This is a genomic window from Acidovorax sp. SRB_14, from assembly GCF_012932145.1.
Taxonomy (GTDB): Bacteria; Pseudomonadota; Gammaproteobacteria; order Burkholderiales; family Burkholderiaceae_C; genus Simplicispira.
Genome location: NZ_MWOK01000012.1, coordinates 1 through 46,667 on the forward strand (window position 1 = coordinate 1; position 46,667 = coordinate 46,667).

The 46,667-nt window shown below is 69.5% G+C and carries 44 protein-coding genes and 1 pseudogene; 18 read left to right on the plus strand and 27 right to left on the minus strand.

Features of this window, described 5'->3' with window-relative positions:
• Nucleotides 1–67 precede the first annotated feature (67 nt).
• Entirely contained in the window at nt 68–886 is an 819-nt protein-coding gene (locus tag B2J86_RS10895) for a pseudouridine synthase (RefSeq protein WP_169169748.1), read from the plus strand.
• Nucleotides 887–920: 34 nt separating this feature from the next.
• Here the strand turns inward: B2J86_RS10895 and B2J86_RS10900 are convergent, their stop codons facing one another.
• Nucleotides 921–1,418 (minus strand): DUF3761 domain-containing protein, encoded by a 498-nt coding sequence (locus tag B2J86_RS10900; protein WP_169169739.1) that lies wholly within the window; start codon nt 1,416–1,418, stop codon nt 921–923.
• A 194-nt stretch (nt 1,419–1,612) separates the two neighbouring features.
• Between B2J86_RS10900 and htpG the strand changes: the two genes are divergently transcribed.
• From htpG to B2J86_RS18430, 3 genes and pseudogenes are all read left to right on the plus strand, one after another.
• Nucleotides 1,613–3,595, plus strand: a complete 1,983-nt coding sequence (htpG, locus tag B2J86_RS10905) for a molecular chaperone HtpG (protein ID WP_173025565.1) — start codon at nt 1,613–1,615, stop codon at nt 3,593–3,595.
• Between the two features lie 260 nt (nt 3,596–3,855).
• Nucleotides 3,856–4,176 (plus strand): annotated as a pseudogene (locus B2J86_RS18195) (DUF4118 domain-containing protein); the annotation flags it as partial.
• 281 nt (nt 4,177–4,457) lie between these two features.
• Nucleotides 4,458–4,544 carry a hypothetical protein gene (locus tag B2J86_RS18430; RefSeq protein WP_371736442.1) on the plus strand — a complete coding sequence of 29 codons (87 nt, stop codon included), beginning with the start codon at nt 4,458–4,460 and terminating at the stop codon, nt 4,542–4,544.
• 208 nt (nt 4,545–4,752) lie between these two features.
• Here the strand turns inward: B2J86_RS18430 and B2J86_RS10915 are convergent, their stop codons facing one another.
• Nucleotides 4,753–5,001, minus strand: coding sequence for a hypothetical protein (locus tag B2J86_RS10915; RefSeq protein WP_371736420.1), 249 nt, complete (start codon nt 4,999–5,001; stop codon nt 4,753–4,755).
• A gap of 350 nt (nt 5,002–5,351) precedes the next feature.
• On the opposite strand from B2J86_RS10915, the gene B2J86_RS10920 reads away from it, so the two are divergent.
• Nucleotides 5,352–5,765, plus strand: coding sequence for a hypothetical protein (locus tag B2J86_RS10920; protein ID WP_254068063.1), 414 nt, complete (start codon nt 5,352–5,354; stop codon nt 5,763–5,765).
• Between the two features lie 26 nt (nt 5,766–5,791).
• Here the strand turns inward: B2J86_RS10920 and B2J86_RS10925 are convergent, their stop codons facing one another.
• From B2J86_RS10925 to B2J86_RS10935, 3 genes are all read right to left on the minus strand, one after another.
• Complete coding sequence (locus B2J86_RS10925) at nt 5,792–6,832, minus strand: serine/threonine protein kinase (RefSeq protein WP_169169743.1); 1,041 nt, start codon at nt 6,830–6,832, stop codon at nt 5,792–5,794.
• Nucleotides 6,833–6,971: 139 nt separating this feature from the next.
• Complete coding sequence (locus tag B2J86_RS10930; protein WP_169169744.1) at nt 6,972–8,402, minus strand: bifunctional serine/threonine-protein kinase/universal stress protein; 1,431 nt, start codon at nt 8,400–8,402, stop codon at nt 6,972–6,974.
• Nucleotides 8,399–9,166: a metallophosphoesterase gene (locus B2J86_RS10935; RefSeq protein ID WP_173025567.1), complete on the minus strand. Its 768-nt coding sequence runs from the start codon at nt 9,164–9,166 to the stop codon at nt 8,399–8,401. Before B2J86_RS10935 ends, B2J86_RS10930 begins: the two co-directional genes overlap by 4 nt.
• Nucleotides 9,167–9,420: 254 nt before the next feature.
• On the opposite strand from B2J86_RS10935, the gene B2J86_RS10940 reads away from it, so the two are divergent.
• Nucleotides 9,421–9,828 carry a DoxX family protein gene (locus B2J86_RS10940; protein WP_173025568.1) on the plus strand — a complete coding sequence of 136 codons (408 nt, stop codon included), beginning with the start codon at nt 9,421–9,423 and terminating at the stop codon, nt 9,826–9,828.
• Between the two features lie 107 nt (nt 9,829–9,935).
• Here B2J86_RS10940 and B2J86_RS10945 read toward each other — a convergent pair whose 3' ends face one another.
• From B2J86_RS10945 to B2J86_RS10955, 3 genes are all read right to left on the minus strand, one after another.
• Nucleotides 9,936–10,352, minus strand: coding sequence for an organic hydroperoxide resistance protein (locus B2J86_RS10945; protein ID WP_173025569.1), 417 nt, complete (start codon nt 10,350–10,352; stop codon nt 9,936–9,938).
• A gap of 59 nt (nt 10,353–10,411) precedes the next feature.
• A complete protein-coding gene (locus B2J86_RS10950) occupies nt 10,412–10,873 on the minus strand; it encodes a MarR family winged helix-turn-helix transcriptional regulator (RefSeq protein WP_169170819.1) in 462 nt (153 codons plus the stop codon).
• A gap of 156 nt (nt 10,874–11,029) precedes the next feature.
• Nucleotides 11,030–11,878, minus strand: a complete 849-nt coding sequence (locus tag B2J86_RS10955; RefSeq protein ID WP_173025570.1) for a 3-hydroxybutyryl-CoA dehydrogenase — start codon at nt 11,876–11,878, stop codon at nt 11,030–11,032.
• Between the two features lie 133 nt (nt 11,879–12,011).
• On the opposite strand from B2J86_RS10955, the gene B2J86_RS10960 reads away from it, so the two are divergent.
• Nucleotides 12,012–13,607, plus strand: coding sequence for a GMC family oxidoreductase (locus B2J86_RS10960; RefSeq protein ID WP_173025571.1), 1,596 nt, complete (start codon nt 12,012–12,014; stop codon nt 13,605–13,607).
• A 20-nt stretch (nt 13,608–13,627) separates the two neighbouring features.
• Here the strand turns inward: B2J86_RS10960 and B2J86_RS10965 are convergent, their stop codons facing one another.
• On the minus strand, nt 13,628–14,299 hold the full coding sequence (locus B2J86_RS10965) for a histidine phosphatase family protein (protein ID WP_173025572.1): 672 nt from the start codon (nt 14,297–14,299) through the stop codon (nt 13,628–13,630).
• Between the two features lie 218 nt (nt 14,300–14,517).
• Between B2J86_RS10965 and B2J86_RS10970 the strand changes: the two genes are divergently transcribed.
• The 5 genes from B2J86_RS10970 to B2J86_RS10990 all read left to right on the plus strand — a co-directional run bounded on the left by B2J86_RS10970 (nt 14,518) and on the right by B2J86_RS10990 (nt 20,194).
• Nucleotides 14,518–15,357, plus strand: a complete 840-nt coding sequence (locus B2J86_RS10970; protein WP_169169214.1) for an IclR family transcriptional regulator — start codon at nt 14,518–14,520, stop codon at nt 15,355–15,357.
• On the plus strand, nt 15,354–16,508 hold the full coding sequence (locus B2J86_RS10975; RefSeq protein ID WP_173025573.1) for a thiolase family protein: 1,155 nt from the start codon (nt 15,354–15,356) through the stop codon (nt 16,506–16,508). The genes B2J86_RS10970 and B2J86_RS10975 overlap by 4 nt, the downstream gene beginning before the upstream one ends.
• A 3-nt stretch (nt 16,509–16,511) precedes the next feature.
• A complete protein-coding gene (locus B2J86_RS10980) occupies nt 16,512–16,904 on the plus strand; it encodes a Zn-ribbon domain-containing OB-fold protein (protein ID WP_173025574.1) in 393 nt (130 codons plus the stop codon).
• 62 nt (nt 16,905–16,966) lie between these two features.
• The gene (locus B2J86_RS10985) at nt 16,967–17,962 is read left to right on the plus strand and encodes a tripartite tricarboxylate transporter substrate binding protein (protein ID WP_173025575.1); all 996 of its coding nucleotides are present in this window, start codon (nt 16,967–16,969) and stop codon (nt 17,960–17,962) included.
• A gap of 141 nt (nt 17,963–18,103) precedes the next feature.
• On the plus strand, nt 18,104–20,194 hold the full coding sequence (locus B2J86_RS10990; protein ID WP_173025576.1) for an acetate--CoA ligase family protein: 2,091 nt from the start codon (nt 18,104–18,106) through the stop codon (nt 20,192–20,194).
• A gap of 224 nt (nt 20,195–20,418) precedes the next feature.
• Here the strand turns inward: B2J86_RS10990 and B2J86_RS10995 are convergent, their stop codons facing one another.
• Entirely contained in the window at nt 20,419–21,126 is a 708-nt protein-coding gene (locus tag B2J86_RS10995; protein WP_206041454.1) for a GntR family transcriptional regulator, read from the minus strand.
• A gap of 163 nt (nt 21,127–21,289) precedes the next feature.
• Here B2J86_RS10995 and B2J86_RS11000 point away from each other — a divergent pair, with 163 nt between their 5' ends.
• The 5 genes from B2J86_RS11000 (at nt 21,290) to B2J86_RS11020 (ending at nt 25,859) form a co-directional block, all read left to right on the plus strand.
• Nucleotides 21,290–22,480: an acyl-CoA dehydrogenase family protein gene (locus B2J86_RS11000; protein WP_169169208.1), complete on the plus strand. Its 1,191-nt coding sequence runs from the start codon at nt 21,290–21,292 to the stop codon at nt 22,478–22,480.
• On the plus strand, nt 22,477–23,250 hold the full coding sequence (locus B2J86_RS11005; RefSeq protein WP_173025577.1) for an SDR family NAD(P)-dependent oxidoreductase: 774 nt from the start codon (nt 22,477–22,479) through the stop codon (nt 23,248–23,250). Before B2J86_RS11000 ends, B2J86_RS11005 begins: the two co-directional genes overlap by 4 nt.
• A complete protein-coding gene (locus tag B2J86_RS11010) occupies nt 23,247–24,284 on the plus strand; it encodes a phosphotransferase (RefSeq protein WP_173025578.1) in 1,038 nt (345 codons plus the stop codon). Before B2J86_RS11005 ends, B2J86_RS11010 begins: the two co-directional genes overlap by 4 nt.
• 660 nt (nt 24,285–24,944) lie before the next feature.
• On the plus strand, nt 24,945–25,286 hold the full coding sequence (locus B2J86_RS11015) for a hypothetical protein (protein WP_169169205.1): 342 nt from the start codon (nt 24,945–24,947) through the stop codon (nt 25,284–25,286).
• A gap of 84 nt (nt 25,287–25,370) precedes the next feature.
• Nucleotides 25,371–25,859 (plus strand): hypothetical protein, encoded by a 489-nt coding sequence (locus B2J86_RS11020; protein ID WP_173025579.1) that lies wholly within the window; start codon nt 25,371–25,373, stop codon nt 25,857–25,859.
• Nucleotides 25,860–26,065: 206 nt separating this feature from the next.
• Here B2J86_RS11020 and B2J86_RS11025 read toward each other — a convergent pair whose 3' ends face one another.
• The 12 genes from B2J86_RS11025 to B2J86_RS11080 all read right to left on the minus strand — a co-directional run bounded on the left by B2J86_RS11025 (nt 26,066) and on the right by B2J86_RS11080 (nt 38,120).
• On the minus strand, nt 26,066–27,061 hold the full coding sequence (locus B2J86_RS11025; protein ID WP_173025580.1) for a tripartite tricarboxylate transporter substrate binding protein: 996 nt from the start codon (nt 27,059–27,061) through the stop codon (nt 26,066–26,068).
• Nucleotides 27,062–27,149: 88 nt separating this feature from the next.
• Nucleotides 27,150–28,265, minus strand: a complete 1,116-nt coding sequence (locus tag B2J86_RS11030) for a muconate/chloromuconate family cycloisomerase (protein ID WP_173025581.1) — start codon at nt 28,263–28,265, stop codon at nt 27,150–27,152.
• Entirely contained in the window at nt 28,262–29,383 is a 1,122-nt protein-coding gene (locus B2J86_RS11035) for an SDR family oxidoreductase (RefSeq protein WP_173025582.1), read from the minus strand. The genes B2J86_RS11030 and B2J86_RS11035 overlap by 4 nt, the downstream gene beginning before the upstream one ends.
• Nucleotides 29,384–29,397: 14 nt before the next feature.
• Entirely contained in the window at nt 29,398–30,651 is a 1,254-nt protein-coding gene (locus B2J86_RS11040; protein WP_173025583.1) for an ABC transporter substrate-binding protein, read from the minus strand.
• A 35-nt stretch (nt 30,652–30,686) separates the two neighbouring features.
• Complete coding sequence (locus B2J86_RS11045) at nt 30,687–31,775, minus strand: cyclase family protein (RefSeq protein WP_173025584.1); 1,089 nt, start codon at nt 31,773–31,775, stop codon at nt 30,687–30,689.
• Between the two features lie 269 nt (nt 31,776–32,044).
• The gene (locus B2J86_RS11050) at nt 32,045–33,013 is read right to left on the minus strand and encodes a threonine dehydratase (RefSeq protein WP_173025585.1); all 969 of its coding nucleotides are present in this window, start codon (nt 33,011–33,013) and stop codon (nt 32,045–32,047) included.
• Between the two features lie 52 nt (nt 33,014–33,065).
• Nucleotides 33,066–33,737, minus strand: coding sequence for a VOC family protein (locus B2J86_RS11055; RefSeq protein WP_371736427.1), 672 nt, complete (start codon nt 33,735–33,737; stop codon nt 33,066–33,068).
• 17 nt (nt 33,738–33,754) lie between these two features.
• Complete coding sequence (locus B2J86_RS11060; RefSeq protein ID WP_173025587.1) at nt 33,755–34,633, minus strand: PhzF family phenazine biosynthesis protein; 879 nt, start codon at nt 34,631–34,633, stop codon at nt 33,755–33,757.
• A 20-nt stretch (nt 34,634–34,653) separates the two neighbouring features.
• The gene (locus B2J86_RS11065; protein ID WP_173025624.1) at nt 34,654–35,286 is read right to left on the minus strand and encodes a glutathione S-transferase; all 633 of its coding nucleotides are present in this window, start codon (nt 35,284–35,286) and stop codon (nt 34,654–34,656) included.
• A gap of 2 nt (nt 35,287–35,288) precedes the next feature.
• Entirely contained in the window at nt 35,289–36,476 is a 1,188-nt protein-coding gene (locus B2J86_RS11070) for a PLP-dependent aminotransferase family protein (protein ID WP_173025588.1), read from the minus strand.
• Between the two features lie 74 nt (nt 36,477–36,550).
• Nucleotides 36,551–37,483, minus strand: coding sequence for a DMT family transporter (locus B2J86_RS11075; RefSeq protein WP_173025589.1), 933 nt, complete (start codon nt 37,481–37,483; stop codon nt 36,551–36,553).
• Nucleotides 37,484–37,520: 37 nt separating this feature from the next.
• On the minus strand, nt 37,521–38,120 hold the full coding sequence (locus B2J86_RS11080) for a LysE family translocator (RefSeq protein ID WP_169169194.1): 600 nt from the start codon (nt 38,118–38,120) through the stop codon (nt 37,521–37,523).
• Between the two features lie 157 nt (nt 38,121–38,277).
• On the opposite strand from B2J86_RS11080, the gene B2J86_RS11085 reads away from it, so the two are divergent.
• Nucleotides 38,278–39,741 (plus strand): PLP-dependent aminotransferase family protein, encoded by a 1,464-nt coding sequence (locus B2J86_RS11085; protein WP_173025590.1) that lies wholly within the window; start codon nt 38,278–38,280, stop codon nt 39,739–39,741.
• A gap of 39 nt (nt 39,742–39,780) precedes the next feature.
• Here B2J86_RS11085 and B2J86_RS11090 read toward each other — a convergent pair whose 3' ends face one another.
• The 5 genes from B2J86_RS11090 to B2J86_RS11110 all read right to left on the minus strand — a co-directional run bounded on the left by B2J86_RS11090 (nt 39,781) and on the right by B2J86_RS11110 (nt 46,410).
• Nucleotides 39,781–40,983: an HDOD domain-containing protein gene (locus B2J86_RS11090; RefSeq protein ID WP_169633455.1), complete on the minus strand. Its 1,203-nt coding sequence runs from the start codon at nt 40,981–40,983 to the stop codon at nt 39,781–39,783.
• Nucleotides 40,984–41,004: 21 nt separating this feature from the next.
• Nucleotides 41,005–42,249: a flagellar hook-associated protein FlgL gene (gene flgL, locus B2J86_RS11095; RefSeq protein WP_173025591.1), complete on the minus strand. Its 1,245-nt coding sequence runs from the start codon at nt 42,247–42,249 to the stop codon at nt 41,005–41,007.
• 62 nt (nt 42,250–42,311) lie between these two features.
• Nucleotides 42,312–44,318 carry a flagellar hook-associated protein FlgK gene (gene flgK / locus B2J86_RS11100; RefSeq protein WP_173025592.1) on the minus strand — a complete coding sequence of 669 codons (2,007 nt, stop codon included), beginning with the start codon at nt 44,316–44,318 and terminating at the stop codon, nt 42,312–42,314.
• An 18-nt stretch (nt 44,319–44,336) separates the two neighbouring features.
• Nucleotides 44,337–45,224, minus strand: coding sequence for a flagellar assembly peptidoglycan hydrolase FlgJ (gene flgJ, locus B2J86_RS11105; protein ID WP_173025593.1), 888 nt, complete (start codon nt 45,222–45,224; stop codon nt 44,337–44,339).
• Between the two features lie 37 nt (nt 45,225–45,261).
• Nucleotides 45,262–46,410 carry a flagellar basal body P-ring protein FlgI gene (locus B2J86_RS11110; protein WP_169633459.1) on the minus strand — a complete coding sequence of 383 codons (1,149 nt, stop codon included), beginning with the start codon at nt 46,408–46,410 and terminating at the stop codon, nt 45,262–45,264.
• Nucleotides 46,411–46,667: the final 257 nt, after the last annotated feature.

Below are 46,667 nucleotides of genomic sequence, written 5' to 3' on the forward strand. Positions count from 1 at the left end.
GCCCGCCCCACGGCCCACCGCGCCCGCGCCACGCGCGGCGCCCGCGAGCGCCAGCGCCGACGGCGCGGTGCGCCTGAACAAGCGCCTGGCCGAGCTGGGCCTGTGCTCGCGCCGCGAGGCCGACGACTGGATCGCGCACGGCTGGGTCTATGTCAATGGCCAGGTGGCCGAGATGGGCGTCAAGGTCACGCCGCAGGACAAGGTCACGGTCGAGCGCGCAGCGCAGCGCCACCAGGACAACCGGGTCACCATCCTGCTCAACAAGCCGATGGGCTATGTGAGCGGCCAGGCCGAGGACGGCCACACGCCGGCCGTCGCGCTGATCAACCCGCGCACGCACTGGCGCGACGATCCGAGCGGCCTGCGCTTTTCGCCGCCGCACTTGCGCGGGCTGGCGCCGGCCGGGCGGCTCGACATCGACTCGGTCGGCCTGCTGGTGCTGACGCAGGACGGCCGCGTGGCGCGCCAGCTGATCGGCGAGGACTCGACGCTGGACAAGGAATACCTGGTGCGCGTGGTCTACCAGGGGCCGGGCCAGGCGCAGGCGCGGCACCCCGACGAGCGCAGCGCACCGCTGCAGGAAATCGACGAGCGCGACCCGGTCAGCACCAACGTGCAGGCGGTGTTTCCGCCCGCGCTGCTCGAGCGCCTGCGCCACGGCCTGAGCCTGGACGGCCAGCCGCTCAAGCCCGCCAAGGTCGAGTGGCAGAACCCCGAGCAGCTGCGCTTCGTGCTGGTCGAGGGCAAGAAACGCCAGATCCGCCGCATGTGCGAGCAGGTCGGCCTGAAGGTGGTGGGCCTCAAGCGCATCCGCATGGGCCGCGTGGTGCTGGGCAACCTGCCCGTCGGGCAGTGGCGCTACCTGGCCCCGGGCGAACAGTTCTGAGCGTCCCGCACCCGCTCGGCGTGCGGGGGCGTGCCTAGGCGGCGCAGGCCTTGTTGCGCGCCGCGTGCATGCCCTTGGCCTTGGCGTCGGCCTCGCTCATGTACTCGCCCTGCTTGGTCTTGCCGTAGTAGCGGTCGCCCTGGCAGTGGTAGACCTTGGTGTCTTTATTGACCCAAACCTTGCCCGGGCCGCCGCCGGGAGCGGCCGCCATGTCCTGCCGGTCGGGAGCGCCCGGGGCCTTGGTGGGGGCGCCGGTGGCGGGCGCCACGCCGGTCTTGTTGACCGCCGACGATTGCGTTTCGACTGCTGCGGCCTTGCCGGCCGCGGCGGCGGCAGGGGCTGCGCCATACCAGGTCTGGATTCCCTTGTGGCCCTTGCAAGCCCCGGTCTTCTGGGCAGGCGACGCATAACTGCCGTCCTTGCACTGGACCGTGGTGCCCGCCGGTGCGTCGGCCGGCAGGGGCTGGCCCTGGGCCCCCAGTGCGCCGAACAGGCTGGCCGTGGCCAGCAATGCCTTGAGTGAGAGATTCATGCTGAATGCTCCTGAAGCGCTGTGGTGGGAAGCCCATCGTAGTAAGGTTTGGATCCCGGCACAAGGCAGTGCGTGGACCGGTCATTGCCGCTGGGCGCAGCGCGGGACCTTGAAGCGCTGGCCGGACACCCCATCTGCCCCTGCGGTGCGCCTTGTGCGCTCACCTTTTATTCCCTTTCTTTGTTTATCCATCCATGACAACGACCAAGACCACGCTCTCCTTCCAGGCCGAAGTGGCCCAGCTGCTGCACCTGGTCACGCACTCGCTGTATTCCCACCCCGAGATCTTCCTGCGCGAGCTGGTCTCCAACGCCTCGGACGCCTGCGACAAGCTGCGCTTTGAGGCGCTGAACCGCCCCGAGCTGTACGAAGACGCGCCCAACCTCGAAGTGCGGGTGTCGTTCGACCCGGGTGCCAAAACGCTGACCATCACCGACAACGGCATCGGCATGAGCACGCAGGAGGCCATCGACCACCTGGGCACGATCGCCAAGAGCGGCACCAAGGATTTCATGGGCCAGCTCACGGGCGACCAGAAGCAGGACGCGCAGCTGATCGGCCAATTCGGCGTGGGCTTCTACTCGGGCTTCATCGTCGCCGACAAGATCACCGTCGAGTCGCGCCGCGCCGGCCTGCCGGCCGAAGAGGGCGTGCGCTGGACGAGCGGTGGCACGGGCGACTTCGAGGTCGAGACCATCACGCGCGCCGCGCGCGGCACCAGCGTGATCCTGCACCTGCGCGCCGATGCCGAGGAGTACCTGAACGCCTGGAAGCTCAAGAGCGTCATCGCCAAGTACTCGGACCACATCAGCCTGCCCATCCTGATGGAGAAGGAAGAGTGGAAGGACGGCGAGCTCATCAACCCGTCGGACGAGGCCGGCGGCCGCCAGCCCGGCGCGATGGTCAAGACCGGCGAGTGGGAGCCGGTGAACAAGGCCAGCGCGCTGTGGACGCGGCCCAAGCGCGACATCAGCGACGAGCAGTATCAGGAGTTCTACAGGACCATCTCGCACGACTTCGAGAACCCGCTGACCTGGGCACACAACCGCGTCGAGGGCAACACCGAATACACGCAGCTGCTCTACATCCCGGCCAAGGCGCCGTTCGACCTGTGGAACCGCGACAAGAAGGCCGGCATCAAGCTCTACGTCAAGCGCGTCTTCATCATGGACGACGCCGAGGCGCTGATGCCCAGCTACCTGCGCTTCGTCAAGGGCGTGATCGATTCGAGCGACCTGCCGCTCAACGTCAGCCGCGAGCTGCTGCAGGAAAGCCGCGACGTCAAGGCGATCCGCGAGGGTTCGACCAAGCGCGTGCTCTCGATGCTGGAAGACCTGGCCAAGCACGACAAGCACGAGGCCCCCGTGGAAGGCTCGGACGCCGTGACCGACGTGGTCGATGCCGACGACCAGGCCAAGGAAGGCAAGTACAGCCAGTTCTACGCCGAGTTCGGCGCCGTGCTCAAGGAAGGCCTGGGCGAGGACTTTGCCAACCGCGAGCGCCTGGCCAAGCTGCTGCGCTTTGCCAGCACCATGAGCGACACGGCCAGTGTGTCGTTTGCCGATTACAAGGCGCGCATGAAGGACGGCCAGGACGCCATCTACTACATCACCGCCGACACCCTGGCGGCCGCCAAGAACAGCCCGCAGCTCGAAGTGTTCAAGAAAAAGGGCATCGAGGTGCTGCTGATGACCGACCGCGTTGACGAGTGGGCGCTGAACTACCTGCAGGACTTCGACGGCACGCCGCTGCAGTCCGTGGCCAAGGGCGCGGTCGACCTGGGCAAGCTGCAGGACGAGGCCGAGAAGAAGGCTGCCGAAGAGGCCGCCGAAGCCTTCAAGCCGCTGCTCGCCAAGCTCAAGGAAGCGCTCAAGGACAAGGCCGAAGACGTGCGCGTGACCTCGCGCTTGGTCGACTCGCCCGCCTGCCTGGTGGTGCAGGAAGACGGCATGAGCACGCAGCTCGCGCGCATGCTCAAGCAGGCCGGCCAGCAGGCGCCCGAGTCCAAGCCCGTGCTCGAGGTGAACCCCGAGCATGCGCTGGTCAAGAAGCTCGACGGCAGCGTGCATTTCAACGACCTGGCCCACATCCTGTTCGACCAGGCCCTGCTGGCCGAAGGCGGCCTGCCCGAGGACCCGGCGGCCTACGTGCGGCGGGTGAACGCGCTGCTGGTGTGATGTGGGTTGAAAATGGCGTCCAGCGCATGATGCATAAGCATTTGCAGCGATAAAAACCATCGTTCTCAAGCAAAACCCCGGGGTGCCTGCACTGCCGGGGTTTCTTTTGGGGGGTACGCAGGGCTGCCCAGGAAACTGCGAACGGGTTCTGCGCGCGGGCCGGGCGATACGATGCGCTGATGTCTGCCGCACCCCGCCACGACACCCGCCAGCCCGGTCCTGTCCCCGCACCCCCGGGCGCACGCACTGCCGCCGCGCAGATGGCGCTGGCCGGCTGCGCCGCGGCCGCGGCCACGCTGGCTTGTGCCTGGCTCGATACGCGCATGTCGGTGGCGGCGCTGGCGCTGGTGTACCTGATCGCCGTGGTGGCCACCGCAGCCCTGCTCGCACGCTGGGCTGCGGTGCTCACGTCGGTGGCCAGCGTCTCGGCACTGAATTATTTTTTCGTGCCGCCCCGCCACAGTTTCGAGATCGCCACCCCGGAATACATGCTGGCGCTGGCCATCTTGCTGGCCATCTTGCTGGCGGTCTCGCTGGGCATCAACGCCCTGGTCGCCAGCTTGCATGCGCGCCGTGCGCAGGCCGAGCAGCGCGCGCGCCAGGCCCACGAACTGCATGCGCTCAGCGAGCAGCTGGCCGAAAGCCAGGGGCTGCAGGCCGTGGCGCAGGTCGCCGCGCACTGGCTGTCCGAGCACCTCGGAATGCCCTGCGCGGTGTTCGTGCGCCCCGATGGGGAGCCCGACCCGCTTCCGGTCGTGCCACGCGACACCACGCTCCTGCCATGGCGCGCCGCAGGCCGCCCGCGAAGGCGAGGCACTGCGCCGTTCCATGCCGCCGCTGGCGCGGGCGCCTGTTCGAGGCCATGTCGCGCAATGCGGGGCGTGCCGTGGAGTTTTTCAACCTCCCGCACAACAGCGTGATCGAACTGGGCACGCGGGTGCAGATTTGAGCGGCGGTAGAGCGTGGCCCTCGGCGCCCACCAGCGCCCCCGTGCCGCGCGCTGCCCAGGAACCGCGCCTTCAGCCGTGGCGGATGGGAGGTGAAATCCGCCTCTAACCCTTGCGGCACTAGCGCGTGCAGCTATCAAAAAAGAAAAGCCCCGGCGGTGCGCGCACTGCCGGGGCTTTGGTGGTCAGCGGCGCCGCCGCGCCGGGCGCTCAGGCCGCGCAGGCGCTGGCCGGGGCGTGGCGGTGCTGGATCCAGCGCAGGCCTTCGCTGGTGGCGTAGTGCGCTGCGGCGGCGGGATCGGCGAACACCGACGCCAGGCGCAGCACGCGGTCGTGCGTGCCGCTGCCCGAGCCCGAGCGGATCGAGACGGAGGCGGCAAAGCGGCCGTCGTCGAGCCGCTTGGTCAGCGGGGACACGAGGTATTTGCCAACGGTCGTGTTGGCGGGGGAGTGGGTCATCATGGTACGGGGGCCGGGCGATAGCGCGGCATCAATCAAAAGGCAAGAGAAATGGCCCGTGGGAAGGGCCGGGTGGATCGATCCGGGGTTCCACCCTGACGCAGGGGGGCCGGAGAGCACCTGAAAAAAGTCGCACGTGCCAGCGCGAAACTTTTGGTGGCCGGTCAGTGAGAGAAACCGGCGCGGGGCGCAAAGGCCATTCAAAGAGGCGGCGCGCGGACTGGGCTGTCGTTTTATAGCGCGCCATTATGAAATCATGGCTTTATCGAACGAGTGATTATATAACATGCCGCTCCAGGGCCGTTGCATCGCAACACGCCGGTGCTGTGCGGCCTGCTTATGATGGGCAGATGCCATGGTTTTTCCCCTTCTCTGCGCGTTCCTGGCGCCGCCCGGGGCCTGCCCGCGGGCCGGCTGCCGCCCTGTGCCTGGTGGCCGTGGGCCTGCTGAGCGCCTGCGGCGCGGCGCGGGTCGGCGTGGGCATTCCGGTGGGGCCGTTCACCGTCGGGGTGGGCGCCGGCGCGGGCGGCCCTTCGGTCGGCCTGGGCACCGGCGTGGGGCCGGTCGGTGTGGGGGTGGGCGTCCACCCGGGCGGCCAGGTCAGCGGCGCCGTGGGCGTGGGGGCCAGCGTTCCGGTGGGCGGTGGCCCCGTGCGGGCGGGCGTCGGAGTCGGCACGGGGGCCGTGCTCTACGACCCGCGGCGTGCGCCGGTGGCGGCGCGGCCCGGCGTGGTGGTGCCGGACCATGTTGGGTCGCCGCAGTAAACGGCCGGGTCGGCGGACTGCCGGCCTCAGGCCATCAGCGGCTCTTCCTGCATCGCTTCGATCTGTTCGTGCAGCATGTCGACCTGGCCCTTCCAGTAGTCGCTGCTGCCGAACCACGGAAAGTTGATCGGAAAGATCGGGTCTTGCCAGCGCCGCGCCAGCCAGGCGCTGTAGTGGATCAAGCGCAGCGTGCGCAGCGGCTCGATCAGCGCCAGCTCGCGCCGGTCGAACGGGCGGAACTGTTCATAGCCCTCGATCAGCGCGCCGAGCTGGTGTGTGCGCTGGCGCCGGTCGCCCGACAGCAGCATCCACAGGTCCTGCACCGCCGGGCCCATGCGCGCGTCGTCGAGGTCGACAAAGTGCGGGCCGCCGCGCCCCCATTCGTCGAGCGGCGTCCAGAGGATGTTGCCGGGGTGGCAGTCGCCGTGCAGGCGCAGCACGGTGGCGTCCTTGAGGTGCAGGCGGCCCGCGCCGCGCTCGGGGTGGGCGTGGCCGCCGATCAGCGACAGGGCCTGCTCGCAGGCGCTGCGCCAGCGCGACTGCATGTCCAGCGGAATCAGGTCGTGCGCCAGCAGCCAGTCGTGCGGCTCCGAGCCAAAGCTGTGCAGGTCGAGCGCCGGGCGGTGGACGAAGGGGCGCACCGCGCCCACGGTGTGGATGCGCGCGAGGAAGCGGCCGATCCATTCGAGCACCTCGAAGTCGTCGAGCTCGGGCTGGCGCCCGCCGCGCCAGGGGCTGACCGAGAACTGGAAGCTGCCGTGCGGGTGCAGCGTGCGCTCGCCCAGCACCAGCGGCCCGACGGCGGGCACCTCGGCGGCCATCAGGTCGGCGGAAAAGGCGTGCTCTTCGAGAATCTGCGCCTCGCTCCAGCGTCCGGGGCGGTAGAACTTGGCGACGACGCGCTCGCCGTCCTCGAGCGACACCTGGTAGACGCGGTTTTCGTAGGACGACAGCGCCATCAGCCGGCCGTCGCCATAGAGGCCGACGCTGGCCAGCGCGTCGAGCACGGCGTCGGGGGTGAGGCTGGCAAAGGGGTGCCGGTCCGCGGTTTCGGGGGTGGAATGCATGGGGCCATTGTCGCCCTCCTGCGCAGGCGCTGCTGGCGCCGCACCGGTGCCAGTGTTTCTGGTTGAAAATGGCCTGCAACGCTTGCTGGGAAAGCGCAGGGTGCTATCAAAAATGGATTTCTGTGCCGCGCCTGCGGCCTCAGTGCGCCTGGGCCAGCTGCGCAAACGGCAGCTGCTGCTTGACCAGGATCACGGTGCAGGGGGCGTCGCGCGCCACGCGCAGCGGCACGGTGGTGATGAAGCGCTGCATCTGCAGGCCGTGCGTGGCCGCGCCCAGGATCATCATGCTGACCTGGTTGCCCTCGGCGTAGCGCACCAGCGCCTGCGCCACGTCGCCCGCCTCGAGCACGTGGTAGCTGACATGGTGGCCAGCCAGGCCCAGCGGCTCGGCCCAGCGCTGCAGGCGCGCGCGGTGCTGGCGGTGCAGGGCGGTTTCGCTGCGCCCGCTGTCGGTGGCGCTGCTGGCCGCGGGCGAGATCACGGTCACGCAGGCCAGCCGCGCCCCGGGGCGGATGCCCAGCGAGCGCGCGACGGCCTGGCGCAGCGAATACAGCGTGGCGTCGCTCACGTCCTCGTGCGGCACGGCGACCATGACGATGGGCACCTCTTCGATCTGGCGCGTCGGCACGGGGCTCGCCTGGTAGTGCATGCCCGCAGCCTTGAGCCAGCGCCGCAGGTGCGTGCGCAGGCGCGGCCCGCGCGTGCGCCGGCCGCGCTCGGTGAGGGCGACCTGCGCGGGGTTACCCAGGTCGAAGGCCAGCAGCGCGGCAGAGGGGTAGCGCTGCGCGGCCTCGGGCTCCAGGCAGCGCAGGATGACTTCCTGCAGCCACTCGGGCAGCTCGGGGCGGTGCTGGCGCGGCGGCGCCGGCGACATCCACAGGCGCTGGCGCAGGCCGCCCTGCGTGGTCGGCGCGCCGAACGGCAGCTCGCCCGTGGCCAACTCGTAGAGCATCACGCCGATCGCGAAGATGTCGCTGCGCGGGTCGCCGCGCACGCCCACCACCTGCTCGGGCGCGATCCACGCGGGCGAGCCCACGGCGCGGCGCAGCTCCTCGGCCAGCAGATCGGGGTAGTGGGCGTGGCACGACAGGCCGAAGTCGAGCAGCACGGCGTGGTCCTCGCGCGGGAAGAGCACGTTGCCGGGTTTGAGGTCGAGGTGGCAGACGTCCTGCTGGTGCAGGCTGTGTGCGGCGTGCGCCATGGCCGCGCCCAGGCGGGCGATGGTGTCCACGCTGGGCCGCGCGGGCGCAGCGAGCCAGTGCTGCAGCGTGGGGCCGTCCACATACTCCATCACCAGGTACGGCAGGCGCGCCAGGTCGCCGGCCGCGACGAAGCGCGGCACATGCGGGCCCGTGAGCGTGCGCAGGATCTGCAGCTCGACCTCGAAGCCGACGATGGTCTCGGCACCGTCGCCGGCCGTCATGCGCGGGATCTTCATGGCCAGCGGAAAGCCCGGGTTGGGCGGACCCACGGCGTATTCGACGCGGTAGATGTGCGCCATGCCGCCGGCATGCACGCAGCCAAGCACCGTGAAGCCGTCGACCTCGGTGCCGGGTTCGAGCAGCTTCACTGTCCCACCTCGAGGCGCTGGGCAAAGAATTCGGACAGCGCGCCGGTGGCGCGGATCGCGGCGGCCGCGCCCGCATGGTCGTAGGGCACGCGCTCGAAGGTCAACCGCCAGGCGGCGGTGTCGAGCAGCGCATACATGGCGCGCGGGTCGCCATCGCGCGGCTGGCCCACCGAGCCGACGGTGGCCACCCAGGGCCGGTGCGGCGGCACCGGCACGGCCACGCCGGGCGTGGGCACGAAACGCATCAGGCCGTGGCCAGCGCCGCGGTAGTACAGCATCTGCCGGTGCACGTGGCCGCAGAACACATGGGCGATGCCGGGGCGCTGCAGCGCCGCATGCAGGCAGTCGGCGGCGACAACGGGGTTGTCCACATAGCGCCAGCGCTCGGGCGCGTCGGCGCTGGCGTGCACCAGCAGCACGCTGCCGAGCTCGGCGGTGAGCGGCAGGGCCGCGAGAAAAGCGTGCTCCTCGGCGCTGAGCTGCGCGTACGTCCAGTCGGCGCTCTGGGCCACCACCGAGCCGGCGCCGCGCTCGCCGGCCACCGGCGGGCGCACCGCCATCGCGTCGTGGTTGCCGCCGACCAGGTGCGCGCCTTCGGCGGCCAGCGCCATGGCCTGTTGCACCACATAGCGCGGCGCGGCGCCGTAGCCCACGAGGTCGCCGAGCAGCGCGATCTGCTGCGCGCCTTGCGCCCGCGCGTGCGCCAGGCAGGCGTCGAACGCCTGCCGGTTGGCGTGGATGTCGGAGAGGAGGGCGATTTTCATGGTCGTCGGGCGGCAGACGCCATGATGGCGCGGCAAGCTGAGCGCGGGCTTGCATGCGGCCTAGGGGTAAACCACGAATTGCATGCCAAAAGAGCTGCAAACGCTGGCGGGGCAAGCGCTGGCAGCCCTCATTTTTGTGCCGGGCGGCGGCACCGCACGGGGCCGGAGCGCGCAAGGCGCGGGCGGCGTAGACTGAAACTTCGCCCGCGCCGCCTGGGTGTGCAGGCGTGAAACGACCGAAAGCGAGGTTTTTGATGGCCCACGCTCTTGCCGCGAATGCAGACCTTGTGATCCTGCTGGCGCGCATTCTTCTGATGGCGCTGTTTCTGATCACCGGCTGGGAAAAGCTGACCGACTTCGCGGGCACCACCGAGTACATGGCCTCGACCGGCGCGCCCGCGCCGGCGCTGTCCACGGCGGTGGCCATCGTGATGGAGTTTGGCGTCGGCATCGCGCTGGTGCTGGGCGTCTTCACGCGCCCACTGGCCTTGCTGATGGCCCTGTTCACACTGGGGACGGCGCTGATCGGCCACCGCTACTGGAGGCTGCAGGGCCCCGAGCGGCACGCCAACCTGCTCAATTTCTACAAGAACGCCAGCATCACGGGCGGCCTGCTGCTGCTGGCCATCACCGGGCCGGGCCGCTACGCGCTGTGGCACTAGCCCCGCCGGCGTGCGCTGCCCGTGGCGCCAGTTTTGCATGAAAAGAGCCGCAAACGCTTGCCACGCAAGCGCTGGCAGCTCTCTTTTTTGATTTCGCGGTGCGGCGCTCAGGCCAGCGTCAGCGCCACGTCGATGTTGCCGCGTGTGGCGTTGGAGTAGGGGCAGACCTGGTGGGCATCGTCGACCAGCTTCTGGGCCGCCGCGCGGTCCATGCCGGGCAGGTGCACCTTCATGCGCACGGCGATGCCGTAGGCGTTCGGAATGGGACCCAGATCGACTTCGGCGTCCACCGCCACGTCTTGCGGCACGGTCAGTTTCTGCTTGGCGGCCACGGCCTTGATGGCGCCGATGAAGCAGGCCGAGTAGCCGGCCGCAAACAGCTGCTCGGGGTTGGTGCCGGCGGCGCTGGTGCCGGGGGACGACAGTTTCACGTCCAGGCGCCCGTCGTCGGTGCGCGAAGCGCCGTCGCGCCCGCCCGTGGTGTGGGCCTTGGCGGTGTAGAGGACTTTTTCGAGCTGGGTCATGGTGGCTTCCTTTGCGGTGGGTGTCCGCTGCGCGGACGGTGGGGGAATGCGGGAATGCGTCAGCGCGCGCTCAGCCGGTCGCGCAGGGTGTGCAGCTGCGCCGTCAGCGCCACCAGCTCGGGCAGCGCACACTGCGTGCTCTGCCGCATGCAGGCGGGAATGCGCTCGGCGCCCTGGCGCAGCGCGCGGCCCTGCGGCGTGAGCGTGATGCGCACGCGCCGCTCGTCCTGCGCGTCGCGCGTGCGCTCGAGCAGCTGCGCGGCCTGCAGGCGCTTGAGCAGCGGCGTGAGCGTGCCCGAGTCGAGGAACAGGCGCTCGCCCAACGCCGAGACGGTGGTGCCGTCCTGCTCCCAGAGCGCGAGCATGACGAGGTACTGTGGGTAGGTCAGGCCGATCTGCTCGAGCAGCGGCTTGTAGAGCTTGGTCATGGCCAGCGAGGCCGAGTACAGCGCAAAGCAGACCTGGTTGTCGAGCTGCAGGGCCGGAGGGCTGGGGTCCAGGGCAAGGGGATCGCGGTGCATGGGCACATTATTGGTCGCAATTCAATTTTGTGCAATTGAATTGCCTGGCCCCTCCAAGGCGTCCGGACCGTGCGCGCGGTGCCACCGGACGCGCACGGGCGCAAAAAAAGGCCGGGCGGCGTGCCGTCCGGCCTGTGCGGGGTGGTCTGGTCCGGCTCAGTATTGGTAGACGCCGCGGCCGGTCTTGCGGCCCAGGCGGCCGGCGGCGACCATTTCCTTGAGCAGCGGGCAGGGGCGGTACTTGCTGTCGCCGAACTCGGTCAGGTACACGTCCATCACGGCCAGGCACACGTCGAGGCCGATCATGTCGGCCAAGGCCAGCGGGCCGATCGGCTGGTTGCAGCCGAGCTTCATGCCCGCGTCGATGTCCTCGGGCGTGGCCAGGCCTTCGGCGAGCACGAAGAAAGCCTCGTTGATCATGGGCACAAGGATGCGGTTGACGACGAAGCCCGGCGCGTTCTTCACGGTGATCGGCGACTTGCCGAGCGTCTCGGACAGCGCCTTGACGGCGTCGTGCGTGGCATCGGACGTCTGCAGGCCGCGGATGATCTCCACCAGCGCCATCATGGGCACGGGGTTGAAGAAATGCATGCCAATGAAGCGGTCGGCGCGGCCGGTGGCGGCGGCCAGCTTGGTGATCGAGATCGACGAGGTGTTCGAGGCGATGATGACCTCGGGCGCCACCAGCGCGTCCACCTGCTGGAGGATCTTGAGCTTGAGCTCGTAGTTCTCGGTCGCGGCCTCGATCACGATCTGCGCGGCCTTGAGGTCGTCGTAGCGCGTCGAGGTCCGGATGCGCGCCAGCGCCGCGGCCTTGTCGGCCTCGGTGATCTTTTCCTTCTTGATCAGGCGGTCCAGGCTGCCGGCCACCGTGGCCAGGCCTTTTTGCACGGCAGCGTCGGAGATGTCGACCATGACCACCTGGACGCCCGACACCGCGCAGGCCTGCGCGATGCCGTTGCCCATGGTGCCCGCGCCAATGATGCCAACCGTTGTGATAGCCATATGCAGAAATCCTTTTCTTTCCAATGAGACAAAGCAGCCGAAAAAATCCCGACGATGGTATCGGCAATCGCCGGCGCGCCGGGTTAAGGTGCCAGCCAGCGGCCGCGCAGACGGACGCGCAGGAGACAGGTCCATGGAGTTCGATTACCTCGTCGTGGGCGGCGGCTCGGCCGGCTGCGTGCTGGCCGGGCGCCTGAGCGAAGACCCCGCAGTGCGCGTGTGCCTGCTCGAAGCCGGGCCGCCCGACACCAGCGTGCTCATCCACTGCCCTGCGGGCCTGGCGGTGATGGCCAGGTTCGAGCTGAACGGCTGGGGGCAGAACACCACGCCGCAGACCGGACTGAACGGGCGCCGCGGCTACCAGCCGCGCGGCAAGGTGCTGGGCGGCTCCAGCTCGGTCAACGCCATGGTCTACGCGCGCGGCCAGCCCGCCGACTACGACCACTGGGCCGCGCAGGGCAATCCCGGCTGGGGCTGGAACGATGTCTTGCCGTATTTCAAGCGTGCGGAAAACAACGAGCGCGGCGCGGGTGCCTGGCATGGGACGGGCGGCCCGCTCAACGTGGCGGACCTGCGCTCGCCCAACCGCTTCGCCCAGGCGTTTGTCGAGGCCGGCGTGCAGGCCGGCCACGCGCACAACCGCGACTTCAACGGCGCCAGCCAGGAGGGCGTGGGCCTGTACCAGGTCACGCAAAAGAATGGCGAGCGCTTGAGCGCCGCCAAGGCGTACCTGACGCCGCACCTGGGCCGGCCCAATCTGCAGGTCGTCACCGGCGCGCACGCCACGCGCATCCTGATGGAAGAGCGCCGCGCCATCGGCATCGAATACCGCCAGGGCGGCACGCTGCGCCAGCTGCGCGGCACGCGCGAGGTGCTGCTGAGCGCGGGCGCGCTGCTCTCGCCGCAGCTCCTCATGCTCTCGGGCATCGGCCCTGGCGCGCAGCTGCAGCGCCTCGGCATTGCCACCGTGCACGACCTGCCCGGCGTGGGCCAGCACCTGCACGACCACCCCGATGTGGTGCAGGTGATGGATGCGCCGGACCTGACCGACTTGTTCGGCATTTCACCGCGCGGTGTGCTCAACACCGTGCGCGGCATGGTGGAGTGGCACCGCCGCCGCAGCGGCATGCTGACGACCAACTTCGCCGAGGCCGGCGGCTTCATCAAGAGCCACCCCAACGCGCCCGCGCCCGACCTGCAGCTGCATTTCGTCGTCGGCAAGCTGGTCGACCATGGCCGCAAGACGGTGCTGGGCCACGGCTATTCATGCCACGTGTGCCTGCTGCAGCCTAAAAGCCGCGGCAGCGTCACGCTCGCCAGCCGCGACCCGGCCGACCTGCCGATGGTGGACCCGAACTTCTTTGGCGACCCCGAGGACCTGCCGCGCCTGGTGCGCGGCGTGCGCCGCATGCGCGCCATCCTGGCGCAGCCCGCGCTCGCGCGCCACGGCGCGCGCGAGTCCCCCGCGTCGGCCAGCGCGCAAAGCGACGGGCAGATCGAGCAGTTCATCCGCCAGTACGCCGACACCATCTACCACCCCGTCGGCAGCTGCCGCATGGGTCCCGGCGCCCTGGACGTGGTTGACGCCCAACTGCGCGTGCACGGCGTGCAGGGCCTGCGCGTGGTGGACGCATCGGTCATGCCGCGCATCGTCAGCGGCAACACCAACGCGCCGACCATCATGGTGGCAGAGAAGGCGGTGGACCTGCTGCGCGCGGCGGCGCGGTAAGCGGCGCGGGCGCTGCCTTCTCAGGCGTGGGTGATCCAGCCCGCATATTCGGGCGCATCGAGGTGTGGCAGCGTGTTGAAGGTCTGCAGCATGAGCCGCTTGGGCGAGACGCTGAACTCGGTCACGGCGCTGTTGCGGATGCGCATGTTCAGCGCAATCGTCACCTCGGGCGCCGTGCCCAGCACCTCGCCCACGGCCGCGGCAATCGGGCCGCCGCTGGAGACCAGCAGCACGTTCTGGCCTGCGTGGTCGCGCCGCACCTGGTCGAGCGTGGCGCGCACGCCGCCCGCAAAATCGTCCCAGCTTGGCATGCCCTGCGGGCTGATGACGCCGGCCATCCACTGCGCCAGCGCGTCGCACAGCAGGCGAAAGTGCTGGCGGTACAGCGCGGGCGTGTCGGCCCGGGGCAGGGGTTCGGTGTGGATGGCGCGGATCAGCGCGAGGCTGTCGTACTCGTTGAGCCCGGGCAGCTGCAGCGGCGCGGGCGCGCCCTGCAGGCCCTCGGCAATGCCCTCCAAGGTTTGCGTGTGGCGGCGCAGCGTGCCGGTGACCACGGCATCGAACGGCACGGCCTTGCTGCGCCAGTACTCGCCCAGGCGCACCGCCTGCTGGCGCCCGAGGGCGCTGAGCTGGTCGTAGTCGTCGGCGCCAAACGAGGCCTGGCCATGGCGCACGAGGTAGAGGGTTCCCATGGCCGGGATTGTGGCTTTCAGGGTTGCTGCGTTCTTGTCACTGCCGCGACTTCTGCTATCGAAACGTGAGCATGCGGCGCTTTTGCCATGCGCGCATGCCTACCGCCTCGCGAGCGATAAAAGTTTCGGTCAGTGAAACTTGGTGCGTGTGTTTTGACGGCTGTACTGCAAGCCCATAGATTGCTGGCTATCCAAAGGTTTCATGGAAAGAAACTCGCATGCCCACCCTCGCACGCCCCAAGGCGGTCATCACCCATGAGCGGGGCAGCACCTCGTCGGTGGAGCGCGCCATGCGCGTGCTGCGCGTCATGTCCGAGGGCGGCAGCGTGCGCCTGACCGACATTGCCGCGGCCGCGGACCTGGACAAGGCCACCGCGCTGCGCCTGCTCGATGTGATGGCGCGCGAAGGCTTCGTGGCGCGCGATGCGCAGAGCAAGCAGTTCACGCTGGGGCCGGAACTCACGGTGCTCGGCGCTGCGGCGCTGCGCCGTTTCGACCCGCGCCCGCTGGCGCGGCCCAGCCTGATGCGCCTGACGGGCGTGTTCCAGGACAGCGTGGTGCTCTCGATCCGCAGCGGCGTGGAGTCGCTGTGCATCGACGTGGAAGAGGGCACGTACCCGATCCGCGCCAATTACCTCACCGTGGGCAGCCGAAGGCCGCTGGGCGTGGGCGCGGGCAGCCTCGCGCTGCTGGCCTGGATGCCCGACGACGAGCGCGAGGCCGCGCTGGAGACGCTCTCGGGCCAACTCGAGCGCTACCCGCGCATCACGCCCGCGCTGCTGCGCGAACGCATCGCCGAAGCGCGGGAGCGCGGCTACGCCGTGCTGCTCGACGTGGTGGTCGAACGCATGGGCGGGATCGGCGCCGCCATCCTCGACCCCGAGGGCCGCCCCGTGGCGGCGCTGAGCATTGCGGCGCTGAACGAACGCATCCTCACGCGCGAGCCGGCGCTGGCGCAGGCGCTGTTGCGCGAGGCCACGGTGTGCCAGGTGCGCTGGGCCGAGGCCACGCGCACCGACCGCCGTGCCACCCCCCTGCACAAGGAGAAACGCACATGACACCAGCATTGCGGCCCGCCTACCTGCGCGGCGCTGGCGGCACGCCGTTCGGGCGCCATGAGGGGCGCAGCGCGCTCGACCTGATGGACGAGGCCGCCGCGCAGGCCATCAACAGCAGTGGCCTTGCGCGCCGCGAGATCGACGGCGTGCTCTGCGGCTACGCGACCACGCTGCCGCACCTGATGCTGTCCACGCTGGTCTGCGAGCGCCTCGCGCTGAAGCCGCACTACGCGCACGGGCTGCAGCTCGGCGGTGCCTCGGGCGCGGCCATGCTGATGGCGGCACGCGAGCTGGTGCGCTCGGGCCGCTGCCGCAACGTGCTCGTGCTCGCGGGCGAGAACCGGCTCAGCGGCCAGTCGCGCGACAGCTCGATCCAGACGCTGGCCCAGGTGGGCGATGCCGACTTCGAGGTGCCCAACGGTGCCTCGGTGCCGGCGTACTACGCGCTCATGGCCTCGCAGTACATGCAGCAGACGGGCGTGACCTCGGAAGACCTGGCCGAGTTCGCCGTCCTCATGCGGTCCCACGCTGCCACCCACCCCGATGCGCACCTGCGCACCCCGATCACGCGGCAGGAGGTGCTGGCCTCCAAACCGATTGCCACGCCGCTGTCGCTGCTGGACTGTTGCCCGATCTCGGACGGCGCGATGGCGCTCGTGGTTTCGGCCGAGCCCGCCGCGCAGGGCGCCGTGGCCATGGTGGGCGCGGGCCAGGCGCACCGCCACCAGCACCTCACGGCCATGGCGGACGTGATGCAGTGCGGCGCCGGCGAGGCCGCACAGCGGGCGTTTGACGAGGCCGAGCTGGGCTTGGCCGACGTCGACTACCTGGGGATCTACGACTCTTTCACGATCACGCTGGTGATGCTGCTCGAAGAGATCGGCTTCGCTCCACGCGCGGGCGCTGCACAGCGGGCCCGCACGGGCGATTTCGCGCCCACCGGGGCGCTGCCGCTCAACACGCACGGCGGCCTGTTGTCATTTGGCCACTGCGGCGTGGCCGGTGGCCTGGCGCATGCGGTGGAGGCCTGGCGCCAGATGACGGGCCAGGCCGGCGCGCGCCAGATCACGCCGCCGCGCCGCGCCTTCATCCATGCGGACGGCGGTGTGATGTCGTCCCACGTGAGTCTGTTGTTGTCGCGCGAGGACTGAGCCATGCAAACCACCGAACCCACTCCCGCGCGTCCCCTGGCCGCGCCTTTCACCGACGGCCTGCGCGCAGGCGTGCTGCGCTACCAGCAGTGCACCGCCTGCGGCCACGCGCAGACGCTCGCGCGCTATGCCTGTCAGCACTGCGGTGAACGGGGCGCGCTGCACTGGCGCGACGCGGCGGGCGCAGCCACCGTGTGCGCGGTCACCGAGGTTGCGCGCGCGCCGTCCGAAGAGTTCCGGGCGCTCGCGCCGTACACGCTGGTCATCGCGCAGCTCGACGAGGGGCCGCGGCTCATGGCGCATGCCACGCCGGGCGTGCGCATCGGCGAGCGCGTGCGCGCAGGCTTCTTCGAGCACCAGGGGCGCACGCTGGTGCGCTTTGCGCCGGAGTCCTAGCGACGCCGCCATTTTTTCTCGCGTTTGCCGGCACTACTACTACACCTACCAGGAGACAAGCCATGACGACCGCCCTTTCCCTTCTTCCTTCCCGCCGCCACTGGATCGGCCTGGCCTGCGCCGCGCTGTGCGCCGCCGCTGCGCCGCTGGCCTTTGCGCAGGACTATCCGAACAAGCCCGTGAAGCTCGTCGTGCCCTATCCGCCGGGCGGCCCCACCGACATCGTGGCGCGTGCCGTTGCGCAAAAGCTGCAGGAGCGCCTGGGCCAGCCGTTCGTGATCGACAACAAACCCGGTGCCGGGGCCAACCTGGGCGCCGAGGCGGTGGCGCGCAGCGCGCCCGACGGCTACACGCTGGTGGTGGCCACGACGGCGCACGCGATCAACCCCGCGCTGTTCGCCAAGCTCAACTATTCGCTGCTCAAGGACTTCGCGCCCGTCTCCCAGCTCACGAGCGGCCCGCTGGTGATCGTTGCGAACCCGGCGCTGCCTGCCAGCAACGTGGCCGAGCTCATCGCGCTGGCCAAGACCCGCCCCGGTGGGCTGAACTTCGCATCCTCGGGCAATGGCCAGTCCACCCACCTCTCGGCCGAGCTGTTCAGCGCCATGGCCGGGGTGAAGATGTCCCACGTGCCCTACAAGGGCAGCGCGCCCGCGCTGACCGACGTGATGGCCGGGCAGGTCGACCTGATGTTCGACACCATGCTGTCGTCGATGCCGCACGTGAAGGGCGGCAAGCTCAAGGCGCTGGCCGTGACGAGCGCCCAGCGCTCGCCCGTGGCGCCGGACCTGCCCACGGTGGCCGAGTCCGGCCTGCCCGGCTACGAGGCCATCGCCTGGAACGGCCTGCTCGCGCCCGCGGGCACGCCCAAGGAGGTGATTGCAAAGCTGAGTGCCGAACTCAAGGCCGTGCTGGAAAGCCCGGACATCCGCCAGCGTTTCGATGCGCAGGGCTTTGCGGCCGCCTACAGCACACCGGTCGCCTATGGCAGCTTCCTGCAGGCTGAAGTGGACAAGTGGGCCAAGGTGGTGAAGACCTCTGGCGCAAAAATTGACTAACCCCCTGAGGCGCTTCGCGCCTTCCCCCTGAAAGGGGGACGCCGCCAGTGCGGCGGGGCGGCCCTTGCACGGCGGCCCTGGGCTGGGCCGCGCCAGGCTCGAAGGCCACACGCTATGGACAACTCAACCGACGTAACTGCCATGCTAGACCTCCTTACTTCCGCCCTCAATCCGCGCTCGGTCGCCATCATTGGCGCCTCGGACAACATCCACAAGATCGGCGGGCGCCCGATCTACTACATGCAGCGCCATGGCTACCAGGGCGCCGTCTACCCGATCAACCCCACGCGAGAAGAGATCCAGGGCCACAAGAGCTACGCCTCGCTCGCGGCCCTGCCCGAGGTGCCGGACCTCGCGCTGGTGGTCGTGGGCGGCGACAAGACGGTGGCGGCCGTCGAGGAATGCGCGGCGCGCGGTGTCAAGTCGGCCGTGGTGATCGCCTCGGGCTTTGGCGAGACCGGCCCCGAGGGCCTCGAGCAGCAGCGCCACATGGTGGCGAAGGCGCGCGCTGCGGGCATGCGGCTCTACGGCCCCAACACCCAGGGCCTCGCCAACTTCGGCACCGGCGCCATCGCGGGGTTTTCGACCATGTTCATCGAGGTGCCGCCCATGGACGGCCCCATCGGCATCGTGAGCCAGAGCGGCGGCATGAGCGCCATGGCCTACGGCCTGCTGCGCGGGCGGGGCCTGGGCGTGCGCCATGTGCATGCCACGGGCAACGAGGCCGACGTGACCGTGGGCGAGCTGGCGCTGGCCGTGGCGCACGACCCCGACGTGCGGCTGCTGCTGCTGTACCTCGAAAGCATCGCCCACCCCGAGATGCTGGCGGCCGCGGCCGCCCATGCGCGCGCACGCGACCTGCCCATCATTGCGATCAAGGCCGGGCGTTCGGCCGGCGGGCAGAAGGCGGCGTCGTCGCACACCGGCTCGCTGGCCAACGAGGACCGCACCGTGGATGCGTTCTTCCGCCACCACGGCATCTGGCGCGTGCGCGACCCGCACGAGCAGGCACGTGCGGCGCAGGCCTACCTCAAGGGCTGGCGTCCCGAGGGCCGCCGGCTGGTGGTCATCAGCAATTCCGGCGCCAGCTGCGTGATGGGGGCGGACGCGGCGGACGACGAAGGCCTGCCGCTGGCCGAGCTGTCGCCCGAAACCCAGCGCAACGTGGCCGCCCAGCTGCCCGGGTTTGCCACGGCCAGCAACCCCATCGACATTACCGCCGCGCTGCTGAGCGACAGTGGCCTGTTCGGCAAGGTGCTGCCCGCCGTGGCGCAGGACCCGGCGGCCGACCTGTTCTTCCTCAACATCCCGGTGGCGGGCGCGGGCTACGACGTGCAGGCCTTTGCGCGCGATGCCGCGGCGTTCGAGGCCGCCACCGGCAAACCCGTGGCCGTGGCCGCGTGGCAGGAAAGCGTGGCCGAGCCGTTCCGCGCGCAGGGGATTGCCACTTTCCCGAACGAAGGCGAGGCAGTCGGTGTGTTGGCCCAGGTGGCCAAACACACGGAACTGATGCGCCGCGCCCGCGTTGCTTGGCCGGCCCTGCCGGACGTGCAATTGCCGCCGGGCCAAGGCGGCGGCTTCCTCAACGAGGTCGACAGCCTGGCGCTGCTGGCGCAGCAGGGCGTGCCCACCGTGCCGCTGCGGCTGGTGCGCAGCGCCCAGGAGGCGCGCGCGGCGTTCAATGCCATCGGCGCGCCGGTGGTGGTCAAGGCCTGCTCGCCCGAGGTGCCGCACAAGTCCGAACACGGGCTGGTGGCACTGAACGTGGCCAGCGCCGACGAGGCCGCTGCGCTGTTCGAGCGCTTTTGGCAGAAGATGGGCGACATGGGCGTGGCGCGCGACGGCGTGATCGTGGCGGCCATGCGGCGCGGGCGGCACGAGTTCATGATCGGCGCGCGGCAGGACCCGGTCTTCGGTCCGGTGGTGGTGGTGGGCGACGGCGGTAAGAACGTCGAGGCGATGAAGGACTGCGCCGTGCTGCTGCCGCCCTTCAGCGCACACGAGGTGGCGCAGGCGCTGCGCACGCTGCGCATCGCGCCGCTGCTGGAAGGGGTGCGTGGCGACCCGCCGCTGGACATTGCGGCGCTGTCGGCCATGGCCGTCACCATCGGCCAGGTGATCGCCGGCGCGCGCGGCTCGATTGCGTCGCTGGACCTCAACCCCGTGCTGGTGGGGGCCGCCGGCGAGGGCGCCATCGTGGTGGACGCGCTGGTGGAGCGGGCCGGCGCCTGAGCGGGCCGCGAGCGGCGCGCTGGCGTCGCCTAAAGGCGGATGCTGCCGCTTTGCTCTCAAAAATAGAGCTGCATGCGCTGGCCTGTAGCTGGGTTCGATGAGTTTCAATGTGGAAACCCAATGGCGGTAGGCGCTACCAGCTTCTCTTTCGATAGCAAAGCCGCCGGCCGCGGCGGGCGTTGTGCGCCGGCAGAGCGCTCGCCCGCGCAGCCACGCCGGCAGGGTCAGCCTGCCTCGGCGCCGGTGGCCGCTTGGCGGCGCAGGATCTCGTCCCGCACATTGCGCACGTGCGCGGTGCCTGCGGCATCGGCCCCGGCTTCGTCGCCACCCGCCACCGCCTTTGCGATGGTGCGGTAGTCGGCCACACGGATCTTCTGCAGCGCCGGCAGCTTGTGCTGCACGTACACCACCGGCATGTGGATCGAGGGGAACAGCCGGCGCAGCTCGCGGCTGCCCGCGAGCTCCAGCAGCGCCCGGTAGAACTCGCGCCGGGCGCGGGCAAAGGCCTCGGCGTCCTGGGCTTTGTCGGCGGCCCGCAGCGACGCCAGGGCTTTCTTGAGCGCCAGCGGTGCACGCCCGCTGCGCACGCCCTGCGCGGCCGTTCGTGCCAGCAGCCCGGTCATGCGCTCGGCCACGTCCAGCACGTGCAGGGTTTCCTGTGGCGTGAGCGCCTTGATGACCGCGCCCTTGTGGCGGAACACATCGACGATGCCGTCGGCCGCGAGCCGCTGCACGGCCTCGCGCACGGAGTTGCGCCCCACGCCGAACTGCGCCGCGAGATCGGCCTCCACCAGCCGCTGGCCGGGCACGAAGCGCTGCAGCTCCAGGCCATGCACGATGCCGAAAAACACGGCATCGGAGGCGCTGAACGCCGCCTCTTGCGCGGGCTCGGGAACGCCTTCGGCAGCGCGGTCGGAAGAGGGATTGGTCACGGGGCTCACGCGGGGGTGTGAAAAGGCATGCGCGCCGAGTGTACACAGCGCCTGGGCTCCATCAATGCCGTGAACGAGGAATGTGCGACACATTGCAAAACAAAATTGTCCTACAATCTGGTGGAACGAAAAGCCTTGCACCACTGTTTCAGGAGACGCCCCGATGGATTTTGAACTGAGCGCCGAGCTGTGCGCGTTGCGCGACCGCACCCGTGAATTCATCGCCGAGCAGGTGATCCCGCTCGAAAACGACGAACGCCAGTCTTCCCACGGCCCGAGCGAGGCGCTGCGCCGCGAGCTGGTCTCCCGCGCCAAGGCCGCAGGCCTGCTCACGCCCCACGCCTCGCGCGAGATGGGGGGCCTGGGCCTGTCGCACGTCGCCAAGGCCGTGGTGTTCGAGGAGGCCGGCTATTCGTGGCTCGGCCCGACGGCGCTCAACATCCACGCGCCCGATGAGGGCAACATCCACCTCATGGAAGAAGTGGCCACGCCCGCGCAGAAGGAACGCTGGCTGCGGCCGCAGGTGGCGGGCGACATCCGCTCGTGCTTTGCCATGACCGAGCCCGCGCCCGGCGCGGGCGCCGACCCGTCCATGCTGGCCACCACCGCCGTGCGCGACGGCGGCGACTACGTGATCAGCGGCACCAAGTGGTTCATCACCGGCGCCGAAGGGGCCGACTACTGCATCGTGATGGCGCGCATGGAGGACGGCTCGGCGACCATGTTCCTCTCGGACATGGACCGCCCCGGCATCGTGCTCGAGCGCAACATGGACGCGATGGACGCCTGCTTCACGGGCGGCCACGGCGTGCTGCGCTTCGACAACCTGCGCGTGCCCGCCGCCGACGTGCTCGGCGAGATCGGCAAGGGCTTCCGCTACGCCCAGGTGCGCCTGGCGCCCGCGCGCCTGACGCACTGCATGCGCTGGCTCGGCCAGGCGCGCCGCGCGCACGATGCGGCGCTCGACTACACGCGCCGGCGCACCGCCTTCGGCAAGCCGCTGGCCGAGCACGAGGGCGTGGGCTTCATGCTGGCCGACAACGACATGGACCTGCACACCGCGCGCCTGCACATCTGGCACACCGCCTGGCTGCTGGACCAGGGCGAGAAGTGCAACTTCGAGTCGAGCCGCGCCAAGGTCGTGTGCTCGGAGGCGCAGTGGCGCGTGGTCGACCGCAGCGTGCAGATGCTCGGCGGCCAGGGTGTCACGGGCGAGTCGCCGGTGATGCGCATCTTCACCGACATGCGCGCCTTCCGCATCTACGACGGCCCGAGCGAAGTGCACCGCTGGAGCATGGCGCGCAAGCTGGTCCACCAAGCCGAAAAGGCCGCAGCGGCGCGGGTGCCGGCATGAGCGCCGCCATCGACCGTTTCCGCCTCGACGGGCGCGTGGTGCTGGTCACCGGGGCGTCGAGCGGGCTGGGCACGCATTTCGCGCAGCTGCTGGCAGATGCGGGTGCGCGCGTGGCCGTAGCCGCGCGCCGTGCGGACAAACTGCAGGCCGTGGTCGATGCCATCACCCAAGGCGGCGGCCAGGCGCGGGCGCTGTCGCTCGACGTGACCAGCGCGGCCAGCGTGCGCGCCTGCTTTGACGAACTCGCCAGCTGGGGCGCGCCCGATGTGGTCATCAACAACGCCGGCGTCACCGTGACGCGGCCGTTGCTCGAGCAGACCGAAGAAGATTTCGACCACGTGCTGGACACCAACCTCAAGGGCTGCTGGCTGGTGGCCACCGAGGCTGCGCGGCGCATGGTGGCGGCGGGGCAGGGTGGCAGCATCGTCAATGTCGCCTCGATCCTGGGCAAGCGCGTGGCCGGCGGCGTGGCGCCCTATGCGATCTCCAAGGCCGGCGTGGTGCAGGCCACCAAGGCCATGGCGCTGGAGCTGGCGCGCCACCGCATCCGCGTGAACGCGCTGCTGCCGGGCTATGTGGTGACCGACCTGAACCGCGACTTTCTCACCAGCGAGGCGGGCGAGAAGCTGCGCAGCCGCATCCCGAGCCGGCGCTTTGGCGAAATGGCCGACCTCGACGGGCCGCTGCTGCTGCTGGCGTCCGACGCGGGCGCCGCGATGTCGGGCGCCACGGTGGCGGTAGACGGTGCGCACCTGGTGAGCTCGCTGTGAGCACCGCCGCCACCGCCACCACCCTGCCGCTCGCGCCGCTGCAGGACTACCTGCGCGCGCAGGGCTTGGCGGGCGCCGAGGCCATCCAGGTCGCGCCCCTGTCGGGCGGGCAGTCCAATCCCACCTTCCGCATCGCGGCGGGCGCGCGCGAGTACGTGCTGCGCAAGAAACCGGCCGGCCAGCTGGCCCCTTCAGCCCACGCCATTGACCGCGAATACCGCGTCATGCGCGCGCTGCAGGACAGCGATGTGCCGGTGCCGCGCATGCTGGCCTATTGCGAGGACGCGTCGATCGTCGGCACGCCGTTCTACGTGATGGATTTCCTGCAGGGCCGCGTGTTCATGGACCCGGCGCTGCCCGGCAGCACGCCGGCCGAGCGCGGCGCCGTGTACCGCGAGATGGGCCGCGTGATGGCCGCGCTGCACAGCGTGGACCATGTGGCCGTGGGCCTGGGCGACTACGGCCGCACCGGCCGTTATGTGGAGCGCCAGATCGACCGCTGGTCGCGCCAGTGCCGCGCGCTGTCGGTACCGCTGGACGATTCCATGCACCGCCTGATGGAGTGGCTGCCCGCGCAGGTGCCGCCGGGCGACGAGACCACGCTGGTGCACGGCGACTACCGCATCGACAACCTGGTGTTCCATCCCACCGAGCCGCGCGTGATCGGCGTGCTCGACTGGGAGCTGTCCACGCTGGGCCATCCGCTGGCCGACCTGGCCTACCACTGCATGGCCTGGAACGTGCCGCCCGCGCTGTGGCGCGGCATGGGCGGGCTGGACCTGCCCGCGCTGGGCATTCCCACGGAGGCCGAGTACCTGGCCGACTATCGCGCGGCCACGGGGCGCGATGCGCAGGGGCAGTGGTCGTTCTACATGGCCTACAACCTGTTTCGCATGGCCGCCATCCTCTACGGCATTGCACAGCGCGCCGCCGATGGCAGTGCGGCGTCGGCCGACGCCGAAGAAACCGGGCGCAAGGCCGGGCCGCTGGCGCGGCTGGGCTGGGAATGGGCGCAGCGGCATACGGCGGGCTGAACGGCAGGCAGGCCGCTGGCATGCCCGGCGGCTGCTCCTGCCGGCGCGGGACCACCGCGCTGAAGCGCCACCTGGGCTCCCTCTGTCTGGCAACACCGTGCGCGCGGCCCGATGGCGGCGGCCATCTGCCTCGCATCTCCGCCGCACACCCTGGCCTGCGCTTGGATAGCCACGGAACGCCCAGAAGGCGAAGTCGAATGGGTGTAGGGGGGCGCCCAAGCCGCGTTACCGTGTCGGAGACCGCCACGCCGGCTACGGCACACGCTACATGTGGATGTCTGAAGGCCCCCAACCTGACCGAACGGCGGCGGGACTATTCCCTACGCCAGCTTCATCAAAACGCCGCGCCCTTGATGTGGCGCGGCGCGCCGGTGGGGTGAATTCGGCGTTTCGACAGGCTCAGCCGCCGTCACTGTAGGGTGAGCCAGCTGGGCAAGGGTGCCGGTCGACTTTTTGCGGTAGTGGCAAATATCAGTTGGTCACAAGTCTGGCAGACGCTTAGCATGAAGTTTTAGGATGTCCGGTGCTTCATCCGTCATGTTTTAGGTTCGCCTAACAACATGTAGCGCTTATGATTTGCCGGTGTAATGCCTGTTTATCCGACCTCTGCGGGGCGTTCTGCAGTCGTTTAATTTCAATTGAAGCTCATAAGGAATAAAAATGGAGAATCTTGAGCTTCTGAAAAAACTTCAAGAACTTGGTGTCGCATTCTGTGTTTCCGTGCCAAGCCAATGGGGGCAAGAAACTCATATTGCGAAGCCAGAAGAGCTATTGGCTTTGATTGAAGACCCTACAGTCGTTTTTGCAGCGCACTATGGTGTTTCGAAGTCTGAATATTTGGCTTGGGCAAATGAAGATTTTTCTGTTCACTGCTCCGGAAAAACCAGCAAGGGAAAGCAATGCAAAAATATTGTGCCAGGCGGTTCTAACGTAAGCCCGAGTACATGGGTTGAACTTCAAGGTGAGTATTGCACTGTCCATTCTGTGGGAAGAGAAATCTAATGGCACATTTTGGTTCTAACCCGGCGCTCAAGCCGACCCGCGTACAGCGGTCGGCTTAGCTTTTTCGTTAGACGCTTTCAGAAAATGGACGAAGCCCGCTTTCCCGAGATTGTTCGCTCCATCTATGGGGCAGTGGCAGAGCTTGAGGCCATGTTCCCCGGACGCAAGTTCACACCGGACGGGCACATGGTCGGTAGCCTCGGGGAGGCATATGCAGCCCACCACTACGGAATCATGCTGCACGGGGCGTCCTTTGAATGCCATGACGGCACGTGCAATGGCAAGAACGTTCAAGTGAAAGCCACGCAAGGCGATCGAGTGGCGGTCAGTGCCGAGCCGGAGCAACTTCTTGTGCTACGGCTACACCGCGATGGCTCGTTTACCGAGGTCTACAACGGCCTGGGATCGCGCGTCTGGTCGTTGGTGGCACACAAGCCGCGTCCGAAGAACGGCCAGTACCAGGTATCTGTCGCTGCACTCGGGCGGCTAATGGCAGCGGTACCCGAGCAAGAGCGACTTGACCACAAAGCGTCTAACCCTTCCTTCAAGCGGACGCCTGACGGCGCCGCTTAAGTGCCGGACTTCGCCTTGGGGCGCTCTGACAGTTCAAGCCTTTTTGGATTCTAGCTGTCGCATCACGGACGATCGTCTATGTTCCGCGTATTCACGCTGAGCTTTCGTATCCCCGGCCGCGATGCTGTGATCCGGTAAATGGCCGGCGGAAGCACCCCGCAAACCGCGAACGACGAATGGGATTCGCTGGTCCCATCCGCGTTTCGTCACTCCGCCTCAATCCCCGCAGCCGCAATCAGCTCCCGCCACTTGCCGATCTCGCTGCGCGTGAACTGATCGAGCGCAGTACCGGAGCTTCCTTCGATCGCAAACCCGAGGTCGGCAAACCGACTGACCACGGCGGGCGTGCGCGTGAATTGCATGAATTGCTGGTTCAGCACCTCCAGGATGGGTGCAGGCGTCCCGGCAGGCGCGTAGACGGCCATCCAGTAGCTCAGATCAAACCCGGCCATGCCCGGCGCGCTTCGCAGACTGAGGACACCGGGCAACAGGGGATGCGGTTGCGCGGTGGTAACGGCCAGTGCCTTGAGCTTGCCGCTGCGCAACTGCGGCAGCGCGGACTGGATGTCGATGAAGAGCGTGGAGACTTGCCCGCCAATCACGTCGGTCATGGCAGCCGGGCCGCTCTTGTACGGGACATGGATGAGTTCATGCTTGGTTTTCAGCGCCAGCGTGGCGCCAGAGACGATGCCGGAGCCGTTGGCGCTGGCATAGCTCGCCTTGCCAGGATTCGCTTTGGCGTAAGCGAGAAATTCCGCGAGGTTGCCAAAAGGCGCATCGGTGCGCGTGGCCAGCACGAACACGCCCTTGCCGATCATGGACACGGGCGCGAAATCTTTTTGCGGGTCGTACGGCAGTGACTTCATCAAACTCAGGTTGGCGGCCTGGGTGGTGTTGGTTGTGACCAGCAGCGTGTAGCCGTCGGCCGGGGCCTTGGCGACCGCGCTGGTGCCAATGGCGCCGTTGGCACCGGCCCGGTTGTCGACCACCACCGGTTGCTTCAACGCGTCGGACATCTGTTGCGCCGCCAGCCGTGCAATTGTGTCGGTCGCGGTGCCCGCCGCGTACGGAACGATGATGCGGATCGGCTTGTTCGGGTACGTCTGAGCATGCGCAGGCAAGGCGCCGAACGTTGCAGCGGCCACGGGGGCAAGCAGACATGCCAGTGCGGTGCGGCGGGTGAGGGGCAGGGTTTTGGTCATGGTGTCTCCTTGGATGGAATAAGTTTGGATTGCGCGCGCTGCGCACCGGCTCTGCGGCCGTTTGAAAAACAAGTGATTTCGCGGAGCGTCAGCCGGCAGGGCGCCGGTGGTGGTAGGCCAGCCGCTCGGGGTCGACGGTCGCTCCGAACCCGGGGCCAAGCGGCACCACCAAAGCGAAGTCTTCGTAGCGCAACTGGCTGGTGGCGATGTCATCCACCAGCAGTTGCGGGCCAAACAGCTGGCAGCCCCAATGCAGGTCAGGCAGCGTGGAATACAGCTGCGCGCAGGCCGAGGTGCCGATGGCGCCTTCAATCATCGTGCCGCCAAAAATGGCCAGGCCGCCGGCTGCGGCGATGTGCGCGACCTGCGCCGTGCGCAGCAAGCCGCCGTGTTTGGTGACCTTGATGGACAGCGCATCGCAGGCATGGGTGCTGGCGTAGGCCATGGCTTCCTGGGGCGTGGCCACGGCTTCGTCTGCCATCACGGTGATGGGGCTCGTGCCAGTAAGGCGGCGCATGGCGTCGATGCTGGCGGCGTGCACCGGCTGCTCGACCACCGCGATGCCACCTGCGTGCAGTGCCGGGATCGCCCAGCGTGCCGTGGCCTCGTCCCAGGCCTGGTTGACGTCGACCCGCACCGTCGCCGCCTCGGGAAGTGCGTTGCGAATCGCGGTGGCGCGCTGCACGCCCTCCAGCGGGTCGCCCGTGCCGATCTTGACGAGGAAATGCCGGTGTGTGCGTTCGCCCAGCTTCTGGCGGGCTTCCTCGATGTCCTGCTGCGTGTCACTGGTGGCCAGCACCCAGAGCATTTCCAGCCGGTCGCGCACCGTGCCGCCGAACAGCGCTGCGCTGGACACCCCCAGGGCACGCGCCGCAATGTCCACGCAGGCCATTTCCAACGCCGCCTTGCAGGGCAGGTTGCCCTTGATGGCGCGGTCCATCAGGGCCAGCACATGCCACAGCCGGCGCGGATCCTGGCCTACCAGCGCGGGCGCCAGCACCTCGTCGATCACGGCCTTGGCGGCGCCGGCACTCATCTCGTTGTAGCCGGCGATGATGGACAGCTCGCCCAGCCCGGTCACGCCCTCGTCCGTGTGTATCTGCGCGACCACCAGCGTGTGGCCCGCCATGGTCGTCATGGCCAAGCGGTGCGCGCGGCGCAGCCGCAGGCCGACGATGGTGCTGGTGATGCGCTCGATCTTCATGCGCGCGCCTGCGCGGCGCTGGGCAGCAGCCCGCGCTCCTGCAACTGGCCAAACCATTTGCGGAACATGTCCTCGGTGTCCATGCAGGCGTGAAAACCGGCCTGGCGGATCTTCACCGAGCTCATGATCACGGCCGGCAGCGGGCCTTCCTTGCCATGGTTCATCTGGAAGTCGGCATACGTCGCACCCTGGCCGATGAAGGCCGCCAGCTCGCGCGGCGCGGCCAGCTGGTATTTGTCCACCAGGCGCTCCCAGGCGGATTGCTGCCGGTCCAGCGCGGCGGCCAGGGACTGCGGCTCGGGCTCGCCCACCGGCATGCCGAGCACATCGGCAATGGTCGGCCAGACGTTTTGCCAGACGAACACATCGCCGTTTTCCAGGTTGAAGGTTTCGTTGCGCGCGTTGGGCGCCAGCGCGGCCCAGGCGCAGGCCTGGGCGATCAGGTCGGCGTCGATGGCCTGGTTCACGCGTGGCGGACCGCCCGGGTAGGCCAGCGGCAGGCCCTGCTCGTGGCGCAGCCAGGCGTACACGCCGATGGCCGGAATCGGGTTCATGTTGCTGCCCATGGCGTCGCCGAACACGATGCGCGGCCGCATGATGGTGAAGTGCCAGGCGCCCGAGCGGGCCTGGCGCTCGCGCAGGAAGTCCTCCTGCAGCCAGTAGAAGTTCTCGTGGTTGTCGCGCGGCCAGCGCTCGCGCGCGGGCACGGCAATCTGCGGGTGGATGTGCACGCCGTAGGCCTTGCCGCCCTGCATGATGGTCACGTGGCGCAGCGCGCCGCCGGGGCGGTCCAGCGGCTCGATGACGTTGCGCAGCATCTGCAGGTTGGTGTCCATCTGCTCCTGGTCGCGCCAGCCGCCAACCAGGCCGCCGGGCTTTTCGTACACGGCGGCATACACCACATGGGTGATGTCGTCGCGGCCCGCGAGAGCGGCGGCGCAGGCGGCGCCGTCTTGCAGGTCCAGCTGCAGGGCCTCGGCGCCGGGGGGCGGCGTGATCGGGCGCCGCGCCACGCCGATCGCGCTCCAGCCGGGCAGGCTGGCGAAGTGGCGCAGGCAGGCCTGGCCCACCACGCCCGTGGCGCCCACGATGAGGGCGGTTTGCTGGGGTGTCGTCATGGCCGCGGCGGTCCTTACTTCTTGAGCATCGGGCACTTGGACTGCGCCAGCGGCAGGAAGGCCTTGTCGCCCGGCACCGTGGCGATGAGCTTGTAATAGTCCCAGGGGTACTTGGATTCGGCCTGCGACTTCACTTCGAACAGGTACATGTCGTGCACCATGCGGCCGTCCTCGCGGATGCGGCCGTTCTTGGCAAAGAAGTCGTTGATGGGCGTCGCCTTCATCTGCGCCATGACCTTGGCCGTGTCGTCGGTCTTGGCGGCCTGCACGGCCTTGAGGTAGTGCAGGGTCGATGAGTAGGCGCCCGCCTGGCTCATGTTGGGCATCTTCTTCATCTTCTCGAAATAGCGTTTGGACCAAGCGCGGGTTTCGGGGTTCATGTCCCAGTAGAACGCTTCGGTGAGCATCAGCCCGCCCGCCGTGCGCAGGCCGATGGCGTGCACGTCGTTGATGTACATCAGCAGCCCTGCCAGGGTCTGCTTGTTTTTGCCCTGGGTCAGGCCGAACTCGCGCGCGGCCTTGATGGTGTTCACGGTGTCGCTGCCGGCATTGGCCAGGCCGATGACCTGCGCCTTGCTGTTCTGCGCGCTGATCAGGAAGGAAGCAAAGTCCGTTGCGCCGATGGGGTGCTTGGCCGAGCCCAGCACCTTGCCCCCTTGGGCAAGCACCACCGCGCTGGCCTGCTCCTGCAGGCTGTGCCCGAAGGCGTAGTCGGCGGTGATGAAGAACCAGTCCTTGCCGCCGCGCTGCGTGATGGCGCTGGCCGTCACGTTGGCCAGGGCGTAGGTGTCGTAGACGTAGTGCACGGTGCTGGGCATGCACAGGTCGCCCGTGAGCCGGTCGGTGCCGGGGCCGTTGAAGATGATGACCTTCTGCTTTTGCTTGGCCACTTCGAGCACGGCCAGGGCCGGGGCGGACACGGCCACGTCCATGATGGCGTCGACCTTGCCGGTGTCGAACCATTCGCGCGCCTTGCTCGCGGCGATGTCGGCCTTGTTCTGGTGGTCCACCACCAGCAGTTCGATCTTCTTGCCCAGCACCTGGCCGCCGAAGTCGTCGATGGCCATCTGGATGGCTGCTGCGCTGCCCGGGCCGGTGATGTCGGCGAACGGGCCGTTGAGGTCCGTGAGGATGCCCAGGCGCACGACGTCGTCGGAAATCTTCACCTCCTGCGCGGTGACAGCAGTGGTGGCGGCCAGCAGGGCCAGGCTGGTGCAAAGCGCGCGGCATGCGCGCGGCAGGGGGCTGCGGTGGGGGTGGCGGTTCATGGTTGTCTCCTTGGGTCGTGTGGGGCTGGCGGGAATCAGATCGTGGCGATGGGCGTGACGGGCGAGCCCACGGCGCCGGGCAGGCGCAGCGGCGGCGCCGTGAGTAGAAAACGCGTGCGGCCCAGCGCGTGCAGCGCGTCGGCGAGTTCCTCGAGGTACCACAGCTCGCCCAGCGGCAGCCCGAGCTTGAACAGGCAGTGCTCGTGCAGCGGCAGCAGGGGGTAGGGCGTGCCGTCCGGGGGAGTGCGTGTGGGCGGGTGGCGCTCCACGGCGTAGTTGTCGGCGACCAGGGCCGCGATGCCGCTGTCGGTGATCCATTGCAGCAGCCGCGGGTCGCTGCCGTCGAGCGCGGCGCAGCTGTGGTGCAGCCGCACGGCGTCGGGCTGGCCCTGCATCGACAGCACCACGCCGGCAAAGCCCGTGCGCAGCAGCAGCATGTCGCCCGGCTCCACCGTCGCGTCGCACTGCGCCATGGCGTGCATCAGCTGGTCGTAGCCGATGTCCTGGTAACCGGTGCCGTAGACCCGGGCCAGGTCCACCAGCACGCCACGGCCCTGCATGCCTTTCTTGGCCAGGTTCTCCACGCCCAGGGCGCGCGCCACGCTCGCGTCGGCGGGCCGGCCTGCGCAGCACACGGGGCGGTAGGGGCCGGGCGCACCCTGCGCGCCTGGCTGCGGCAAGCCATGGTCCACCGGGCCCAACACATGTTCGTGGCCGCGGTAGCCGTTGTAGTAGGTGGTGCGCAGCTGGCCGTCGCCCTCCGAGTCGAACAGCGAACCCACGTGGGCCAGCGAATCCCATTGGGTGGAGTACTGCAGCGAGAGCAGCACCTGGTCGTCGCTGATCACGTCGGTGGCACCGGGATACACATGGCCCAAGGGGAAGTTGAGGTAGGGCCGGTCGCCATTGCGCGTGGGCGACAGGCGCGGCGGATGGCGCCGTGCGTTGAGCGCGTTGCCGCCCGGGTAGTCCAGCGGCAGCGAGAGGCAAATGCTGCGCCCCTCGCGCACCTCCTGTGCGCCCTTGCGCACCTGTTCGGGGCCGATCAGGTTGGCGCGCCCGAGTTGGTCATCGGGCCCGAAGTCGCCCCAGTTCGAGCCGGGCGGGCGTTGTCTCCATCGCATGCTGTTGTCTCCCACCGCTGGTGAGCGCGGATGTGGAAGCTATGGTGTTGGGCCAGGGCGCACCGCGTCAATTCCTTTGGAAAAAATTTCAAGGAATGAAATCGGAGCCAGGGTAAACCCGCTCGCCGGGCGGCCGCATGAGGGGGACGGCGCCCTTTAAAGCCATGGTGCGGCGCTTTGCGGCGCGGTGCCGTGGTGCGGACGGATTTCGCCAGGCAAAACCGCAAGCATCGGCGGACACTGCGGCGCCATGCCGCCGGCATGGCGGCTCAGCGCAGGGACAGCGTGCCTGCAAACACCGGTGCATCCACATTGCCGCCCGTGAGCGCCAGGCCCACGCACTGGCCCTGCAGCTGCGCCTTTTCCTGCAGCGCGGCGGCCAGGGCTGCGGCGCCCGCGCCTTCGGCCACGTTGTGCGTGTCGGTGTAGATCGCGCGCATGGCAGCGGCCACTTCGCCGTCGCTGACCTGCACGACGTGGTCCAGGTGCGGGATCAGGATGTCGAGCGCCTCACGGTCGGCCACGCGGCAGGCCATGCCGTCGGCCAGCACGGTGCTGACCGGGGCTTCCACGACGCGGCCCGCGGCAATCGAGTCGGCGTAGGTGGTGGCATGGCGGCTGACCACACCGACGATGCGCACGCCGTGGCCCAGCGCGCGCTGGGCGGCGATGGCCGCGCAGGCGCCCGAACCCTGGCCGATGGGCACGTAGGCCACGGCCATCTGCGGCACGGCGCGCAGAAATTCCCACCAGTAGGTGGCCACGCCGCAGACCAGGTCGGGGTGGTAGCTCGGCACCATGTGGGCGCCGCGCTGGGCGGCCAGCTGCATGGCGTGTTCGCGCGCTTCCTGAAAGTCGTCGCCATGCTCGATGAGCGTGACGCCCAGTGCGCGCATGGCATTGTTCTTCTCGGTCGAATTGCCGCGCGGCACGACGATGGTGCAGGCCACGCCGTGGCGGCGCGCCGCCCAGCCCATGCTCTGGCCATGGTTGCCGCGCGTGGCGCTGACCACTTCGCGCGGCAGCGCGCCGCGCTGGGCGAGCCGGTCGAAATAGGTCAGGCCGCCCCGGATCTTGAACGCGCCCACCGGCGTGTGGTTCTCGTGCTTGAGCCAGCACTCGGTGCCCAGGCGCTCGCCGAGCAGGGCCCAGCGGTACTGCGGCGTGGCGGCGAAGTCGCGGTAGACGACCTGGGCGGCGGCCTCGATGTCGGCCAGGGTGGGGAGGGTGGCGTTCATGCGGCAGCTTTCTGGTGGTTCGTCCATTTCACCGGGACAGAGAACGTGGCAGCTAACGGGAGTCCAAGGTCAGGAAGCCGCGCGGCGTGGACAGCGCCGCACGGAGGCACGGCTGCGCGGCCGTGGTGGCGCTCAGCGCGCCCAGGCCGAGGGCGGCGCAGGCCTGTGCCAGCACCGGCGCCTGCGGGTGCTGCAGCTGCAGCGCCTGCAGTTGCACGCCGCTGGCGGGCAGGCTGTCGCAGGGGTGGCGCTCACCCCACTGGATCAGCGTGGGCAGGCAGCCGTCCAGCAGGCGCTGGCCATCGGGGCGCACCGTGATCTGCCACTGCAGCAGCCCGCCCGGTGTCGGGCGGCTGGCCGCAAGCACGGGACCCCGGTCCAGGCCCTGCGCGGCCAGCGCCGCGCGGCCGGCGGCCACATCGGGCACGGCGGCAACCCAGTGCACCAGGCGCGGCCCCTGCTGCGCGATCTGCGCCTGCAGGGTGGCGTCGTCCATGTCAAACCAGCGTCTATTGCTTGCTGGTATTACGCTAGCAGCTCCCGGATTGATAGCAATGATTTCAAGGTAGGCGCGCGGGTGTCGGGCGCTGGACACGTTGAGCAGCCGGTTGTGCGTGCCCATGAGCGGGTGCTCGCCGCCCGCCGCTGGCGTGGCGCCGAGCGTGCGCTCGCACCAAGCCACCCCCGAGGCCAGATCGGCGGCCAGCACCACCAGGTGGTCCACGCGGGGCGCCGGCGCTGTCACAGCAGCACCTGGCCCGCCACGCAGGTGACCGAGTCGCCGCCGATCCAGAGGTCGGCGCCGTCCTGTTGGACATGCACGCGCCCGGCGCGGCCCAGTGCCGTGCCCTGGCTGGCGATGTAGCGCGGGGGCGCCAGGCCGGCGCCGATGAGCCACTGCGCCAGCGCGGCGTTGAGGCTGCCGGTGACCGGGTCTTCGATCAGGCCGTCGTGGCCTGGAAAGAAGGCGCGCACCTCGAATGCGATGCCTTGGGCGTCGCCCTGCGCGCGCCCCATGCCGGCCTGGCCGCGCGGCGCCACCACACCCACCTCGAGCCCGGCCAGCACGGCACCGTCGGGTTGCAGCGCCAGCACCTGCTCGGCCGAGCGCAGCAGCACGCCGCGCCAGTTCGGGCCGTTGTCGCACCAGGCGTGCGCCACGATGTCGCTGCGCGCCACGCCCAGGCCGCGCGCGATGAGCTGCACGTCCGCTTCGGGCAGCGGCCCGCTTTGGCGCAGCGGCGGCGCGGCAAAGGCCAGCCGAGCGCCCTCGCGGCGCAGCCGCACCAGGCCCACGCCGCATTCCTGCACCACCTGGCCCGCTGTGCGCGGCTGGCCGCCGGCCTCCAGCCAGGCGTGGCAGCTGCCCAGCGTGGGGTGGCCGGCAAAGGGCAGCTCGCGGCCCGGGCAGAAGATGCGCACGCGGTAGTCGGCGCCGTCCGCGCGGCCCGCCTCGGTGGGCGGCAGCAGGAAGGTGGCTTCCGACAGGTTCGTCCAGTCCGTGAACTGCTGCATGGCCTCGGTACTGAGGCCAGTGCCGTCGAGCACCACGGCCAGCGGGTTGCCCCGGTAGGCGTGGGCGGTGAAGACGTCAACCTGCTTGAAGGGACGGTGGTGCATGGCGGGCCTTGGGAGTGACGTCAGGACAGGGGCTGGTCGAGCACGCCGCACGCGCCCGAACGTGTCTGCAGGCTCTGGAACCAGCGCTCCAGGTGCGGCCAGGCGGGACGCTCCTGGGGCAGGCCGAACCAGCGGTGCACCTCGCAGCCCAAAGGAATGTCGGCCATGGTGAAGTGCTCGCCCGCCACGTAGGGCTGGCGCGCCAGGTGGGCGTCGAGCAGGGCCATGAGCGGCTCGGTGGCGGCCACCGATTGCGCGATGAGCGCCGCATCGCGCTCGGCGGCCGGCGTGCGGATCCACTGCATGAACGCCTGGCGGCCGGCCGGGTTCAGGGCCGTTTGCTGCCAGTCCATCCACTGCTCGGCGGCAAAGCGCGCGGGCAGGGCTTCGGGGTAGAGCCGGCCCAGCGCGTGCCGCGCGCAGAGGTAGCGCACGATGGTGTTCGACTCCCACAGCACCACCGGGCCCCCGTCGCTCTCATCCTCGATCAGCGGCACCAGGCCGTTGGGGTTGAGGCCGAGGTAGTGCGGCTCGCGCACGATGCCGAACTGCCCGCCCGCGTCGGTGCGCTGCAGCGCCAGGCCGAGTTCCTGCGCGGTCCAGACGACCTTGCGCACGTTGACCGAGGACAAGCGTCCCCACAGCCGCAGCAGGCTCATGCAGCGCCTTGGTGGGCGCGGATGGCGGCGGCCAGCGCGGCGATGGCGGTGTCGATCTCGTCGCTGGACACGGTGACATACGACAGGCGCAGCGTGCGCGTGTCGGCTTCGGTGGCGTAGAACGGCGCGCCGGGCACAAAGGCCACGTTGCGTTCTACGGCGGCGGGCAGCAGCTCCTGGGCGTTCACGCCCTGCGGCAGGCGCACCCACAGGAACATGCCGCCGGCCGGGCGCGTCCAGCGCACATCCAGGCCCGCCATCTCGCGCTCCAGTGCGGCGAGCATGGTGTCGCGCTGCTGCTTGTAGAGCGCGCGGATGGTGGGCACATGGCGCTCGAGGAAGCCGTTCTTGATCACCTCGGCCACCACGCGCTGGTTGAAGCCCGGCGTGTGCAGGTCGGCGGCCTGCTTGGCCTGCAGCAGCTTGGGGTAGACGGCCTTGGGCGCGACGATGAAGCCGATGCGCAATCCTGGTGCCAGCACCTTGGAGAACGAGCCCATGTAGATGCAGCCGTCGGGGTTGCGCGCGGTCAGGGGCGCGGGCGGGGCTTCGCCAAACCACAGCTCGCCGTAGGGGTTGTCCTCGATCAGCGGAATGCCCAGCTCCGCGGCCTTGGCCACCAGCGCCGCGCGGCGCGCCTCGGTCATGGTGCGGCCCGTGGGGTTCTGGAAGTTGGGCAGCACATAGGCCAGGCGGGCTTTGCCTTGGCCGGTGCCGGCCTTGGCGGCAAAGTCGTCGACCAGGATGCCGTCGTCGTCGCTGGCCACGCCCACGGCGATCGGCTCCTGCGGCGCGAAGGCCTGCAGCGCGCCCAGGTAGGTGGGCGTTTCGACCAGCATGCGGCTGTCCTTGTCGAGGAAGACCTTGCCGATCAGGTCCAGCGCCTGCTGCGAGCCGGTGGTGATCAGCACCTGCTCGGGGTCCACGGCCCACGGCAGCATGTCGGCCACGGCCTGGCGCAGGGGGGCATAGCCTTCGCTCGTGGCGTACTGGAGCGCGGCGGCGCCGTCGCGCGCCATGACGGTGTTGCAGGCCTGCGTGAAGGCGTCGAGGGGAAAGGTTTGCGGCGCGGGCAGGCCGCCGGCCAGGCTGATGATGCCGGGCTTGTCGGTCAGCTTGAGGATCTCGCGGATCGCGGAAGGGTTCATCTTGGCGGCACGCGCCGCCAGGGTCCAGTTCGTCATGCCAATTGCACTCCAGGGTGGGGCGCCGGAACGTCCGGCGCGGAAAATGTCAAAGTCGACCATTGTGCGACGCGCTAGGGCGCGGCGGGGCGCACCGGCATGCGCCGGCCCACCAGCACTGTGGCCATCACCGCCAGGCCAAAGCCCACGCTGACCGCGTCGAGCCGCTCGCCCAGCAGCGGCACGGCCGCCAGCATGCCCAGGAACGGCTGCACCAGCTGCACCTGGCTCACGCGCACCGTGCCGCCCAGCGCCAGGCCCCGGTACCAGGCAAAAAAGCCCAGCCACATCGAAAACACCGAGACATACGCCAGCGCCGTCCAGGCGCTCGCCGGCACCGGGGCTGCGGGCCACGACAGCGCCGCCAGCGGCAGCGTGAGCGGCAGCGACAGCACCAGCGCCCAGCAGATCACGGCGTCGGCGCGCAGGTGCTGTGACAGCCGCGCGCCATAGGCATAGCCGACCGCGGCGCACAGCATGGCGGCCAGCAGCAGCAGGTCGGCCGGGTGCAGCGCAATGCCCGACGCGCCCGAGCGCAGCACCGCGAACGCCACCACCAGCGCCGTGCCCAGCAGCGCGCAGGCCCAGAACGCACGCGACGGGCGCTGGCGGTGCAGCAGCGCGCCCACGGCGGCCGTGGCCAGCGGCAGCACGCCGACGATCACGCTGGCGTGCACCGCGCCCACGTAGCGCATGGCGACGGAGGTCAGCAGCGGAAAGCCAAATACCACCCCCAGCGCCGTGAGCGCCAGTGGCCCCCAGTCGCGCCGCTGCGGCCAGGGCGCGCGCAGCACCCACAGCAGCACGGCCGACAGCGCGCCCGCCACCACGGCACGTGCCATGGCCACGAACACGCCCGACATCAGCGGCGCCTCGGGCGTGCCCACGGCCAGCCGCGTCATCGGCAGCGTGAGCGCAAAAATCGCCACGCCCAGCAGGCCCAGGGCCAGGCCGCGCGCCTCGGCGGACTGCGGCGCCGGAGCGCGGACGGAAAGCGGGGTGCCCATGGGTGCCTTCGCGTGGTGGGGGGAAGCGGCGGCGCGCTCAGGCGCTGGCCATCCAGGCGGCTGTGAGTGCCAGCACCAGCGCCATCGCGCGGTTGAACCACAGCAGGCGCGCGCCCTGAGCCAGCCACTGGCGCAGCAGCGCGCCCGTGGTGGCATAGGCCAGGTTGCTGGTGAATGCGAACACCAGCATCACGGGCAGCACCACGGCCAGGCGCTGCAGGCTGTCTTCGCGCCCGGCCACCCAGCCCGCGACGATGGTCAGCGCCAGCAGCCAGGCCTTGATGTTGACGAACTGCAGCGCCGCGCCCTGCCAGAAGCCCACGTTCAGGCGCGTGGCGTCGGCCTCGCTCAGGCTGCCGCTGCGGCTGAGCTTCCAGGCCAGCCACAGCAGGTAGCCGATGCCCACCGCCTTGATGCCCCAGCGCAGCGCAGGCACCGCCACCACCACCGCGCCGATGCCGCCAGCGCACAGCAGCAGCAGCGCCGTCCAGCCCACCGGCACGGCGCAGACAAAGCGCATCGCCGGACGCAGGCCGCGGTTGGCCGCCATGGCGGTCGACAGCGTGGTGTTGGGGCCGGGCGTGAAGCTCATGGCGGTGGCCAGCGCCAGCAAGGCGGTGAATTCGACAAAGGGCATTGGGGGGCAGTGCAAAGGAAGAAATGCCCAACCACTGTAGGATTGATTCCGCTACAGTGCCAATACAGTTTTTCTGACAATAGCATGAACTGTGTTGGTGTGCGCATCGGCACAGTCCCGCCACCTCCTCCCCACAGACGCCCACGTTGTGCCCGCCATGCTGACCCGTACCGCCCACCGCACCCTGACCGAGCAACTGGCCGAGCGCTTTGCCGAGCGCATCCGTGCGCGCCTGCTGCCCGCGGGCGCGCGCCTGCCGTCGGTGCGCGAATGCGCGCGCCAGCAGGGCGTGAGCCCCTATACGGTGGTCGCTGCCTACGACCAGCTGCTGGCGCAGGGCCTGGTCGAGGCGCGCCGCCAGCGCGGCTTCTATGTGCGCGATTTGACGCAAAAAGCGCCTTCAGCCCTTGCTGGACAAGCGTTGATAGCTATCGAAAGCGCAGCAGTCGAAGGCCTGGCCGCGCCCGCCCCCGTGGGCGCGCGCACGCTGGGCGCTCCCATCGACGCGGCGGCGCTGATCCGCGGCATGTTCCAGCCCGACTCGGGCAAGCCCCAGCCCGGCGCCGGCGTGTTTCCGCCGCTGTGGCTGGAAGAGGCGCGCTTCATGCCGGCGGCGGTGCGCAAGGTCGCGGCCAGCCGCGCACTGCACGACGGCTCGCTGAGCTACGGCGAGCCGCTGGGCGACCCCGACCTGCGCCATGTGCTGGCGCGCCGCCTGGCCGAGCTGAACCTGCCCGCGCGGCCCGCGCAGATCATGACCACGGTGGGCGCCACGCACGCGCTCGACATCGTCAGCCGCACCCTGCTCAAGGCGGGCGACCCGGTGATGGTCGAAGAGCCGGGCTGGTCGGTCGAGTTCGCGCGCCTGGCGGCCCTGGGCATGCGCGTGCTGCCCGTGCCGCGCCGCGCCGAGGGGCCGGACCTGGCGGTGATGGCGCGCTACTGCGAGGTGCACGCGCCCAAGCTGTTCGTCAGCGTCAGCGTGCTGCACAACCCCACCGGCCACTGCCTCACGCCGGGCAGCGCGCACCAGGTGCTGCGGCTGGCCGAGCAGCACGGCTTCTACATCGCCGAAGACGATACCTACAGCCACCTCGCGCCCGACCATGCCACGCGCCTGTCGGTGCTCGACGGCCTGCGCCGCACCATTTATGTCAGCGGCTTTTCCAAGATCCTGGCGCCCAACTGGCGCGTGGGCTACCTGGCCGCGCCGCCGGCGCTGGTCGAACGCCTGCTCGACACCAAGCTGCTGTCGACGTTGACCACGCCGTCGCTGCTCGAGAAGGCGCTGGCCCTGTGCATCGACCAGGGCCAGCTGCGCCGCCACGCCGAGCGCATGCGCCTGCGCCTGGCCCAGACGCGCGCGCGCAGCGTGCAGCTGGCGCTGGAGTCCGGCTGCCGCTTCGCCGCCGAGCCGGCGGGCATGTTCGGCTGGGTGGACACGGGCGTGGACACCGACATGCTGGCCCAGCGCATGCTCGACGAGGGCTATTTGCTCGCGCCCGGCGCGCTGTTCCATGCCAGCCGCCAGCCCTGCACGCTGATGCGCATCAACTTCACGACCACGCAGGACGCGGCGTTCTGGCGTGTGTTCCAGCGCGTGGTGGCGCAGAACCGTTAGCTCGTGGGGGCACTGCGGGCTGCGCCGCCGCCCGGCGTGTCAGGGGGCGGGCGGCGCCGCTTCGAGGCTGGCGAGCGTGCGCAGCAGGGCGCGGTTGACGTCTTCGAGCGCCAGGCCGTGCGCCTTGCCCAGCTGGCGCACCACGCCCGCGTCGCCGCCTTCGAGCGCGCGGGCCATGGCCAGGCTGGGCGCGTAGGGGCCGGTCTGCAGCACCGCCGCGTCGTAGATGCGCTCGGACAGCGGCACACGCCGCAGCACGCTGCCCAGCGGCTCGCGCAGCAGTTCGCCGAGCTGCGAGAACAGGGCGCACAGATAGACCTCGCGGCGCAGCGCGGTCTCCAGGCCCGCGTCGATCAGGCGCTCGGTGAGCCGGGCCCGCACGACCATGGCCGCGCGCACCGGCTGCAGGTCGGGCTCGGCGCTGGCGTGCGGCAGCTGGTCGGACAGCCAGCGCGAGAGCGATCCGTAGCCCATCATGACCAGGCCCCGGCGCAGCGAGTCGATGCCGGTGCGCAGGCCCAGGGCGGCCGAGTTGGTGTAGACCATGAAGCGGTAGGCCAGCAGCGGGTCTTCGCCCAGGATGTCTTCGAACACTTCGAGCGACTGCTCGGCGTCGATCGCCTTCATGAGCTTTTGCACGGTGGCGCGGGCCGGTTGCAGCGGCTGGTGGCGCAGGCTGTGCAGCACGTCTTCCTGCGGCCAGCCCAGCACGGCCTGGGCCTGGCCACGGTCCAGGCACAGCGCCACCAGCGCGCGGCTGGCAAGGCCTTCGACCATTTGCCCGGCCAGCAGCGTGCCCGCCGCGGCGCCTGCCTGCAGCGCCCGCACGGCGGTCTCGGGCGAGAGGCCCAGCAGGCGTGTGTCAAAGCAGCGCGCCAGCGGGGGCTCGGGCGGCTGCCCGGCGTCGCCGCGCCACACCAACTGCAGGCCGCGCGCGTGGGCCGCCTGCACCTGCTGGCAGATCGCCGAGTCGCCGAGCCAGGCCCCCGGCACGGCCACCGCCGGCGAGCCGGGCGGAGCATGCGCGAGCAGGTCGCACAGCAGTTGGCGCGTTTGTGGCGCCAGCAGCAGCGGCGGCGAATGCGCGGCCCACAGCTCGTGCAGCGTGCGCAGCAGGTGCGGCGCATCGACCGCCAGCGCCGCGTCGGCCGCGTGCACGGACAGCTCCACGCCCGCCAGCGTGCGCGTGGGGCCCCACAGAGGGCGGTAGCCCAGAACCAGCTGGCTGAGAACGGATTGCATGAGCGAAAAAAGGCCCTGGCGTCAGGAAATGAAGTTGAACAGCGAGAGCTTTTGCACCATGGCGTAGGACTGCAGCGCTGCCTGGTAGCCGACCTGCTGGTTCTGGAAGTCGGAAATTCCCTGGATCATATCGAGGTCCTCGGCGCGCGAGCGGTCGGCTTCGAGCTGGATGGCGCGCTTGTCCTGGTCGCCGGTGATGCGGTCGGCGCGGTTGAGCAGCTCGCCCGCGTAGCCGCGCACCGACTGCAGGCGTTCCATGCCCCGGTCCATGTTGGCGAGTGCCTGGCCCACGGCCTGGGCGGCGGCATTGCTGTCGCCGGCGCCCCCGATGTCGCGGATGGCATCGTCGATCACGTTGAAGATGCTGGTGCTGGGTTCCAGGGTGATGCTGTCGCCGCTGGCGGGAGTGCCTTTGATGCTGAAGCTCAGGCCGGGCACGCCGGTCACGGTGATGTCGGCCGGCTTATCGGATGGGAAGACCGCCGTCACCGTCGTGGGGAGGGCGCCTGTTGTGTCGTTGGTGATGGTATAGGTGGCGGTGGTGGTGCCGTCGGCGGGCACGGTGGGCGCCACGGCGGTGAAGCTCAGGGCGTACTTGTCGCCAGTGAGCTGTGCCGGATCGGTGGTGCGCACGCTGTCGGTGCCGAGGGCGCGGCCAGCGGGAGTGGCCAGGCTCAGGCGGGCGTTGTAGGCGCCGTCGCGCTGCGGCTGGAACATGAAGGCCGCATCGCCGTCGAGCGTGTTCGGAATCGACACCGCGGAGCCCGCTCCCTGCCCCGGCAGGCCGTGGAAGCCCATCTGCGCATTCAAGAACGGCGTGGCATCGCTGCCCAGCGCCGCCAGCAGCGGCACGCCATTGGTGTCCTTGCGGTTGGACACCTCCAGCAGCTGGTCGCGCAGGCTCTGGAGCTGGGTCGCAATGGTTTTGCGGTCGCTGGCACTGTGGCCGCCATTGCCGGCGCTGACCACCAGCTCGCGCATTTGCTGGACCAGGCCGATGGCATCGCCCAGCGACGACTCGGCCTGCGCCACGGCATTGCGCTGCACGTCGAGCGCGCGCTGCTCGGTCTGGATGCGCGCGATGCGTGTCATGGCGCGCTCGGCCTGCGCCGCGGCGACCGGGTCGTCGCTGGCGCGCACCACGCGCTTGCCCGAGGTCAGGTTTTCTTGCAGGTTCGACAGCGACGTCTGGCGCGCGCTGATGTTGCGTATAGCGCTGTCGTACTGGGTGGCGGTGCCGATGCGGGTGAAGGACGGGCTGCTCATGGCGAAAGCTCCAGGCGTGTGTGCTGTGGTGTGGTGGGGCGTGCTGTGGGGCGGGGTGGCCGTCAGCGGCCCAGGCCCTGGAGCAGGTTGTCAAAGATGTTCTGCGCGATCTGCAGCATCTTGGCCGAGGCTTGGTAGGCCTGCTGGTACTGGATGAGCCGGGCGGCTTCCTCGTCAAGGTTCACGCCCGAGACCGCAGTGCGGTCGCGCTCGAGGTTGGCGGCAATCGACGACGACAGCGTGGCCGCAAACTGCGCGCTCTGCGTGCGCGTGCCGATCTGCGCCATGGCGCCGGCAAAGCCGTCCGAGAGCGTGGCGCCGTCGAATATCTTGGCGTCGCGCAAGGCCATCAGCGCGCTGGCGTTGCCGGCGTCGCGGGTGTACCAGTCGCCGTACTGGGCGTCGGTGGCATTGCCCACGGTGACGGTGTCGCCGCCCTTGGGCGCGCCATTCAAGGTAATTTCCCAGCCGTCGATGGTGATGGGCTTGCCAGGGGTGAACGCAAAGGGCGGGCCGACCAGCGCCGTAGGCGGCGTGGTCGACATGTCCATGGGCGCGCCCTGGTTTCCTGTCAGGGTGAAGGTTGCTGGCGTGCCGGCAGTAAAGGTCAGCTCCACGCCACTGGCGGGCGGCAGCGCCAGTGCCGTCGGCTGGCCTGTCGCCTTCAAGCCCGCCAGCTGCAATGTGCCGTCGTTGGTGGCTCCCATCTTGGCATTGATGGGGTTGGACGCCGCCAACTGCTGGGGTGAGAACTGCAGCGCCTGCATCTGGGCAGCGGCGCCTTGCAGCGGGTTGAGCAAGAAGGTATCGGGAGGGGTAGCGCCCGCAAAGGCTGCGGGTGGCTGGGCGCCGTCGGTCAACCGAAGCCCTTCGCCGAGCATCACCGCGTTGAGCTCGTTGATGTCCGCAAAGGCCATCGTCTTGCCATCGGACTGGCGCGTGACCGAACCGGCATTCGGCCCTGTTAAGGCAATGGTGTAGCTCGACGCCTGCAGCTTGGTTGCATCGGCCACTTGCAGGCCCATGGTGGCGCCCGAGGTGTTCCCCTTGCCCGCTACCGCGTTGGCCAATGGGATCGGCGCGAAAAGGTTGCCGCCCGGTTTGCCATCGAGCGTCAGCCCCAGCCGGTTCTGCGCGTTCAGCGTTTCGCTGATGCCCACCGCCATGCGGCCGAGCAGGTTGCGCCCCTCGGCCAGGTCGTGGTTCTGAAAGCGCAGCAGCCCCGACACCTCGCCGCCGCCGAGCATGCCCTCGTTGAGCTCCACCGCCGTGGACGACCCCGGCTGTGTGAAGTACAGGCGCTTTTGCCCTCCGCCCGCGCCGAACTCCACCGGGTCGCCGACCGACAGCGACGCCGCCTTGCTGCCCAGCACCAGCGGCTGGCTGCCGCCGACAAACAGGCTGATGCTGCCGTCGTCGGCCGCGACCTGGCTGGTCTGGATGTGCTGGTTCAGGTCGCGGATCAGCTGGTCGCGCTGGTCCAGCAGGTCGTTGGCGGGCTGTCCGTTGCCCTTGGCGCGGGCAATCTGCTCGTTCATGCCGGCGATGTTCTTGGCCAGCATGTTGATGCTGTTGACGCTGCCCTTGAGCTGCTCGGCCACGGTGTAGGCGATCTCGTCGAGCCGCTCGGAGGCGCCGCGCATGCGCTTGGCGGTTTCGTCGATGCGCGTGAGCACGACGTTGCGCGCCGTCAGGTCGGTCGGCGAGCCGACCACGTCCGAGAACGCATTCATCATGTCGTTGATGGCCGCACCCAGCCCGGCCGGGCCGCCGCCAAACACGTCCTGCAGCTGGCGCAGGCGGTCGGCGCGCACGCTGTCGCCGGCGTCCACCGCCGCCGCTGCCGTGGCCTGGCGCGTGAGCAGCTCGCTGTGGTTGCGCAGGATGGACTGCACGTCCACGCCCTTGCCGATGTAGCCGCCCCCGGTGAACTGGCCCTGCACGGTCTCCAGCACCACGTTCTGGCGCGAATAGCCGGGCGTGTTCACATTGGCGATGTTGTGGCCGGTGGTCTGCAGTGCCACCTGGTTGGCGAGCAGCGCTCGGGCGCCGACGTTCAATAGGCTCATGTTTTTGTGTCTCTGGCGTCAGGCCTGTGCGCGCTGCACGCGCAGGGCACTGTTGATGGCGCCGCTGAGTTTGCGGGCGTATTCGGGGTCGGTCGCATAGCCGGCCTTTTGCAGCGCGGCGGCGTAGGCCACGGCCGATCCGGTCTGGGCGCGCGCCTTCTCGTAGCGCGGGCTGTCGTTGATGAGGCGGGCGTAGTCGCGGAACGACGCCTCGTACGAGTCGTAGGCGCGGAACTTGGCCGTTACCTTGCGCGGCGCGCCATTGATGTATTCGGTGGTGGTGATTTCGGCCACCTTGCCGCTCCAGCCCTTGCCGGCCTTGATGCCGAACAGGTTGAACGCGTTGCTGCCGTCGGCGTTCTTGATCTCGCTCTTGCCCCAGCCGGTCTCGTGCCCGGCCTGGCCGAGCATGAAGCTGGCGGGAATGCCGCTCTCCTGCGCCACGCGCTCGGCCGCCTGGCTGTGGTGCTGCACGAAGTCGTCGCGGCCCTTGGGCGCGGGACCCGAGGCGGCGCTGCTGCGCGCCTGGCGCGCGGCCGAGAGGCTCAGGGTTGACGGCACGGCCAGGTTCGCGTCGGCGCCGCCCATCTGGCGCGAGAGCTGGCGCGCAATGGCCTCGGACAGGCTGCCCGGCTGGCCCGCCATCTGCACCGACAGCTGCTGGTCGAGCAGGTCGGTCCCCAGGTCGCCCTGCGCGTTGTCGAGCAGGCCCGACTTCATGGTGGCCTCGCGCATGCTCTTGATCATCTCGCGCATGAACAGCGACTCGAACTGCTTGGCGGCTTCGCGCGTGGCCTGGGCGCTGTTCTGGCCGGCTTCGAATTTGAGCTGGTTGAGCGAGCGCACGTCCGCGGCCAGCGCGTTTGACGTGCTGGCGCCGGCGGCGCCGGGCAGGGTCAGGGCCATGGTGGGGCACTCCGTGCGGGGAAAGGGTGGGCGGCCATCAGATGACCTCGAGTTCGGCGTTCAGCGCGCCGGCGGCCTTGATGGCCTGCAGGATGGCCAGCAGGTCCTGCGGCGTGGCGCCGAGCGTGTTGAGCGCGCGCACCACGTCGGCCAGCTGCGGCGACGCGGGGATCTGGAGGATGTTGCCGGGCTCCTGGCGGATCTGGATGTCGCTCTTTTGCGCCACCACGGTCTGCCCCTGCGAGAACGCGCCCGGCTGGCTGATGACGGGTGTCGAGCTGATGGTGATCGACAGGTTGCCGTGCGCGATCGCGCAGGGCCCGAGCGTCACCGCCTGGTTCAGCACCACCGAGCCGGTGCGCGCATTGATCACGACCTTGGCCGAGGGCGCGGCGGTCTCGATCTGCAGTTCTTCGAGGTCGGCAATGAAGTTGACGCGCGCGCCGGGCAAGGTGGGAGCGCGCACCTGCACGGTGCGCCCGTCGAGCGCCATGGCCTGCCCTGCGCCCAGGCGCGCATTGATGGCCTGCGCCACGCGGCGCGCGGTCTGGAAGTCGGAGGCGTTGAGGCCCAGCGTGATCGAGTCGCCGTCGTGCAGCGGCGTGGGCACTGCGCGCTCGACCTGCGCGCCCTGCGGAATGCGCCCGGCGCTCAGGTGGTTGATCTGCACCTTGCTGCCGCCGGCCGAGGCTCCGGCGCCGCCGACCACCAGGTTGCCCTGCGCCAGCGCATAGATCTCGCCGTCGGCGCCGCGCAGCGGGGTGGCGATCAGCGTGCCGCCCTTGAGCGATTTGGAATTGCCCATCGACGATACGTTCACGTCGATGGTCTGGCCCGGCTGGGCGAACGCCGGCAGCTGCGCGGTGACGATCACGGTCGCGACGTTCTTGAGCTGCAGCCGCGAAGCCATCTCGGGCGGCAGACTGATGCCCATCTGCTGCAGGTAGTTGGACATCGCCTGTGTGGTGAAGGGCATCTGCGTGGTCTGGTCGCCCGTGCCGTCCAAGCCCACCACCAGGCCGTAGCCGGTCAGCTGGTTGCTGCGCACCCCTTGCACGGCGGCCACTTCCTTGATGCGCAGGGCCTGCGCGGGCAGGGCGGTGCACAGGGCAGCAAGCAGGGCGGCCAGAGGCACCCACCGCCGGGCCGCGTGCCATGACAGGGGAGGGCGCAGGACAGCTTTCATGCGCTTGATTGTGGTGGGCAAGGCCGCTTTGGGATGCACGGAAAAGCGGCGCAATCACCGGTCTATTGGGGGCGCTGGTGCTGGGATGGATACAGATGAAAAGTGACTCTGGCGCTTTGTGGGCGTGCGCTAGCAGCTATCTTTTTTAATACCGCTCTTGGGAATTCGCCATGGCGCTTTTGCTTGGGACTGCTGGCCGGGATGTGCGCCCGGCGGCGCAGTAACTTTCTTTCGCTTCGCCGAAAGAAAGTCACCAA

Excerpts from the sequence above, each read along its gene's own strand:
- B2J86_RS10900 (WP_169169739.1), bottom strand. The coding sequence starts at position 1,418 with ATGAATCTCTCACTCAAGGCATTGCTGGCCACGGCCAGCCTGTTCGGC.
- htpG (WP_173025565.1), top strand. The coding sequence starts at position 1,613 with ATGACAACGACCAAGACCACGCTCTCCTTCCAGGCCGAAGTGGCCCAG.
- B2J86_RS18430 (WP_371736442.1), top strand. The coding sequence starts at position 4,458 with ATGTCGCGCAATGCGGGGCGTGCCGTGGAGTTTTTCAACCTCCCGCAC.
- B2J86_RS10915 (WP_371736420.1), bottom strand. The coding sequence starts at position 5,001 with ATGACCCACTCCCCCGCCAACACGACCGTTGGCAAATACCTCGTGTCC.
- B2J86_RS10920 (WP_254068063.1), top strand. The coding sequence starts at position 5,352 with ATGCCATGGTTTTTCCCCTTCTCTGCGCGTTCCTGGCGCCGCCCGGGG.
- B2J86_RS10925 (WP_169169743.1), bottom strand. The coding sequence starts at position 6,832 with ATGCATTCCACCCCCGAAACCGCGGACCGGCACCCCTTTGCCAGCCTC.
- B2J86_RS10935 (WP_173025567.1), bottom strand. The coding sequence starts at position 9,166 with ATGAAAATCGCCCTCCTCTCCGACATCCACGCCAACCGGCAGGCGTTC.
- B2J86_RS10940 (WP_173025568.1), top strand. The coding sequence starts at position 9,421 with ATGGCCCACGCTCTTGCCGCGAATGCAGACCTTGTGATCCTGCTGGCG.
- B2J86_RS10945 (WP_173025569.1), bottom strand. The coding sequence starts at position 10,352 with ATGACCCAGCTCGAAAAAGTCCTCTACACCGCCAAGGCCCACACCACG.
- B2J86_RS10950 (WP_169170819.1), bottom strand. The coding sequence starts at position 10,873 with ATGCACCGCGATCCCCTTGCCCTGGACCCCAGCCCTCCGGCCCTGCAG.
- B2J86_RS10955 (WP_173025570.1), bottom strand. The coding sequence starts at position 11,878 with ATGGCTATCACAACGGTTGGCATCATTGGCGCGGGCACCATGGGCAAC.
- B2J86_RS10960 (WP_173025571.1), top strand. The coding sequence starts at position 12,012 with ATGGAGTTCGATTACCTCGTCGTGGGCGGCGGCTCGGCCGGCTGCGTG.
- B2J86_RS10965 (WP_173025572.1), bottom strand. The coding sequence starts at position 14,299 with ATGGGAACCCTCTACCTCGTGCGCCATGGCCAGGCCTCGTTTGGCGCC.
- B2J86_RS10970 (WP_169169214.1), top strand. The coding sequence starts at position 14,518 with ATGCCCACCCTCGCACGCCCCAAGGCGGTCATCACCCATGAGCGGGGC.
- B2J86_RS10975 (WP_173025573.1), top strand. The coding sequence starts at position 15,354 with ATGACACCAGCATTGCGGCCCGCCTACCTGCGCGGCGCTGGCGGCACG.
- B2J86_RS10980 (WP_173025574.1), top strand. The coding sequence starts at position 16,512 with ATGCAAACCACCGAACCCACTCCCGCGCGTCCCCTGGCCGCGCCTTTC.
- B2J86_RS10985 (WP_173025575.1), top strand. The coding sequence starts at position 16,967 with ATGACGACCGCCCTTTCCCTTCTTCCTTCCCGCCGCCACTGGATCGGC.
- B2J86_RS10990 (WP_173025576.1), top strand. The coding sequence starts at position 18,104 with ATGCTAGACCTCCTTACTTCCGCCCTCAATCCGCGCTCGGTCGCCATC.
- B2J86_RS11000 (WP_169169208.1), top strand. The coding sequence starts at position 21,290 with ATGGATTTTGAACTGAGCGCCGAGCTGTGCGCGTTGCGCGACCGCACC.
- B2J86_RS11005 (WP_173025577.1), top strand. The coding sequence starts at position 22,477 with ATGAGCGCCGCCATCGACCGTTTCCGCCTCGACGGGCGCGTGGTGCTG.
- B2J86_RS11015 (WP_169169205.1), top strand. The coding sequence starts at position 24,945 with ATGGAGAATCTTGAGCTTCTGAAAAAACTTCAAGAACTTGGTGTCGCA.
- B2J86_RS11020 (WP_173025579.1), top strand. The coding sequence starts at position 25,371 with ATGGACGAAGCCCGCTTTCCCGAGATTGTTCGCTCCATCTATGGGGCA.
- B2J86_RS11025 (WP_173025580.1), bottom strand. The coding sequence starts at position 27,061 with ATGACCAAAACCCTGCCCCTCACCCGCCGCACCGCACTGGCATGTCTG.
- B2J86_RS11030 (WP_173025581.1), bottom strand. The coding sequence starts at position 28,265 with ATGAAGATCGAGCGCATCACCAGCACCATCGTCGGCCTGCGGCTGCGC.
- B2J86_RS11035 (WP_173025582.1), bottom strand. The coding sequence starts at position 29,383 with ATGACGACACCCCAGCAAACCGCCCTCATCGTGGGCGCCACGGGCGTG.
- B2J86_RS11040 (WP_173025583.1), bottom strand. The coding sequence starts at position 30,651 with ATGAACCGCCACCCCCACCGCAGCCCCCTGCCGCGCGCATGCCGCGCG.
- B2J86_RS11045 (WP_173025584.1), bottom strand. The coding sequence starts at position 31,775 with ATGCGATGGAGACAACGCCCGCCCGGCTCGAACTGGGGCGACTTCGGG.
- B2J86_RS11050 (WP_173025585.1), bottom strand. The coding sequence starts at position 33,013 with ATGAACGCCACCCTCCCCACCCTGGCCGACATCGAGGCCGCCGCCCAG.
- B2J86_RS11060 (WP_173025587.1), bottom strand. The coding sequence starts at position 34,633 with ATGCACCACCGTCCCTTCAAGCAGGTTGACGTCTTCACCGCCCACGCC.
- B2J86_RS11070 (WP_173025588.1), bottom strand. The coding sequence starts at position 36,476 with ATGACGAACTGGACCCTGGCGGCGCGTGCCGCCAAGATGAACCCTTCC.
- B2J86_RS11075 (WP_173025589.1), bottom strand. The coding sequence starts at position 37,483 with ATGGGCACCCCGCTTTCCGTCCGCGCTCCGGCGCCGCAGTCCGCCGAG.
- B2J86_RS11080 (WP_169169194.1), bottom strand. The coding sequence starts at position 38,120 with ATGCCCTTTGTCGAATTCACCGCCTTGCTGGCGCTGGCCACCGCCATG.
- B2J86_RS11085 (WP_173025590.1), top strand. The coding sequence starts at position 38,278 with ATGCTGACCCGTACCGCCCACCGCACCCTGACCGAGCAACTGGCCGAG.
- B2J86_RS11090 (WP_169633455.1), bottom strand. The coding sequence starts at position 40,983 with ATGCAATCCGTTCTCAGCCAGCTGGTTCTGGGCTACCGCCCTCTGTGG.
- flgL (WP_173025591.1), bottom strand. The coding sequence starts at position 42,249 with ATGAGCAGCCCGTCCTTCACCCGCATCGGCACCGCCACCCAGTACGAC.
- flgK (WP_173025592.1), bottom strand. The coding sequence starts at position 44,318 with ATGAGCCTATTGAACGTCGGCGCCCGAGCGCTGCTCGCCAACCAGGTG.
- flgJ (WP_173025593.1), bottom strand. The coding sequence starts at position 45,224 with ATGGCCCTGACCCTGCCCGGCGCCGCCGGCGCCAGCACGTCAAACGCG.
- B2J86_RS11110 (WP_169633459.1), bottom strand. The coding sequence starts at position 46,410 with ATGAAAGCTGTCCTGCGCCCTCCCCTGTCATGGCACGCGGCCCGGCGG.